Genomic DNA, 55,177 nt, shown 5'->3' with positions numbered 1-55,177 from the left:
CGCCGCTGATCCAAGCGATCTTGCACCGCATAGCCCAGCAGCATCCCCACAACAGCCGGCAGCACAAGCACGGCCGAAAACGGCAGACTTGCGGCGTTCAGCACCCCCGACTGCAGATGCGCGCTTGCCAGCACCACCGCGCCGATCAAAAACACCACGCCTTGCACGCGGATGGTTTCCTGTTTCTCGGCCTTAATCGCCAGCAGATAAACGATCAGCGGCGGCCCCCAGATGCCCGAAACCCCGCCATAAAGTCCGCCGATCACGCCCGCGCACCATTCAACAGCGCTGCGCCAACGCGGCGCGATATGCAGCCGCGCACCCGACAATTGATAAAGCACAAATCCGGTGATCAAGACCCCCAAAGCCGTCAGCAACACCGCCTGCGGCAGCAGCCGCACAAACTGCGCCGAGATCACGATGAACACCACTGTGCCGAACAAATAGCGATGATATTTGCGCGCCGAAGCCAAGGCCGGACGCCAGCCTTGCCGAAAGGCTTGCGACAGGTTTGTCACCAGCGTCGGCAAGATCAGCCCCGCCAAGGCCAGCTCTGGCGGCAAGAACGACGAAAACGCCGAGACCATGATCAAAGGCATCGCAAAGCCAATCGCGCCTTTGACAAAGCCCGCCGCCAGCGTCACCAAAACCGCCGCCCAGAACGCATGGAGCGATAGCCCCGCCATAACACTCTGCATCGCTGTCTCCTTTTGCAGGCCTTGTGACGCAAGCCCGCGCCAAGGGAAAGGCTTGACCCACGCCCGCGACAGGTTTCTGGTGAGGGGATGGAGTGGAGAGAACAATGCGCAAGATCTTAATCATCGCTTTGACGGTTTGCAGCAGCCTTGCGGCGGCTGGCACCACGCCTGCGCCGCAGCACTCGGCTCAGATTGCGCAACTTGCGGCACAGGTGATGTGCAGCCCGCGCATCACAGACCGCACAACCGCCGCCCAGATTTCTGACGGCTTTATCAATCAAGCCAAGGCCTTGCCAAAGCTTCGCTTCGATCAGCAAGCCGTGCCAGCCGCCATTGGCGTGTCTTTTGGCGTGGTGTTCCAACCCGAGCATGCTTTGGCCGGCGTGCGAAATCTGACCTATCGGCCCAATCAGGCCAAGCCTGATGTCTATTACGCTGACATCCCCGCCAAACCCGACCGCTTTAACGGTTTCAGCTTCGAGCTGCCCGAAGAGCTGCAAATCGGGCTATGGCGGTTTGAAAGCTGGCAGGGCGACAGCTTGCTTTATCGTGCCGAATTTCAGGTGGTTGCCGCCGATAGCCTGCCGCAACTGGTGGCGCAATGTCAGGGCATGTCATAACGGCTGCGACACTTTAGAACTTTTTTGAACCTTTTTGCGAAAGTATATTGCGCTGCGACTGCGAAGGCTTTACCCCTTTCGCAACTGCAGAATCTTTGAGGTCTGACCATGGCTCACGATGGCGCATTGCCCGCTGACTCCCCGATCCTAGCCGATGTGCTGGCGCTGACCGCCGCCACTTTGCCTGAAATCGACGCGCTGTTTCAGCAAGGCCGCGAGAATTTGCGCGCCATGGTCACCCGCGATGGCCGGATCTCGCCCGCGGCTTTGGAACAGCATCAGTTCGCCGCCCATAGCCTGTCTTGGCTGGCAACCTATGTCGAAGCCCTGCGCCAGATGCAGGCTTGGGCGGGGCGGTTGCAGGCCGAGGGCAGCTTTGGCCGGATGGAGGCCTTGCTGCTGCAGATCGGCTTTGGCGAATACCTGTGCCAGATCTACGGCGGTATTTCGATGTCTCAGGGGGAAATTGCGCGGCTGCAGGACCTGCGCCTGACCCCTGATGCGCCCGGCGCGGCGGCGGCTTGCCTTATGGCCCAAGGCAATACCGCTGCCGCCCGCATGGCGCTTGTGGCCTGCATGCGCGACAACCACGGCCGCGCCACCTTTGGCGCTTCGGGCTTGGACGCCGAGCTAGAGATGATCCGCGACACCTTCCGCCGCTTTGCCGATGACGAGGTGGTGCCGCATGCCCATGGTTGGCACCTGCGCGACGAGCTGATCCCGATGCAGATCGTCGATCAGCTGGCCGAAATGGGGGTGTTTGGCCTGACCATTCCCGAAGAATTTGGCGGCCTTGGCCTAAGCAAAGCCGCGATGGTGGTGGTCAGCGAAGAACTGTCGCGCGGCTATATCGGGGTGGGGTCGCTGGCAACCCGCACCGAAATCGCAGCCGAGCTGATCCTTTGCGGCGGCACCGAGGCGCAAAAGGCGCACTGGCTGCCGAAACTGGCCAGCGGCGAAACTTTGCCCACCGCGGTGTTCACCGAACCCAACACCGGCTCGGATCTGGGATCCCTGCGCACCAGAGCGGTGCGCGATGGCGAAAATTGGACCGTCACCGGCAATAAAACCTGGATCACCCATGCCGCGCGCACCCATGTGATGACCCTGCTGGCGCGCACCGACCCTGCGACCAGCGACTACAAAGGCCTCAGCATGTTTCTGGCCGAAAAGCTGCCCAGCACCGATGCTGCGCCCTTCCCCACCCCCGGCATGACCGGTGGCGAGATTGAGGTATTGGGCTATCGCGGCATGAAGGAATACGAACTTGCCTTCGACGGCTTTGCGGTCAAGGGCGAGAACCTTTTGGGCGGGGTCGAAGGGCAAGGCTTCAAACAGCTGATGCAAACCTTTGAATCCGCACGCATCCAGACCGGCGCGCGCGCGATTGGTGTGGCGCAATCGGCGCTAGAGGTCGGGCTGCGCTATGCCGAAGACCGCAAGCAATTCGGCAAGTCCCTGATCGAATTTCCCCGTATCGCCGGCAAATTGGCGATGATGGCGGTCGAGATCATGATCGCGCGGCAATTGACCTATTTCAGCGCTTGGCAAAAAGACCACGACAAACGCTGCGACCTAGAGGCAGGCATGGCCAAGCTTTTGGGCGCGCGGGTGGCTTGGGCCTGTGCTGACAACGCCTTGCAAATCCACGGCGGCAACGGCTTTGCGCTGGAATATCAGATCAGCCGCATCCTATGCGATGCCCGCATTCTGAACATCTTTGAAGGTGCTGCCGAAATTCAGGCGCAGGTGATCGCGCGGCGCTTGCTGGACTAAGCCTAGGCCCCCCCGCGCGAGGGCCGCAGCGCGCCCAAGCGCGGGTGCAAGCGGCCCGCAATCGCAAAAGCCCCGGCAAAGGCCAGCCCCGAGGCCGCAAAGATAAAGTTCAGCGGTGCCACCCAAAGCACTAGCCAAGCCATCCCCGGCGTCGCAATCCCCGAGACATCGCGGAAACTGGAATAGACCGCCGCCATCTCTGACCGCTCTGACGGTTTCACCGCCATCATAAACGGCAAGCCCCCCGCCACATCCAGCATCACCAGCCCAAACGAGCCTAGAAACAGGCAAGCCACCGTCACCACAGGCGCGCCAGCCGTGGCCGTGGCCAAGCAAAACAGCAGCGCGCAATAGCCCAGCGCCAGCCGCAGCGCCACCCGCACCGACCGCCGCCGCGCCCAAGAGGCCATAAAGGGCGACAGCAACAGTGTGGCGTTCGAGATCGACAAGATCGTGCCGCCCAGCTTGTCACCCAGCCCGCTTTCAATACAGAAAATCGGCACATACACCACATAGACCCACCAGCCACAGCTGCGGATCACCGCAAACAACCAACCCGCAATCAGCCGGGGTTGCTGAAAAAACCGCGCAAGATAGGCCAGCGGGTTCACCGCAGGCCCTTTGGCGCGACTGATCTGCTTGCCGTTGCCCAGCCGCAAAAACCAAAAGGTCACCAGCAAAGCCAAGGCAAAAAACCCCGCCACAATAAAGGGCAGCGGCGCCCAATAATGCCGCATCCACACGCCACTCAGCGGCCCCAAGGCCCAAGGTGCGGCGGCATAGACCATCTGAAGGCTTTGCGTCCGCCCCAGATCGGGGCGCGGCACATAATCCAGCACATAGGCGTTAAAGCAGACAAAACAGGTGACGGTCGACATGCTCATCGTCAAAATCGCCAGCGGCACCGTCACGGGCGTGCCCAGCATAAACAGCCCCATCGCCACCAGATACAGCAGACAGCCGCCCGAATAGACAAAGCGGCGCGGCCAGATCTGCGTCAAGCGCGGCACCAAAAGGCCCCAGAACAGCGTGATCACACCGGCGGTGAAATAGACCGTCGACAGATTTTGCGCCGAGCCAAAGGCATCATAAACCGCAATCGGAATGGTCGAGATCAGCGTGCCCCGCACCGCCGCCTCCATCCCTGCAAGCAAGGCGAAATGCTGCAGTTTCGGGGTGCCCGCATGACGCAGGGAAATGGGTTGATATCGCAAAGCCATGCTGCAACCTGCCGTCTTCCCCGCAAGCGATCTGCCAAGAAGGCGACATCGCCCGCCTTTCCGCGACTAGTTTTTGGGCAAAAGCAAAGCCAGCAGGCGGCTGCGCGCTTCGGGCAGGGGTTTGCCGTTCAGCAAAGGCTCGAAGCCTTTGGTCAGAAAATGGCTTGTCAGCGCAAAGCCTTGCGCCAATTCCGCAGGGGTTGCAGGCCCCTGCCCCAGCAGCATCGGCGGCAGCGGCAGCAGGCGCGCCGCCCAATCCCCCGCCGCCCCGCGCGACACGGCGCGTCCGGTTTTCGGGCTGACAAAGGCCAGATCCTCACGACTGCCCGTCACCGCACAGCGCCGCAGATCCAGCGCAAAGCCCAGCTGTTCCAGCAGCTGCATTTCCCAGCGCAGATAGGTCAGCGGCCAATCGGCGCTGGCCTGCAAAGCATCCAACAAGGCAACCGAGGCGCGATACAGCTGCGGATGCGGCTCGCGGTCGGGCAGGGCTGTTTGCAACATCGCACAGGTGGCATTCAGCCCCGCAAGCGCCAACCGATCCGACAAAACGCCCGCGCGGCTTTGCACAGGTTCAACCCGGTAGCTGCCAATCTGCTCGTCCAACCGCGCGCGCCAGGTGACATCAACCTGCGTGCCGGGCTGCAGGGTCGCCGCCATCCGCCGCGAGGCCCCGCCCCGCACCACACCAGAATGCCGGCCATGCTGCGCGGTAAAAACCTCGATGATCGCCGAGGTTTCGCCATGCAGGCGCATCGACAAAACCGCCCCCTGATCGCGCCATTCCATCAGACACCTATCAGTTGCGGCTGCGCCATCAGCTTAGACCCTCTTGATCCAGCAGGGTGCGGCCTTGGCGGTCTTCCAACTCCAACACCCACAGATCAGGATCGCGCGCGCGTTGACGCTGCAACAGCGCGTCGACCTCTGGCTCGGGCCCTTCGGCCAAGGTCACCCAAACCCGCGCATCTGCCATCAGATCAAACGAGCGTTGAAAGGCGCGGGCTTGGCCGTTCAGCAAGGCCACTTTCACCAAAACCGCCCCCGCCGTCGCATCGCCGCGCGCGGTGACATAGACAGGAATATCCGCCAACCGCAAACGCGTCAGATAGGCCGAAACCCAAAGATCAGCGGTCAGCTTGGCGGTCATGCGTCGCCGTCTTTATACTCCAGCCCCATTTCGGAATAGCGCTCGGGCTCGTTTTCCCAATTCGGGCGGACTTTGACCTGCAAGAACAGATGCACGGTGCGGTCCAGAAACTCGGAAATTTCGGCGCGGGCAGATTGCCCAATTGCCTTGATGGTCTCGCCCTTATTGCCCAAGACAATGCCCTTGTGACCATCGCGGCCGACATAGACGATCTGATCAATCCGGGTCGAGCCGTCTTTCTTATCGTGCCAAGCCTCGGTTTCCACGGTCAGCTGATAGGGCAGCTCTTCGTGCAGACGCAGGGTCAGCTTTTCGCGGGTGATTTCAGCCGCGATCATCCGCATAGGCAGATCGGCGATCTGATCTTCCGGATAGAACCAAGGGCCCGCCGGGATCTGGCTGGCCAGCCAGCTGCGCAGATCCTGCACGCCATAGCCCTTTTCGGCCGAGATCATAAAGGTCTTCACAAAGGGATAGGCCTCGTTCAGCTTTTCGGCCATCGCCAGCAGCACATCCGCCTTCACACGGTCAATCTTGTTAATGGCCAGCGCAACCGGGCGATCTTTTGGCAGCTCGTCGCGCATCCGGTCAACGATGCTTTGCGCGCCTTCGGTCAGACCGCGGTGCGCCTCGATCAAGAACACGATCACATCGGCATCGGTGGCCCCACCCCAAGCCGCCTTGACCATTGCGCGATCCAAGCGGCGCTTGGTGCGGAAAATGCCGGGGGTATCGACAAAAACGATTTGCGCTGCACCCTCCATCGCCACGCCCCGAATACGGGTGCGGGTGGTCTGCACCTTATGCGTCACAATCGAGACCTTGGCCCCCACCATGCGGTTCAGCAGGGTCGATTTGCCAGCATTCGGCTCGCCAATCAGCGCGACAAAGCCCGCGCGGGTGGCTTGGGCCGCTGCAATCTGCTCGGGCGTCGGGGTTTGGGCGTCGTCAGTCATCTGTCTTCTCCATCCGGGCCAAAAGGGCGCGGGCTGCGGCTTGTTCGGCCACACGTTTCGATCCGGCGCGGGAGGATTCTGCCTCGCCATTGGTCAGCTGCACCTTCACGGTGAAAATCGGCTGGTGGTCAGGGCCTTCGCGACCCTCTTCGGTATAGGCTGGCGGCGGCATGCCCCGCGCCTGCGCCCATTCTTGCAGCGAGGTTTTCGGGTCGCGCGCGTCTTGTTCCACCTTGCCGATGCGTGGGCCCCAAAGCCGCAGCACCAGCGCGCGCGCCGCGTCAAAGCCGCCGTCGATATAAACGGCAGCAATCACCGCCTCCATCGCATCGCCCAGCAAAGCCTCTTTGCGCCGCCCGCCCGACAGCATTTCCGACCGCCCCAGCTTTAGCACATCGCCAAGACCGACATCGCGCGCCACTTCGGCACAGGTTTCCTTGCGCACCAAAGCGTTAAACCGCGGCGCAAGCTGGCCCTCCGAGGCAGAGGTGTCAGCCCCCAGCAGCGCTTCGGACATCACCAGCCCCAACACCCGATCGCCCAAAAACTCCAGCCGCTGATTGTCGGGCCGTGTCGGCGACGAGATCGAGGCATGCGTGACCGCACGCAGCAACATCTCGGGGTTGCGGAATGGATAGCCGATGCGGGCTTCAAAGTTTTTCAGATCTGCCGACAACCTCATAGCAGGCCTGCCGCAAAAATAAGCCAGCCCCGCGTGAACGGGGCTCGGCTGTTAGGTAGGTCGGCTTTGGAAAATGCGCGCATGCCGGCTTATTCAACCGCTTTGAAGAAACGGTCGGCGCGCCAGGTCCAGAAATACAGCATCGACGTTCCAGCCGAGGAAAAGATAATGCGATCCGCGCGGCCAATCAGGTTTGCCGCCGGCACAAAGCCCACGCCGCCAATGGCTTGGCTAAAGCGGCTGTCTTGGCTGTTGTCGCGGTTGTCGCCCATGAAGAAATACTCGCCTTCGGGCACGGTAAAGACATCGGTGTTATCGGCATAGCCATTGTCTTCGATGTTCAGCACATCATGCACCACGCCATTCGGCAGGGTTTCACGATAGCGCGAGCGGGTGCAGATCGACCCATCGCCCACCGCGCCATTTTCGCAGCGCGGGCGGTTGCCCATCGGGCCTTGCGGACCCATGATTTCTTCAAACTGGCCGTCCGGCACCTGCGGCGCTTCGGCGCCATTGATAAAGACGATGCCGCCTTTGATCTGAACCTTATCGCCGGGCATGCCGATCAAACGCTTGACGAAATCCGAGCCATTGACCGGATGGCGGAACACCACCACATCGCCGCGCGCAGGTTCAGAGCCCAAAATGCGGCCAGAAATCGGGCAGATCGAGAAGGGGCAGGAATATTTCGAATAGCCATAGGCCATCTTATTCACAAAGACGAAATCGCCGATCAGCAGCGTGTCTTTCATCGATTCCGAAGGGATCCAGAACGGTTGGAAAAACAGCGTGCGGAACACGCCCGCGATCAGCAGGGCGTAGACCACCGTCTTGATCGTGTCGACAATACCGCCGTCGTTCTGAGCCATCTGGTCTTATCCTTCAAGGTTTGCGCGCTACATGCGCGCGCGGGCGTTTGGAGTCAAGTTCGGGCAGGCTTGGGACGCGCTTCGATCACCACGAAAGCCTGCGCCCAAGGGTGGTCATCGGTCAAAGTCACGTGAAGAATGGCCTCGTGATCGGGCGGGGTCATCGCGGCCAGCCGCTCTGCGGCCCAGCCGGTCAGCTGCATCACCGGCTGACCACTGGCCAAATTGCTGACCGCCATGTCTTTCCACGAAATCCCCATCGCAAGCCCGGTGCCCAGCGCCTTGGAGCAGGCCTCTTTCGCGGCCCAGCGCTTGGCATAGGTGGCGGCAATCGCGCGGGGGCGACCTTCGGCCTTGCGCTGTTCGGCTGCGGTGAAAACCCGCGTCTTAAAGCGCGCGCCATGGCGCTCTAGCACAGCCGCAATGCGGTCGATATTGGCCAGATCGCTTCCAATGCCAAGGATCATCCATCGTCCTTTTTACCACTAGATGCGGAAACTAGCGGGCTGGCGCGGCGCTGTCCAGCACAGGCTGGACGGCCTGCGGCTGGGATTGGCACTTGCACCTAAAACTTAGAAGCCGCGAGCGCGGTCCATCCGGCGGCGCATTTCTTCGATCGCGGGGCCAAGACCCAAGAACACCGCCTCGCCGATCAGGAAATGCCCGATGTTCAGCTCGCGCACCTCGGCAATCGCGGCAATCGGGGCGACGTTGTCATAGGTCAGCCCGTGGCCTGCATGCACCTCTAGCCCCAAAGACTGCGCCAAGGCCGCGCCACGGCGCAGCGCGTCCAACTCGGCCTCGGCCTCGGCCAGACGGCCCTCGGCGTGCAGATCGGAATAATGGCCGGTGTGCAATTCGACCACCGCCGCGCCAATGCGGGCCGAAGCCTCGATCTGGCGCGGATCATGGCCGATGAACATCGACACCCGGCAGCCCGCCTCGCACATCGGCGCGATAAAGCGTGTCAGACGGTTCGCATCGCCCGCCACATCCAGCCCGCCTTCGGTGGTGCGCTCTTCGCGCTTTTCGGGCACAAGGCAAACCGCATGCGGCTTCAGGCGCAGCACAATCGCCGCCATCTCGTCGGTGGCCGCACATTCGAAATTCAACGGAATGCTAAGGGCCGCGCGCAGCGCCTCCATATCGGCGTCGCGAATGTGGCGGCGGTCTTCGCGCAGATGCGCCGTGATGCCATCGGCACCGGCAGCTTCAGCCAAAAGTGCAGCGCGCAGCGGATCCGGCCAAGCCACGCCCCGTGCGTTGCGCAGCGTTGCAACATGGTCAATATTGACGCCCAGTCTTTGCTTATCACCCAAAGTCATCGCCCAATCTCCCTTATGACAGGCCTAAAGCCTGCCGTCGCCTTTGCCAGATTTCTCTGCCTTATCAACACGATGCTTTAACCGTGCAGCCGCCTCGGCCACGGTGGTGCGCAGCTTGTGCCGGCGGTCTTTACGGTCTTCATGCTTGGCGGCGCGGGCCTTTTGATAGGCCTGCACCACTGGAATCGTCACATAATAAGCCGCCGCCGAAATCACCAATCCGGGCAGCAAAGCGCCAATAAAATACGGCACATAGATATCATGCCAAAACCGGATCAACCCCTGCCAATGCATGGTGTCGGTGGTGAAAATCGCCACAAAGTTATGCCAAAGATCAACACCCGCATGGCCAAAGGCGCGCGCAATCGCCTCGGCGGTCAGCGGCGCTTCGACCCCAAGCAGCCAATGGCCCAGCGTCATCGCAAAAACCGCAAAGAACGGTGTCGTCACCGGATTGGTGTTAAACGTGCCCAGCAGCGCTGCCAAAAGATTGCCCCGCATCAGCCGTGCAGCCGCCCAAGCGGCGACAAATTGCAAGCCCGGCAAGGGCAGAAAGCCGATTAGAAAGCCAGCAAACACCCCGCGCGCAATGCGGTGCGGCTCGTCTGGCAGGCGGCTCATGCGGTGGATAACGTAACGCGTCGCGCGCCTAAACCCCCCCGAGGGGTAGACCATCTCGCGCATCCAAGCGAGCCATCCAAGCGGTTCACGGCGTTTAAAGACCACTGTGGTCAGTCCTTCCTTTGCCCGACAGCCGCGAAACGCGACGTCAGGGCTTGCGTGTCAAATCGCGGTGCCGCGACACTTGAGCCACATCTGTTTCAGCCTCAAGGGCTGTCATCACCATGTGCAAGTGTTCGACGTCGCGCAAGTCAACGTCAATGATAAGTCTATAAAAATCTGGTTTACGTTCTGTGAAACGCAAATCAGATATATTCGCCTTCTGCTCGCCGACAAGGGTGCAGATCCGGCCCAAGACCCCTGCATCATTCGAGATGGCGACATCAAGGCTAACCGTGTTCACCGCAGCGTGGCGACCCTGATCCCAATGCAGATCAACCCAACGGTTGGGCTGTTCCTCAAATTCTTCCAAAGCCGGGCAATCAATCGCGTGCAACAGCACGCCCTGCCCGCGATAGCTGATGCCGACAATGCGTTCGCCCGGCAGCGGCTGGCAGCAATTGGCCCGCCGAAAGGTCTGATCATCCGACAGACCCAGCACGGCGCGGCTGGCGCTGATCTCGGATTCCTGGGTCATCGCAAGTTCGGGGTAAAGCGTCGCCACCACCTTGCGCGCGGTCAACTCGGCCGAGCCAAGCCCTGCCAGCAGATCGTTTTCATCGCTAAAGCCAAGGATTTTTGCCGCCGTCCGCATCGCCTTATCGGTGGCTTTTTTGCCAACATGTTCAAAGGCGGCGCGCGCCAGCTCTTGGCCCAAACGCACGAAACGGCTGCGGTCTTCTTCGCGCAAAGACCGCCGGATCGCCGCTTTGGCGCGGCCGGTCGAGACGATGTCGATCCAAGACGACTGCGGCTTTTGGCCCTCAGCGGTGATGATTTCCACCGATTGGCCATTCTTTAACCGCGTCCACAGCGGCACACGGATGCCATCGACCTTGGCCGAAACACAAGAATTGCCGATACGGGTGTGGATCGAATAGGCGTAATCCAACGGCGTCGCCCCGCGCGGCAGCTGAATGACATCGCCCTTGGGCGTAAAGCAAAACACCTGATCGGAATACATTTCCAATTTGACGTTTTCCAAGAACTCGGCGTGATCGCCCTCGTCCAACCTTTCGGTCATCGAGGAAATCCACTTGGCCGGATCAACCGCAAAGGGGTTCTTGGCGCGCACACCTTCGCGGTAAGCCCAATGCGCGGCGACACCGGCTTCGGCGACCTCATGCATCTCGCGGGTGCGGATCTGCACTTCGACCCGTTTGCCATCGCGCCCCGAAACCGTGGTGTGGATCGAGCGGTACCCGTTCGATTTCGGCTGGCTGATATAGTCCTTGAACCGCCCCGGCACCGCGCGCCAACGTTGGTGGATCACGCCCAAAATCCGGTAGCAATCGGCAACCGAGCCGCAAATCACGCGAAAGCCATAGATGTCAGACAGCCGCGAAAACGCGAGGTCTTTTTCCTGCATCTTGCGCCAGATCGAATAGGGCTTTTTGGCGCGGCCATAAACATCGGCCTCCAGACTAACCTTATCCAGTTCCGAGCGAATATCGGCGGTGATCTGATGCACCACATCGCCTGATTCGCGCTGAAGCGTCAAAAAGCGGCGGATGATCGAATTGCGCGCCTCGGGGTTGATGACGCGGAACGACAGATCTTCCAGCTCTTCGCGCATCCATTGCATCCCCATGCGGCCCGCCAAAGGCGCATAGATTTCCATGGTTTCGCGGGCTTTTTGGATCTGCTTTTCAGGGCGCATCGATTTGATCGTGCGCATATTGTGCAAACGGTCGGCCAGTTTGACCAAGATCACCCGCAGATCTTTCGACATCGCCATGAACAGCTTGCGAAAGTTCTCGGCCTGTTGCGATTCGGTATTGGACAGCTGCAAATTGGTTAGCTTGGTAACGCCGTCGACCAGCTCTGCCACTTCTTCGCCAAACAGCTTTGACACCTCGGTATATGTCGATTTGGTGTCTTCGATGGTGTCATGCAAAAGCGCAGTGATGATGGTGGCATCATCCAGTTGCTGCTCGGTCAAGATCGCCGCAACCGCGACCGGATGGGTGAAATAGGGTTCGCCAGATTTGCGAAACTGCCCCTCATGCATCGCCATGCCGTAATCATAGGCGCGGCGAATCAAATCTGCATTGGCACGGGGGTTGTAGTTGTGGACAAGGGCGATGAGGTCTTCTACGTCGATCATCATCACCGCCCCTGTGGCCGGAAATTCAGCAATTTCCTGCTATTACAGCTCGCCTTGTGCTTCCATAAGCGCACGCAGCAATTTCTCTTCCGACATATCATCCTGCATCGGACGATCAACTTCACCCGACATCAGAAGCGCCATTTGGTCTTCTTCGGGCTCATCGACCTCGATTTGGGTCTGATAGCTTTCGATCATCCGCTCGCGCAGAGAATCAGCAAGCTGAGTTTCGTCCGCGATCTCGCGCAGGGCGACAACCGGATTTTTGTCATTATCGCGATCCACGGTTGGCAATTCGCCAGCCTGAATTTCGCGGGCGCGGTGCGCGGCCAGCATAACCAGTTCGAACCGGTTCGGGACTTTGTCAACGCAATCTTCAACCGTCACGCGGGCCATGAAAGACTCCAGTAAGGATGGGGGCTTTGGAAGCGCCTATTTAGGACCGATGTCGCGGATTGACAAGAGCATAATCAAACAGATGCGTCAGAAGCTGCCGCCACAACCTCGGCACGCGCCGCATCTGGCAGCGCGGCCAGCATCTGAACAACCGTCAGCCCCAAGACCGGATGCCGCCAATCTGGCGCCACATCGGCCATCGGCACCAAGACAAAAGCGCGATCTTGCAAACGCGGATGTGGCAAAATCAATTCTGCGGGCGCAAGCTTGCTTTGCGCCTCGGGCGGCAACTGCTGCCAATGGCGAAACCCCGCCAGATCGGGGGCAACCTCTTCTCCAAAAGCAATCAGATCCAGATCAAGCGTCCGCCCCGCCCATCGCGTCGTGCGCGCGCGGCCAAATTGTGCCTCGACCTGATGCAAAGCTGCCAGCAGCTGCGGTGCTGTCATCGCGGCAGGCACAACAAGCGCCGCCGCGGCGTTTACATAATCCGGCCCCGCCCCCGCCGGAAAGCAAGGCGTGTGATAAAGCCTGCTTACCCCCATAAGTTGCAGCCCCAGAGCCGCGAGGCAATCTATCGCCTGAAACAGAATTTCCTTCGGCGAAAACTGACCGAAATCCTGATTTGACCCCAGAGCAACAACGGCAATTCGATCTTCTAGCGTAGTCATGTGTAGGCTTTCGTATAGGAGTTATTGATCGGCATTTTGCCTAAATGTTAACGAGTTCCTTGGCCGAGACCTTAATTGCTTTTCTCACTTTACCTCACTGAAGACGGGTTCGCGCACAAGTTATTTCGAGAGGACCGAAGATGTTTTACAAAGACGAACGGCTTGCGCTGTTCATAGACGGATCGAACCTTTACGCCGCCGCAAAAGCGCTTGGGTTTGACATCGACTACAAGCTTTTGCGTCACGAGTTTATGCGTCGTGGCAAGATGCTGCGGGCGTTTTACTACACCGCTTTGTTGGAAAACGACGAGTATTCGCCGATCCGCCCTCTGGTCGATTGGCTGAACTACAACGGCTTTACCATGGTGACCAAACCCGCCAAGGAATATACCGACAGCCAAGGCCGTCGCAAAGTCAAAGGCAATATGGACATCGAGCTTGCGGTTCACGCGATGGAACTTGCGCCGCATGTCGATCATATCGTGATCTTCTCGGGCGACGGCGACTTCCGCCCGCTGATCGAAAGCTTGCAGCGTCAAGGCGTGCGGGTCTCGGTGGTCTCGACCATCCGCAGCCAACCGCCGATGATTGCCGACGAACTGCGCCGCCAAGCCGATAACTTCATCGAGTTGGACGAATTGCGCGATGTGATCGGTCGGCCTCCGCGCGAGCCACGGATAGAAGACCAAGACCTGATGGCAGAGGCAAAGTAATCTGCTTAAAAAGGCCGCCACATGCAGATGTGGCGGCCTTTTCCCTGCGCTGCGGCAATTGCCACAGCTGAAATGATCCGATACCTGTTCAGGGTGAAAGGATCTTGCCATGACAAAACCCGCCCTGACGCTTTACTTAGCAGCCCCACGCGGATTCTGCGCAGGCGTTGATCGCGCCATTAAGATCGTCGAGCTTGCCCTTCAGAAATGGGGCGCTCCGGTCTATGTCCGCCACGAGATCGTGCACAATAAATATGTCGTCGACAATCTGCGCGCCCAAGGCGCGATCTTCGTCGAAGAGCTGGAAGACTGCCCGGTTGACCGCCCGGTGATCTTTTCCGCGCATGGCGTGCCGAAATCCGTGCCCGCCGCCGCCGAGGCCCGCGCGATGATCGCGGTTGATGCCACCTGCCCGCTTGTGACCAAAGTGCATAATGAGGCGCAGCGCCACTCCGAGGCAGGCCTGCAAATGGTGATGATCGGTCACGAAGGCCACCCCGAAACCATCGGCACCATGGGCCAACTGCCCGAGGGCGAGGTTTTGCTGGTTGAAACCGCCGCCGATGTCGCAGGCCTTAGGGTGCGCGATCCGGCCAAGCTTGCCTATATCACCCAGACCACGCTTTCGGTCGATGACACCGCCGATATTGTGCTGGCGCTGCAAGCCCGCTTTCCGGCGATTGTCGGGCCGCATAAAGAAGACATCTGCTATGCCACCACCAACCGTCAGGCGGCGGTCAAGGCGATTGCGGGCAAGATCGACGCGCTTTTGGTGATTGGCGCGCCGAATTCCTCCAATTCCAAACGCTTGGTCGAGGTGGGCCGCTCGGCTGGTTGCGGTTACGCGCAACTGGTGCAACGCGCCGTCGATATCGACTGGCGCGCGCTCGACGGCATTGCGGCGGTCGGCGTCACCGCAGGCGCCTCTGCCCCCGAAGTGCTGGTCAACGAGGTGATCGACGCCTTTCGCGCCCGCTATGACACGCGGGTCGAAATTGTTGAAACCGCACAAGAACATGTCGAGTTCAAAGTGCCCCGCATTCTGCGCGATCCGGTTTAAGCGATGACGCGACAGCCTATCCCCCCTGCTGCGCTTTGGCTCGGCCTTGCCGGTCTTCTGCCCTTTGTCTGGGGTGCGGCCTGCGCGCAAAGTGATGCGCTTGCGGCTTGGGGTCTTGCCATCGCGGGCCCAAGGCTGACGGGCGTGCCCTTGGTGCTGGGCTACGGCGTGATCATCTTGTCGTTCATGTCGGGCGTGCTCTGGGGCTTTGCCGCAAAACAGCCGAAAGTCGCAGCAATTTACTATATTTTGTCGGTGCTGCCGGCGCTTTGGGTGCTGTTTCTGGTTGGCGGCGATCTGACGGCCAGCTTTGCCGCTTTAGGCTTGGGCTATATCGGGCTACTGGCGCTGGATTGGCTGTTTGCCAGCCGCGGGTTTGCGCCCGACTGGTGGATGCAGCTGCGCCTGCTGCTGACCGCAATCGTGCTGGCCTGCCTTGCCGTTGCGGCTTTGGCCTGAAATCTTGACCCCAAAAGGAGCCTCTATGCCGGATCTTTTCGCCTATACCGACGGTGCCTGTTCGGGAAACCCCGGCCCCGGCGGCTGGGGCGTGCTGATGATCGCCCGCGAAGGCGCGACGGTGGTCAAAGAACGCACCCTGAACGGCGGCGAGCCTGATACCACCAACAACCGCATGGAATTGCTGGCGGCGATCTCGGCGCTCGAGGCCCTGACGCGCGACACCCAACTGACCATTGTCACCGACAGCGCCTATGTCAAAAATGGCGTTACCGAATGGATCCACGGCTGGAAGCGCAACGGCTGGAAAACCGCCGCCCGCGCCCCGGTGAAAAATGTTGATCTTTGGCAAAGGCTTGACGCTGCCCAAGCCCGTCACAGCGTGACTTGGCGCTGGATCAAGGGACATGCCGGCCACGCCGAAAACGAACGCGCCGATGAATTGGCCCGTGCCGGCATGGCGCCGTTCAAAACTGCGAAATAGCGCCGACTGGCCCTGCGTCTAAAGCTCGGTCTCATCTTTCGCATGGGCGGCACCGCTTCTGTCGGCGGCAAGCTCTGCGGTGATCTCGGTCAGATCGGCCAGCATCTCTGCAAAACGCCGCTGACAAGACTGATAGGCCTGCGCTACGGCGCGATCTTTCAAAGCCTCGGCGATAGCTCCGCGCAAGGCCGGCAGATGCCGCTGAATTCCCAAATCGGCCTCGTCATTGTGATTAAACCGGCGCAGATAGCCAAAGCCAAACCGCCCCGAGCGCCCTCCGGCCATCAGCCCATTGCCGCGCAGCTTTTGCTTGAAGGCCACCCGCTCTAGCGCCTTGATCACATAGTGATTGATCTGGCCCAAAGCATAGGATTGATCGCCGCGCTCGAGCATTTCGGCCGGACGCGCATTTTTCTTCTGACCGAAAACAAATTGTGGATCAAGCACTTGGCCCGAGCCAGCCAAAAGCCTGACCGCCGCACCTTGCCGCCAGATTGGGCGATGAATGAACAGACTTTGCACGCGGTCATCCATCCGGTGCAGCGTCTTCACCGTCCGCGATTGGCGGTGCTGCATGGGGGCGGCTTGGGTAAAAGCGGCCAAAACCAGATCATCTGGCGCGGTATCATGGCCGCCGTCGCCAAAGTTACGCCAGTTCAACGCAACGCCATCCGCCGCCCCAATTGCCGCAATCAGCCCCGACAGATGCCCCGCAACGGGGTTTAAAAACTCATCCGCATCGATCCACAGCAACCACTCTGCACCGCGGACAGTCGGGTTTTCCAGCGCCAAAGCAGCAACCGCATCCTGAGGCGCCAGCGTCGCAGGCGGCTGATGCCGGTGATGTTCGACCCAGCCCAAAGCCGCGAGCGCATCGAAAAGATCATCCGACCCGTCGCTGCACGCATTTGTGTAAACCACAATTTTGCCAAAGCCGATCAAACGGTGAAAGGCCACCCATTCCAACACATCCGGCCCTTCGTTCCGCATCGCGGAAAGCAGAACTGCCCCCGAGACGGCTTCGGTCATTCTTCCAAAGCATCCGCAGGATTAACGCCTATTTGTTCACACATCCGCGCGGCATAGGAGTTTGCCAATGGCACATTGCGCCGCCACCAGGGCTTGGTGCCATTGGTGTATAGATGCACCGAAAGGGTGTTTTCAGTAAAATGCCCCTCAACCCGACCGTGGGGGTCATAGAACACATCATTCAACTGAAACGGCACCGGATACAGGTAATCCGAGGTCAGCGCCTTGTCGAAATCGCCGGTCTGCTGCGCGAAATAGGTAAAGGCCTGCGGGCCAAAGGCGGTACGTTCGGCATTATAAATCCGCACCGCTTGCGGCAAGGAACTGTCCTGTTTTTCCAGTTTTTTGCGCTGCTGTTTGTTAAACCAAGCCGGCGAATCTGGAAGATTTGTATAGTAATCAATAAGTTGATGGATCAATTCCCCCTGCTGCGGAATATAGACCACACCGCAATTCAGCGCGCCACGAAAGCCGTGGCCTGCGTAGATATTCTCCATCTCGTCGGGAAAGGGGCGGTGGCAAAACGCATCGCAATCAATCCAGATCGCGTTGGTTTGCTGAATCATGTGATAGCGGAACACGTTTGACAGAAAGCTCTCCGAGGTTTGCCGCACGATATTCATATCAATCGGCATGATATCGGTCGCAGGCCGCACGATCACACCTTCGGGCACATTGGTGACAGTATCGGTGCAATAAAGCGTTGTCGGATGGCCTTGATGCACATGGCTAAGCAGGCAAAGCTGGTTCAAATACTGAAGTTTCTCACCAATCCAAAGCGATGCGACGGGTCTGCGAAGGGGAGTGGACATCGGCTGCCTCTGATTTGTTTCTATTTTCGCGACAATTTCGCGACTGTTCTCGCAGGCTAGCCACCAATTACGGCATCATTCAGGCGAAATTGCCGCATGCCGGCGATATCCGCGCAGGATATTCGTGTCAAAGCCCTCCAGCGCGGTAAATGCCGGTGGCGTGTGGGCTGCCGCGTGATGGCTTTCCAGCCAGCGGCCATACATAAACAGCTGGTCTATGCCGGCAGTCGGCAGGTGATCTAGCACCTCTGGCGTGATCCGAGCATCGCCGACCAACAGCACTTGCGGCCGATGCAGGGCGATCAAGGCCTGCGCAACGGTCAGGGCATTATCGCCAAGGCGCTGATCTGAAAAAACAAACCGCTCTGAAAACGCAAGATTGTTAAGGGCGCAAACCCGCAGCATCATCGCGCATAAACCCGCATTATCTTCTTGCAACACCCAGGTCAGATCGGCTCGCATGTTCACGCAATGCCCTGCCAAAAAGCCAACTGCGGCACCCAATTCCAGCACGCGCGCGTTTGGCTGCAAGGCCACCGGCAGCCTGCGCGCAAGCCCGCGCTCGAACTTTCCCGCCTGAATCAGCGGCAAAACATGCGCCGCAAAAATCTGCGGATCATCGGGCAACTTCATACTATGATTCTGAAAAACCTCGCCAATCGCTGGCATTGGCACCAGATCGCCGTGGTTATACGACCCCATCGGCACCATCTCGACCGGATCTTTCGGCTGCGCCGCACGTTCGGTTTTTGCCTTGGCACCCCGGCGCTTTTCCACATCAGACATCAGAGCCGCGATCTTTTCCTTGTCGCGCGCCTGCGGTGGCTTTGCAACAATCTGCGTAATCGGCACATTCGAAGCCTGGGCCAGATCGGCAACCAGCGCGTGATAGGCTTCGGTCTGGCGCAGCTCGTCCAAGCGATTTTCGGCACGCTCCAAAGCGGCAAAGTGCAGTCGTTTCAACTCGGGGTCTTGCAGCAGCTGTGCGATGATCTGATTGCGCCGCTCGGTATAGCGCAGCATGGTGTCATCGCGCACTTCGTTGCGATCCTGCAATGACCAATAGTCAGAATTATACTTATCCTTCTTATTGTTCACATTGCCGCGCATCTTGCGAATGGCATAGCTGTCGACCGATTTCACCGCATAGTGATTCAGCTGCACCCAATCATATCCAACCGTGCGGGTGATCGAGCGCCAGCCGCGGAATTTAAAATAATCCTCCATCTCGCGGCCCGAGCCATTCAGCCATTTTATCTGATCTGGAAATTCGGTTTCAACCCATTTCGCCTTAATCTTTGGCCGGTGGATGCCCAATTTCCACTTTGCCGCGTCAAAGGCAAAAAGCGTCTTTACCCCCCACCCCTTGTTCCAAGTAGTCGGCGCGGCCCATAGATATTGTTCCGTGACCGGTGCGCGGCTCCAGTCTACCACCCCGCCAGACCCAAAGATCCGCCATGTAATCACAACGCCATTCGCGCCCTGCGCCTTGGTCGCAGTCAGCATATCGTCCAGCGTACCGTCGCCATAGCGGATCGAGACAAACTCATCCGCGTCAAACACCATCACCCAGTCAGACTGCTGCACAACAGGCTCGGCCTGGGCATAATTCAGGGCCGAAGGCTGCGGCCGAATACCCTCGGGAATGTCGTTGCGGCGGTGGTGGCACAGGCCCAATTCCTCAAGCCGGATCAGCATGCTGTCAGTCCCATCCGAACAATCGTTCGTATAGACCACCAGATCGGTAAAACCGATCGCAAGATGATGCGCGATCCATTCGATCACATAGGGGCCTTCGTCTTTCATCATAGAAACGGCCGTCACCTGACCATGCGGGCTGCGATGTCGCTTCAGCGGAAAGCCAATGCTCCCCCAAAGCGCCGAGGCACCCTTTGGCCGCTCGTCTGAGGCCACGGAACTGTCCCTGTTTTGTGGTTTTTCCGCCTGCACCTTGGACCCTACCTCTGGTTTTCGCCCTTTCGCCTATCCTATCGTGTAGTCATTTTCATCGGCAAGGGGGCCGTCGAAAACTGTTGCGGCTTGTTGCGCGCAGATCATTTATGACCGGCTATGCAAAAATACTTCCTTTTTTGTGACTCTTCATTCAGACTTGGGGCATGGCACGCACGAAATTGATCCCCGATTCCGAAGTTCTGGCGATTGCGCTCAAAATCTTGCTGATCCAAGGCGAGAAATCTGTCACATTTTCTGCAGTGGCTCAGAAAACTCGCCTCGCACCGCCAACTTTGGTGCAGCGCTTTGGCAGCTGCGCCGCCATGATTGACGCGGCCCTCTCTTTGGCATGGGACCAGCTGGAAGCGCAGACCACAACAGCTTTTGCCGACACCGCCGCAAAGGGGCGCGGCGTCCAAGCGATGCTAAAAGCCCTGTCGGCGCCGATTGACTCGCCTGCTTTGGTCGCAGCAAGCCTGCGATATCCCGCACTTGCCACACGCGCCAAAGCTTGGCGCAATCAGGTCGAGGCAGGGCTAACCCTGAAGCTGGGATCAGGCGCAAAGGCCAAGGAAGCAGCCTCTGTCACCTTTGCAGCCTGGCAGGGACGTTTGCTTTGGGATGGGGCGGGCGGTAAAGGCTTCCGACTGGGCGAGGCTGTGAAGAAGCTAACCTAACTAACGTTCAATATATTTCTGATAAAGCCAAATCAAAGCAACCGCCCCCAAAACTGCGCCAATAAACCCCGCGGCAAAAGTGGTCATAGCCAAAAGCAGTCGCAGCAAAAACCCGCCGGCAAGCGCGCCACCGATGCCAATAACAATGGTGGTTGGCAGGTCAGCCTGAACCTTCATCACCCGCGTAGCCAAAAATCCAGCTGCAATTCCAATAATAATCAGCATAATCATGGGAAATCTCCTGAAGATTGCCCTTAATATGGGGTGCGAAACCGCGAATGTAAGGTCAGATCAGCCGCGGCGGCAGACGTAGGCCCTTTAACACCTCGGCAGCAGCCATCGGCCGCTTACCTTCGCGCTGCGCCAAGGTGATCTGAACCGCACCTTCACCACAAGCAATTGTAAAGCCAGACAAAACCTGCCCCGCCTCGGCTTGCCCATCGCTTAGGACAGAGCGCAGCAGTTTCACCCGCTCGCTCGCCACCTCGCACCAGGCCCCCGGAAAGGGCGACAGGCCGCGAATTTGGCGATCAACCTCGATGGCAGGGCGCGACCAATCAATCCGCGCTTCGGATTTATCAATCTTGGCGGCGTATGTGACGCCTTGTTCACTTTGCGCGACAGCAGGCAGCGGCAAAGCCGCCAGCGCCGTGCAAATCAGCGCAGCCCCCAGTGCAGACAGCCGGTCATGCAGCTCTGCCGTGGTCTCGGCCTGTGCAATCGGCGTGCTTTGGCGCAGTAAAACCGGCCCCGTGTCCAGCCCCGCCTCCATCTGCATGATGCAAATGCCGGTGTCGGCATCCCCAGCCATAATCGCGCGATGGATCGGCGCAGCCCCGCGCCAGCGCGGCAAAAGCGAGGCGTGGATGTTCAAACAGCCCAAGCGCGGCGCGTCCAAAACCACTTGCGGCAGGATCAAACCATAGGCGACAACCACGGCAATATCGGCGCCAAAGCCGGCAAATTCGGCCTGCGCCGCCGGATCGCGCAGCGAAATCGGATGGCGCACAGGCAGCCCCAAAGCCTCGGCCCGAGCTTGCACCGGGCTTGCGCGATCGGCCTTGCCACGCCCGGCTGGGCGCGGCGGCTGGCAATAGACCGCCACGATTTCATGCTGCTGCGCCAAGGCCTCCAGCACCGGAACCGAAAAATCGGGTGTGCCCATAAAGATAATTTTCATTGCTTTTTCCGCAGCTTATCCGCACGGGCCAGCAACATCTTACGCTTAAGCGGCGAGAGGTGATCGAAATACATCTTGCCCGCCAAATGATCGATCTGATGCTGAACCGAGGTCGCCCAAAGGTTGACGAAATCACGCTCCTCGATCTGACCTTCGGCATTCATAAACCGCACCGTCACCGCGCGCGGCCGCCGGATCACCGCCGAGACGCCAACCAAATTGGGCGAGGCCTCTTCGTGTTCGCGAAACTGCCCCGAGGCATGCAGCACTTCGGGGTTGGCCATCAAAACCGCCTGCCCGCGTTCGTCAGAGCAATCGACAACCGCAAGCCGCAACGGCACGCCGATTTGCACCGCCGCCAGTCCATAGCCGGGCATCGCGTCCATGGTATCGACCATATCGGCCCAGATCGCGCGATGCGCATCACTGATCGCCTCGACCGTCGCGGCAGGGGTTTTCAAACAAACGTTCGGATAGGGCAGGCAAAGCCGCGCGGCCATCAGCCCCGCGCCTTTTCACGCTTTAGCTTTTCCATCTTGCGCGTGATCATCTGCCGCTTCAGCGGGCCCAGATAATCAATGAACAGCTTGCCGTTCAGATGGTCAATCTCATGCTGCACGCAGGTCGCCCAAAGCCCGTTGAACTGCCGCTCTTGGATTTCGCCGCTCAGATCCATCCAGCGCACCTTGACCGAGGCCGGACGTTTGACATCGGCGTATTGATCGGGGATCGACAGGCAGCCTTCTTCATAGGTCGACAGGTCTTCGCACGACCAAATCACCTCGGGGTTCAGCAAAACCATCGGCTCGGGCGGCGCATCTTTCATGCAATCCATAACGATTATCCGCCGCATCACACCAATCTGAGGCGCCGCAAGGCCAATGCCCGGCGCGTCATACATGGTTTCCAGCATATCGGCTGCCAGTTGGGTAAGCTCTGCCGAAACCTCTGCGATGGGCTCGCAAGGCTTTTTCAGGCGCGGATCGGGGTGGATCAGAATATCGCGGATCATCTGATCGATTTACGTCTTGGGGCTTCAACGTGCAAGAGTTTGCTGCAATGATACCGCCAAACCCTTAGCACAGGCAGCACCCCGATGGATTTTGACACCCGCATCAATCGTCTTGGCACTCATTCGGTGAAATGGGACGCGATGGAGCCGATGTTCGGCGTGCCCGCGGCAGAAGGCATTTCGATGTGGGTGGCCGATATGGATTTTCGCCCGCCAGCCTGTGTGCAGCGCGCGCTAGAGGGCATGCTCGCCCATGGCATCTACGGCTATTACGGCGATGACGCGAGCTATCTGGACGCCATCCGCTGGTGGATGCAGACCCGCCACACCTGGACGGTCGAGCGCGATCAGATTTTCACCACCCATGGTTTGGTGCATGGCACCTCGATGTGTGTCGATGCCTTTACCGCTGTTGGCGACGGGGTTGTGCTGATGACGCCGGTCTATCACGCCTTTGCCCGCGTGATTAAGGCCGCCGGCCGCGAGGTGGTGGAATGCAAGCTGCGCGACAACGCCGGCCGCTACGAGATGGACTTTGACGCTTGGGACGCGCAGATGACAGGGGCGGAAAAGCTGCTGATCCTGTGCTCGCCGCACAATCCCGGTGGCCGCGTCTGGACCCGCGCCGAATTGCAAGGCGTCGCCGATTTCGCCAAGCGCCACGATCTGGTGCTGGTCTCGGATGAAATTCACCACGATCTGGTTTTGGGCGAGGTCAAGCACACCGCTATGGCGCTGATCGAGGGCATTGCCGATCGTCTGGTGATGATGACGGCAACGACCAAGACCTTTAACATTGCAGGCGCGCATTCGGGCAATGTCATCATCGCAGACCCCGCCTTGCGCGCCAAATTTGCGGCGCGGATGAATGCGATGGGGATCTCGCCAAATTCCTTTGGCCTGTTTATGGCCACCGCCGCCTATTCCGCCGAAGGCGCGGCTTGGGTCGATGCGCTGACAGGCTATCTGGCTGAAAACGCACGGATTTTTGATGAAGGCATCGCCCGCATTCCCGGTATCCGCTCGATGCCGCTGGAAGCGACCTATCTGGCTTGGGTCGATTTTTCGGGCACAGGCATGACGCAGGCCGAATTTATTGACCGGGTGCAAAAGGTCGCCAAGATTGCCGCCAACCATGGCGTGTCTTTTGGCGCGGGGGGCGAAAGTTTCCTGCGCTTTAACTTGGCAACGCCGCGGTCTTTGGTGATCGAGGCGGTTGCACGCTTGCAGGCGGCTTTCGCCGACCTGCAATAGGCTTAGGCCTTAGGCAGATAGGCCACAGGCGTGTTTTCTTCGCGGTAGTAATCCAGCGCAGGGCTGGATTGCACCGCCGTCGAGCGTTTAAATTCGCAAATCAGATCGCCATTTTCGGCCTTGGAGGCCACGATCAGGCATTGGAAAATATGCCGCGCGCCGTCGTAGATATCGACCAAGCCGCGCAGATTGGGCGTCAGGCTGGCATCCAGCGAAAAGCCGTCATGCCACATGCCTGTGATCGGAAAGACAGCCTCGCCCAGCTGCACCCGCAGCCGCGATTTGCGGGCGAAATTCTTCTTGCGCGCGGCGTCCAAACCCTCGCGCACCTCTTTTGGCAGAAACTCCAACATCTTAGCCCCTCCACTCCTGAGGGTTAGTCTGCATCCAGATTCGTTAATTTTCTGCTATACCGACTGTCGCGGCAAAAATGCCATTCATCTGTTGCCTATATATCGCGCATTCTTGTGATTTTCGCACCTTCTTGCGGCAAGATTGGCGATGACAACCCTATGCTGTGCCGCAGTTTGCTCGCACAGTTGCAAGATGATTCGTAGCAGGAGGCAAGATTTGGACCAATCACCTATCAGCCGCGCCGAATTGGACGCAGCTTTGCCGCATGTTCTGGCAGCGCCCAAAACCGATGCCACTGTCGCCGATCTTTGCCTGCGCCCTGCGCTGAACCAGCGCCAAACCATGCAAAGCCTGCGCTTTAGCGTCAGCGACGGCATTGCTGGCGATCGCTGGCAAAGCCTGCCTTGGCTGCGCGACGCGGCGGGGCTGCCGCATCGCGGCATTCAGGTCTCGATCCTGCCGCTGCGGGTGTTCGATCTGGTCTGGCGCGACCGCAAGACCACGCCGCATCCGGGCGATCCGATCATTGCCGATCTTGATACCAGCATCGCAAACCTGCCGATTGGCACGCTTATTCGCGCAGGCACAGGTCTGTTGCGGGTGTCCGAGGTGCCAAATCTTGGCTGCGTCAAATGGAAAGCACGCTACGGCGAGGCAGCGCTGCGCTGGGTCGAAAGCCAGCCAAAGCTGCGCCTGCGCGGCGTGCTTTGCGAGGTGGCGCAAGACGGCGAAATCAGGCTGGGCGACCGCTTGCAGGTGCTGCGCTGATCACATGCCTTCGTCTTGTTGCCGCGTTGCGCGCCGCCAGTCGGTGCATTTCGCCACCATCAGGTCGATCCACCCCGCCCAAGCTGCCAGATTTTCCGCGCTTGCATGGGTTCTGATCCGCGTCTCGCCCAGATAAAGATCCATCACCACCTGCGGATAAAGCGCATTCCACGCCGCGATCTGCACAGAGGTCGCCCGCAGCGGCCAAGCAAAGGCCAAAACCCAGCCCTCAGGCGCTTCCACCGCCGTGAACTCCGGCAACTCGGGCCGCGAGCGGGCATAGATCGTGCCGCCAATCGCTTCGACGCCCGCAAAACCTGCCAAAACCAATGCCGCCTGCATCACGCCACCAAAGCCTCGGCCCGCTTCAGATCGACCGAGACAAGCTGGCTGACCCCCTGTTCGGCCATGGTCACGCCAAACAGCCGATCCATCCGCGCCATCGTCACCGCGTGGTGGGTGATGATCAAAAACCGTGTGTCGGTGCGGCGGGTCATCTCGTCCAGCAGATCACAGAACCGCGTGACGTTGGCGTCATCCAAGGGCGCGTCCACCTCGTCCAGCACACAGATCGGCGCCGGATTGGCCAAAAACACCCCGAAAATCAGCGCAAGTGCGGTCAAAGTCTGCTCGCCCCCCGACAACAGGCTGAGCGTCGCCAGCTTTTTGCCCGGCGGTTGGCACATAATCTCTAGCCCCGCCTCCAGCGGGTCATCCGATTCCACCAAAACCAGCCGCGCCTCGCCGCCGTTGAACAGATGGGTGAACAGCGTCGCGAAATTGGCGTTCACTTGCTCAAAGGCCGTCAGCAACCGCTCGCGCCCCTCGCGGTTCAGCCCGGCGATGCCCGAGCGCAGCTTTTTGATCGCCTCTTCCAGATCAATCTTTTCCTGCGCCAGCGCGTCATATTCCTCTGAAACCGCCTTGGCGTCTTCTTCGGCACGCAGGTTCACCGCCCCCAAAGACTCGCGCTGGCGCTTCAACCGCTGCACATCAATGTCCAAAGCCTCGGCATCGGGCATGCGGTCGGGGTCAAGCTTCAGCGTGTCCAGCAACTGATCCGGCGTGCCGCCCGCCTCGTCGCTGATCCGAGCTGCGGCCAAAGCAACCACCTCGCGCGCGGCCTCGGTGCGGGCTTGCGCCGCTGCACGCTCCTCGCGCGCCTCGCCGGCCAAACGCTCGCCCTCGCGCTCGGTGTCGCGCGCGGCGCGCAGGCCGGTCTCTGCCACCGACAAAGCATCCGCCGCCACTGCACGCCGCGCTTCGGCCGCGGTGATCGCCTCGTTCAGATCCTCGCGCTTGATGGCGATCTCTTCGGGGGCAGCCAGGGCCTCGACCAGATCTTCCTCGGTCTCGCTCCGCCGCGTGCCCAGCTCTGCCATCCGCCGGCCAGCCGAGTCCAAGCGCTCTTTCCAACTCAGCAGTTCTTTGCTGGCATCCTGCCGCCGCCGCACCCGCGCCTCGCCCTCGCGGCGCAGCTCGTCATAGCTTGACCGGCGCGACATCATCGCGATGCGAGCTGCCTCAACGCTTTGCTTTGATTGCTCTAATGCCGCGCGTGCCGCGTCAAGGTCGGGCAAATCTTCGGCCGATGCAACCGCCTCTTCCAGCCTTTCGCGCGCCTCTTCGGTCTCAGAGAGATAGCGCGCCACGGCATGCTTCGCGGCCTCCAACCGGCCCGCCGCGATAGAGCTGTCGGCCTCGGCCCGTGCGGCCATCCGCGCCGCCTCAGCCACCCGCGCATCTGCACCGCGCCGCTGATCGCGCGCCCGCTGATCGGCTTGGGCCAGTTCGGCCAAGCGCGACTGCAAGGCCGCATGCGCCTGCGCAGCCCCTTCGGCGCGCGCCGCCACCTCTTCCAAATCGCGCTTCAAGGCGGTCAGCCGGTTCAGCTGTTGCAACCGCGCCGCCGCAGCCGAAGGCGCATCCTCGGCCCCCGCCCGAAAACCATCCCAGCGCCACAGATCGCCCTGCAGACTGACAAGCCGCTGCCCCGGCCGCAACGCCACCTGCAAACCCGCCCCCGCCGCGCGCTCGACCAACCCAATTTGCGCCATCCGCCGCGCCAAAACCGCAGGCGCTTTGACATGCGCCGACAAGGGCTGCACCCCCGCTGGCAACTCTTGCGCTTCGTCATAGCCCGCCAGCACCACCCAACCCGAAGGCCGATCGCCCGCAACTTCCGGCGCCCGCAGATCATCGGCCAGGGCCGCCCCAATCGCCGCCTCAAAGCCCGCCTCAACCTGCAACAGATCCAGCAATTGATGCCCCGATTGCGCCTCGCGCTGCACCAGCTTTGTCAGTGCCGCCACCTCGGCGCGCAGCGCTGCGGCTTCGCCCTCCGCCTCAGATTTCGCCGCCCGCGCACTGGCCTCGCGCCCCTGCGCCTCGGCCCGCGCAGCCTCGGTGGCCAAAAGCGCCGCTTCTGCGGCCTCGGCCTCGGCTGCCGCCACATCCTGCGCCTCGCCAGCCGCCGCAAAGCCCTCGCTTGCCTCGGCCAAGGCCTGCGTGGCCGCCAAAACCGCCTGCTCTGCCCGTGCGGCTTCGGTCTCGGCCTTTTGCACCACAGCACGGCTGTCGGCCAACAACCGCTGCACCGATTGATGCCGAGCCGCCAAACGCGCCGCGTCTTCGGTGGCCTGCGACAGCAGATTTTCCCGCTCGCTCAGCGCCGCCGAGGCCTCGCGCGCCAGATCAGAGGCCTCGGCAAGCTTGTCCTCATGGCCCTCATGCGCGCGCAACAGCTGCTCGATCTCCCACTCCAGCCGCGCGATCACCTCACCTGCGTCGCGGTTCAGCCCCGCCTCGCGCTCGCCGTCCCGCTCCAACTGCTGCAACCGCGCCCGCAGCGTCTCAATCGCCGCCCGCGCCCGCGCCTCTTCATCGGCAAGCTGATCGCGCTGCACGCTCAGGCGCTGCAAAATCGCCGCCGCAATCGCCTCTTGCTCGCGCAAAGGCGGCATCGCCTCCTCGGCGGTTTCGCGCTGCTGGGCTGCCAAGCGCGCGGCGGCTTCAGCCTGAGCGGCAAAACTCAGCCGCTGGCGCAACACCGCATCGGCCTCGGCACGCGCAATCTCGGCCTCACGCCAACGGCGATACAACAGCTGCCCCTCAGCACGGCGCAACTCCTCGCCAATCTCGCGATAGCGCGCCGCCTGCTTGGCCTGCCGCGTCAGCACCGACAATTGCTGCGCCAGGCTTTCCAGCACATCATCCACCCGCAACAGATTCTGCTCGGCACCGTTCAGCTTCAACTCTGCCTCATGCCGGCGCGCATAAAGCCCCGAGATCCCCGCCGCCTCTTCCAAAATCCGCCGCCGGGCTTTTGGCTTGGCGTTGATCAGCTCCGAAATCTGCCCCTGCCGCACCAAAGCCGGCGAATGCGATCCGGTCGAGGCATCGGCAAACAGCATCTGCACATCGCGCGCCCGCACATCCTTGGTATTCAGCTTATAGGCCGAGCCCGCATCCCGCGTGATCCGCCGCACGATCTCGATCACATCGGCATCGTTAAACCCCGAAGGCGCCAGCCGCTCGGAATTGTCCATCACCAAGGCCACTTCGGCAAAGTTGCGCGCCCCCCGCGCGCCCGAGCCGTTAAAGATCACATCCTCCATCCCGCCGCCCCGCATCGCCGAGGGGCGGTTTTCCCCCATCACCCAACGCAAGGCTTCCAGCAGATTGGATTTGCCACAGCCATTCGGCCCAACCACACCGGTCAGCCCGTCATGGATCACCAGATCAGTGGGATCCACAAAGCTTTTAAATCCATTCAACCGCAGTTTGTTAAAACGCAATGGGGCGGGCCTTTGCTGACATATCGCTGCCAATTTTCGCAGCATTCCCCCCTCTGTCAACGCACCACCGCATAATATGGCAAAAATCCCCCGCTTATCCCCAAGATATTGAGGCTTCGCGCGCCCAGCCTTTCATCTTGGTCCAAATATCCACGCCACACCCTCTCAGGCAAAGCCATTGACCGCAGGCACAGCACCCCGCACAGTCACCCCGCCAGCACCCCCACCTAAGGCCCCCCAATGATCCACGCCCTCCTTGTCATTCTGGCCTGCCAATTGTTCGGCGAGGCTGCCTCGCATTGGCTGGCGCTGCCAATCCCCGGCCCAGTCGTGGGCATGATCGCCATGGTGGTGCTGCTGCAATTTCTGCCCGCCGCCGCTGCAATCCTGCGGCCAGTAGCGCAAGGCATTCTGGGCCATATGTCGCTTTTGTTCGTGCCAGCCGGGGTGGGCGTGGTCGGCCACTTTGGCGCTTTTGGCGATCAAGGGCTGGCGATTGCGCTGGCGATTGCAGGCTCCACCATCGCGGCCATCGCGGTGGGGGCGCTGACCTTCGCCGCCGTCGCGCGTGTCACGGGCAACAAAGATGACTGATTTCACCGATATCTGGAGCTATCTGTCGCGCGGCCCGCTGCTGTGGCTCACCGCCACCCTTGCCGCCTATGCGCTTGGCGATGCCTGCTTTCGTGCGGCCAACCGCCGCCCTATCGTCAATCCGGTGCTGGTCGCGGTGGCGATCTTGGCGGTGATGCTGAAAGCCACCGCCACCCCCTATGCCACCTATTTTGAAGGCGCGCAGTTCGTGCATTTTCTGCTTGGCCCCGCCACGGTCTGCCTTGCCCTGCCGCTTTGGGACAACCTGCCAAGGGTGCGCAAAGCCGCGCTGCCGCTGCTGGCGGCCCTGCTGGCAGGATCTGTCACCGCGATTGCCAGCGCCCTTGCCATCGCCCGCAGCTTTGGCATCTCGGGCGAAATCCTTGCCTCGCTGGCGCCAAAATCCACCACCGCCCCTGTGGCCATCGGCATCTCGCAGGCCATTGGCGGCTCGCCGACGCTAACGGCCGTCATGGTGATCCTGACGGGCATCACCGGAGCCGTGGTCGCAACCCCGCTGCTGAACCTGCTGCGGATCAAAGATTGGCGCGCTCGCGGCTTTGCCACCGGCGTCGCAGCACATGGCATCGGCACCGCGCGCGCCTTTCAGGTCCACCCCACCGCAGGCGCTTTTGCAGGCCTTGGCATGGGGTTGAACGCGGTGCTCACCGCGATCATCGCACCGATGCTGCTGCGGCTGTTTCAGTGATCAGGCCAAATGCGCGCGAAACTGCGCCACCACGGCCTCGTAGACCGCGCGTTTGAACGGCACGATCGAGCCGATCATCTCCTCTGCCTCGATCCAGCGCCAAGCGCCAAACTCGGGGTGAATGGTGGCGATATTGACCTGCGCATCGCGGCCGATAAAGCGGTATAAAAACCACTTTTGCTTTTGCCCGCGATATTTACCGCCCCAAACCTTGCCCAACAGATCGGGCGGCAGATCATAGGTGACCCAATCCTTGGTCTTGTCCAAAGCCTCGACCAGATCTTCGGTCACCCCGGTTTCTTCCCACAATTCGCGCAGCGCTGCCGCACGCGGCTTTTCGCCCTCGTCAATGCCGCCCTGCGGCATCTGCCAGGCCTCGACCGTGCTGTCCAACCGCTGTCCGGCAAAGATACGCCCCTCGGCATTGATCAGCATAATGCCGACACAAGGACGATAGGGCAGCTCTGTGTGATCAACCATAATGGATGGGCCACGCCATCACGGCGCAGCCCCCTTTCGTTATTGTTTCGGAGCAACCGCCGACAGACCCCGCAGGATGTCGATGGCATAGGCAAGCTGATAATCCTCGTCGCGCAGTTTTGCGGCCTCTTCGGTGCGCGCGCGGTCTTCTTCCAACTGCTTCTTCTCGTCTTCGCTCATCGAATCATTGCTGATCGCGCCGCGCAAAGACGCCTCGGTACGCTGCTTGCTTTCCTTATCCGCCGCTGCGGCTTCGGTGCCTTGTGCATTCGGGTCCACCACAGGCTGGTTCACCACGATATCGGGCATCACACCCAATGACTGGATCGAGCGGCCCGACGGGGTGTAATAGCGCGCGGTGGTCAAACGCATCGCGCCATCCCCCTTCAGCGGAATCAGCGTTTGCACCGAGCCTTTGCCAAAGCTTTTGGTGCCCACCACAATCGCACGACGGTGATCTTGCAGCGCGCCCGAAACGATTTCCGAGGCCGAAGCCGAACCACCGTTGATCAGCACGACAATCGGCTTGCCCTCGGCCAAATCGCCCGGCGTTGCATTCTCGCGGGCGCTGTCTTGAGCATTGCGGCCACGGGTCGAGACGATCTCGCCCTCGTTCAAGAAGGCATCCGAGGTCAGGATCGCTTGCTTCAGCAAACCACCCGGATTGTTGCGCAGATCAATCACAAAGCCATTGATTTTCTCCATGCCACCGGCTTCTTTGATCAGCTTTTTGATGCCGTCTTGCACGCCAGGATAGGTCTGGTCGTTAAACGTGGTGATCCGCAAAATGCCAGTGCTGCCCACCAGACGGCTTTTCACCGCAACCAGCTTGATGGTGTCACGAATGATCGAGACGTCAAACGGTTCTGTCACGCCCTCACGCACCACGGTTATCACGATTTCCGAGCCGATCGGGCCACGCATTTTATCAACAGCTTGATCAAGCGTCAGACCCTGTACGTTTTCGCCATCCACCGCGGTGATAAAATCGCCCGATTTGATACCCGCCGCATCAGCAGGGGTGCCATCCATCGGCGAGACCACTTTGATATAGCCGTCTTGCTGGGTCACCTCGATGCCAAGCCCACCAAATTCGCCACGCGTTTGCGTGGTCATATCGGCAAAGGCCTTTGAATCCATATAGCTGGAATGCGGGTCAAGCGAGGTCAACATGCCATTGATCGCGGCCTCGACCAGCTTTTTGCTGTCAACATCCTCAACATATTGCGCGCGAATACGCTCGAACACATCGCCAAACAGATCAAGCTGTTCGTAGACCTTGGCATTTTTCGTCGCATCTTGCGCAATCATCGGGCCTGCAACTTGCGTCGTCAGAACCGCGCCGGCCAAAGTGCCACAAAGCGCTGCAATAACCATCTTTTTCATCTGATCGTCCTATTCCTTTGCCGATGCTGTCGCCGCGAACCAAGCCATTGGGTCCACTGGCGTCGAGCCTTGCCTCAATTCCAAGTAAAGCGTTTCCGTCTCGCGACCGCCAGCACCTTCTTGCTGCACGGCCAGAAGATCGGCGCTGCCCGTCTCTGATCCGCCCATCAACCCCAATGCCGCGCCCTTGGCAACCACCTCGCCGACCTCGCCATAGACCTGACCTAACCCAGCCATGATCAAAAGATAGCCATCGCCGGGTTCAAGAATCATCACATTTCCGTAGTCAAGCAAGGGCCCTCGATAGCGGATCGTCGCAGGCCAAGGGCTGGTCACCAAAGCTGCCGCCCGTGTCGCAAGGGTCATCCCCACCCGTGTCACCCCGCGCGCATCGGTCTCGCCGGGGTGCAGCAGCAGCTTGCCCAAGACCGGCAGATCCAGCTTGCCCTTGGCGTCGAAAAAGCGGCTTTCACCAGAATCGTCCAAAGCAAGCCCAGCGGCAAAGGAGTCTAACGTATCCACACTCAGCAAAAGCCCCAGCAGCACGGCGGGGTCTTCGGTAAAGCGTTGCGGCAAAGGCCTGCGCTCGGACATCGCCTGCGACAGAGCCGAGCGCGCGGTCTGTGCCGCCGTCAGCCCCGTGCCCAGCGTCTCTCCGGCCGAACGTTGCAGGGCACGCATCTGGGTCAATTCTTCCAACTTGCCCTTCAGCACGGCCACTTCTGATTGCAAGGCAGGCGTGACATCGGCCAGCATCATCCCCGAGCGCACCGTGCCCAAAGGCCCTTGCGGATGCAGCAGCAACAGCGGGCCCGGATCGGCATCAATCCGGCTTAGCACCCCCAGCAGCTGCGCAATGCGGTCGCGCTTGGTCTGAAACTCCAAGCTCAATTGCTCTTGACGCAGATCGACCTGCCGCAGCGCTTGGCGCAATGCGGCCAAGCCTGCCTCATAGGCGCGAATGGTGCGGGTCAGCGCAGCGACACGGTCCTTGGCCGCATTCGCCGCTTGCAGATTGGCCACCGCCGTTTGCAGATCAGCCGAGGCCGCAATCGCATCATCAGCAACACCCGCCCCAGCCTGCGAGGCCATCAGCATCAGCGCAAGCGCGGCCTTGCGGATCATGGCAGCAAAAGGTTCCGTCCGGTCATCTCAACCGGCTGCGGCAGCCCCATCAGCGCCAAAAGCGTCGGCGCCAGATCAGCCAGCTTACCCCCAGCGCGCAGGCTGGCCCCTTCAGGCCCGCCAACCAAGATCACCGGCACCGGATTGGTGGTATGCGAGGTATGCGGCCCGCCAGACACCGGATCCACCATGGTCTCGCAATTGCCGTGATCGGCGGTGACGATCATCGCGCCGCCCTTGGCCTGCAAAGCCACCAGCGCGCGGCCAAGCCCCACATCCACCGCTTCGCAAGCCTTGATCGCCGCGGCTAGGCTGCCAGTATGCCCCACCATATCGGGATTGGCGAAATTCACCACGATCAGATCAAAGCCTGTCTCGATTGCGGCCACCAGATGATCGGCGACTTCCACCGAAGACATCTCGGGTTGCAAATCATAGGTCGCCACCTTGGGCGATTTCGGCATCGCGCGCTCTTCACGCTCGAAAGGCACCTCGCGGCCCCCGTTCAGAAAAAACGTCACATGCGGATATTTCTCGGTCTCGGCAAGGCGGAACTGCGACAGGCCCTGTTTTGCAACCCATTCGCCCAAAGTGTTGGCAATGCTGCGCTTGGGATAGGCGGTCTGCATATAGCCATTATGCGAGGCCGAATATTCCACCATGCCCAGCAATGCCGCCCAAACCGGGCGCTGCCCGGTCTCAAAACCATCGAAATCCGGCGCGGCCAGCGCCGCCAGAATCTCACGCGCGCGGTCCGAGCGGAAGTTCAGACAGAAAAACCCGTCGCCATCCACCGCGCCGGCATAATCGCCAATCACGCTTGGCGCCAAAAACTCATCCGTCTCGTCCTTGGCATAAGATGCCGCCACCGCCGCCGCAGGCGTGGCCGCAGCTTCGCCCTTGGCCTGCACAATCGCGGCGTAAGCGCGGCTTACCCGTTCCCAGCGATTGTCACGGTCCATCGCCCAATAGCGCCCGATCACCGTAGCGACCTTGGCCCCCGCAGGCAGTTGCACCATCAGCGTGTCGATAAACTCGGCCGCCGAACTGGGGGCAACGTCGCGCCCATCGGTGATCGCATGCAGCGCCACCGGCACCCCAAGTGCTGTGATCGCAGCACAGGCCGCAATCACATGGCTCAGATGGCCATGCACCCCACCGTCTGACACCACGCCCATCAGATGCGCCGTGCCACCGCTGGCCTTCATCTTGGCAACAAAGGCCAAAAGGCTTTCATTGCTGGCAAAAGAGCCGTCTTCAATCGCCAGATCAATCGCGCCCAGATCCATCGCCACCACACGGCCCGCGCCGATATTGGTATGGCCCACCTCGGAATTGCCCATCTGCCCCGTCGGCAGGCCAACATCCGGCCCAAAGGTCGTCAGCGTCGCATGCGGGCAATCCGCCCAAATTTTGTTGAAATTCGGCACATGCGCCTGCGCGGGGGCGCTTGCGACGGGGTCTGCATTGATCCCCCAGCCATCCAGAATACACAAAACAACGGGCTTGCGGGTCATTGTGGCACCTTTCCAAAGTCTGCCGCCCTTCTAGCGCTGCGGCGGGGTCAGGGCAACGCATTGCGCAGGGCTTAGTCCAGTTCTTCGACCACAGGCAGCGCAAAGCTGCCACTTGCAGGGGCAAATCCCGCCTCTTGTTCGTGAAGCAAGCGCAGGGCGGCACAAATAGGGTCGCGTTTCGACGGCGGCAGCGCTAGCGTTTCGGCCGCAAAATCGGCCCAAAGGCCGGCAAAATCTGCGGGCGGCACCGCCCCTTGCAAGGCGTTCAGCGCCAAAAGCGCGGTGCAGCCCGCAAAGCCCAGCGCATCTGGCTGGCGTGCCGCCTGCCAGACCACGCCGCGGGCTTGGGGCCGCAAAATTCCGTCCTGTTCGGTGATCGAAGCGATCAGCGCGGCATGGCTGGCCTGCAAATCCGGCCCAGCGGCGCAAACCGCGTAAATCTCGTGATGCCGCATCGCGCGGGCGACGCGCAGCAAAGCGGGCGTAATCTCCTTAGGCCCCCGCGTCAGGCAAAGCGCAGGCAGCAGCGGCTCTGGCAAGGCAATCAGCCCCGCCGCCACGGCTTGGCGCAGCCCATTTGCCAAGGCCGCCCGCAAAACGGCGGGCTGGTCTTGCAGACGCGCTTGCAGCCTTGGCCAAAGCCCGGCCAGTGCGGGATCGGCACTGTCGCGCTGCACCAGATCAGCCAGCAAGATCACCGCGCACACCTGAAACCCCGACCGCTGCGCCAAGGCGATCTGCACCAGACCTTGGTAAAGCGGCTGGGTTTGCACCGCCTGAAACCGATACTGATCGTCGCGCAAAATGCGAAAACTGGCACCGGTTTCCGCCAGACTTTGGCCCGAGGCCGCAGCAATATCGCCAAGGCTGGCAGGCAACAGCGCCTTGATCTGAAAGGCCAGATCGGCAACCGCCTGCGGCAGCCTCACGCCCTCGCCCCAGGTCAACTTAGGCACGGTGATAGGGCCCACCGCCCAGAATCGTCGCCGCGCGGTAAATCTGTTCGGCCAGCATCACCCGCACCAACATATGCGGCCAGACCATCTTGCCAAAACTCAGCGAAAAATCCGCCCGCGCGCGCAAGCTTGGGTCAATGCCATCCGCGCCGCCAATCACAAAGGCCACATCCTGCCGCCCGCCATCGCGCCAGCGCGCCAGCTGCTCGGCAAATTCGGGGCTGCTCAGCACCCGCCCGCGTTCATCCAGCGTGGCAATCAGCGCGCCCGAAGGGATCGCGCGGTCCAGCAACAAGGCCTCTGCGCCCATGCCAAGGTTCTTTTTATCCTCGACCTCAAGCTCGGACACCGGCCCCAAGCCCAAGGGCCGGCCGGTGCGATCGAATCGGGTGTAGTAATCGTCGGTCAGATCGCGCTCGGGGCCAGCCCGCAGCCGCCCCACAGCACAGATATGCAGCCGCAAGCCTTAGGCTCCGCGATGCGCGCTTCCTGGAAGCCACATCTTTTCAAGCTGATAGAACTCGCGCACTTCGGGGCGGAACACATGCACAACCACGTCGCCCGCGTCGATCAGAACCCAATCGCCGGTCTCTTTGCCCTCCATCTTGGGGGTAAAGCGGAAGGTTTCTTTGATGCGGTCGGCCAGTTTCTCGGAAATCGAGGCAACCTGACGCGACGAGCGGCCCGAGCAGATGACCATATAGTCAGCTACGTCAGACCGGCCACGCAGGTCGATCTGCACGATTTCTTCGGCCTTATCATCGTCAACCGAAGCCAGAACAGCCGCCAACATCTCTTCAGAGGAGTAATCATCGGCCATAGCCGTGCGGGTGGTGCGGGGGCCAACCGGCAAGCCGGTGGTGGGATCAGAATGCGACAGGACAAAGTCCTCCAATTAGCGCGCCGATACAGCCCCGGCGTCGGGCGTGGTTCAGCCTAGCACTGTCGAGCGATAATCTCAACGCCAGCCAAGCCGCGCGCATACGGTGCTGCGGCGGCGAAGACAAGGGCTAATAGCGCCGCAGCCGCAAGCAGACTTGCGCCGCTAGCCCGCAAAATCAGGATAAAACTCGGCCTGCATCCGCGCCAGATAGGCCGAAAGTTCGACCTGTTTGCGCAAATAGGCGCCATAGCTCGACCGAAACTGCGGTGCTGCCAGTGCTGCCAAAAACGCATAAGCCGTGGCATCAACCCCGCAAACCCGCCCGCCAAGCATATAAAGCTGACCGGTGATCGCGGTTTCAAGCGCATCCAACGCTTTGCAGACCAGTGCGTATTTTTCCGCCGACGTCAAACGATCCAGCCCCAGCAAGCCGATCAGCCGCCGCGCCCGCCACCCTGCGCGGATCTGCAACCACAGCCGTTGCATCGCAGGCGCGCGGTCGAACCCCTGCGAGGTGTCGAGGCTCAGATCCTCGACGCTTGCCCAGCGCTGTTCGATCAAGATCGGATAGAGATGATCTTCCAACATCCGCTCGATCGCCAGCCCATAGGCCAAGGCGCGCCCTGAATAATCATTCGTAAAATCAATGGTGTAGTTTGTTTCAAGATAGGCTTGGATCAACCGACTGTCAGAAATCACCCGCCCCTCATCGACGATCCACGGAATTTTACCCCGCGGTGCGCCGCGCATATCGGCCTGAACCAATGCGTATGGCAAGCCTGACAATTTCAGCAACACCTCGACCTTCATCGCAAAAGGGCTGGCCTGCGGCAGACCGAAGGCCGGCCCTGTTCCGTGCAAGACGATCACTGCGCCCCCCTGTTTCGCATCGTGCGACCAGTCTGGCGCAGAAAACTTAACAATCCAAAAATCTCCGCCATGCGCCAGACGCAACCCAGCCTCTCGACATCGTCGGTAGCAATTCACGCTGCAATGCAGCATATTATCGGCAGGGAGGAATAATGGAGTATCTAACATGACCATTTTCCGCAATCTGTTTCCCCGCCGCCTAAGCCGTCGGGATCTAGAGCTGGCCTATCTGAACGCCTCTGTCAGCATGTACGACCTTGAACAGCGCGAGCGTGACGTCGCACGCGGCAAGTTCGCGCATCTTTAAGCGCACAATCTGCATGGCGCAGGCGGCCAGAGCTGGCCGCCGCCCTGCTCTTCTCTTGCTTGCAAGGGGAATTCTGCGTATATCGCTGGCATGAACCGCTTCTTTAACATTGCTGACCATGATCGCCTGCCTTGGCGATTCTACGGAGCAACCCGCGCCATTCTAGCGCAGGGCTAAAGCCGGCATGCGCGCAAAGCGCTTCGATTTCGCATTCCCCCTTTCCAAACCTCGAGGATGAGCCATGACCGCTCGCACGCTTTACGACAAAATCTGGGACGATCACGTTGTGCATGAGGCCGAAGACGGCACCTGCCTTTTGTATATCGACCGCCATCTGGTGCATGAAGTCACCAGCCCACAAGCCTTTGAAGGCCTGCGGATGACGGGGCGCAAAGTGCGCGCACCAGAAAAAACCATTGCCGTGCCTGATCACAACGTGCCCACCACGCTGGACCGCGCCAATGCCGCGACCATGACCGAAGACAGCCGGGTGCAGGTGGCCGCTTTGGACACCAACGCCAAGGATTTTGGCATTCACTACTATCCCGTCTCGGATGTGCGCCAAGGCATCGTGCATATCGTCGGCCCAGAACAGGGCTGGACCCTGCCCGGCATGACCGTGGTCTGCGGCGACAGCCACACCGCCACCCATGGCGCCTTTGGCAGCCTTGCGCATGGCATTGGCACCTCGGAAGTCGAACATGTGCTGGCCACCCAAACGCTGATCCAGCGCAAGGGTAAGAACATGAAGGTCGAAATCACCGGCTCGCTGCGCCCCGGAGTGACGGCAAAAGACATCACCATGGCGGTGATCGGCGAAACCGGCACCGCAGGCGGCACCGGCTATGTGATCGAATATTGCGGCCAAGCCATCCGCGAGCTGTCGATGGAAGGCCGCATGACCGTCTGCAATATGGCGATCGAAGGCGGCGCCCGCGCTGGCCTGATCGCGCCAGACGAGAAAACCTTTGCCTATTGCATGGGCCGCCCGCATGCGCCGAAGGGCGCTGCTTGGGAGGCTGCGGTTTCCTACTGGAAAACCTTGTTCACCGAAGAGGGCGCGCATTTCGATAAGGTCGTCACCCTCAAAGGCGAAGATATCGCGCCCTTGGTCACTTGGGGCACCTCGCCCGAAGATGTGCTGCCGATCACGGCCGTGGTGCCAAACCCTGCCGACTTTAGCGGCGGCAAGGTCGAAGCCGTTCAGCGCGCCTTGGACTATATGGGTCTTATCCCCGGTCAAAAGCTGTCGGAAATCGCGATTGACACCGTCTTCATCGGCTCTTGCACCAATGGCCGGATCGAGGATCTGCGCGCAGCCGCCGCCATCCTGAAGGGCAAGAAGAAAAAAGACGGCATCCGCGCGATGGTCGTGCCCGGCTCGGGCCTCGTGCGCGCGCAGGCCGAAGAAGAGGGTCTGGCGCAGATCTTTATCGACGCTGGTTTCGAATGGCGTCTGGCGGGCTGCTCGATGTGCCTGGCGATGAACCCCGATCAGCTTGCACCGGGTGAACGCTGTGCCGCCACCTCGAACCGCAACTTTGAAGGCCGTCAGGGTCGGGGCGGGCGCACGCATTTGCTTTCCCCCGCCATGGCAGCCGCTGCCGCAATCACCGGTCATCTGACCGACGTGCGCGAGATGATGGCCGAGACGGTTTAATCCCTTGAGTTTTGGGCGGTGGTGCTGCTGCCGCCCAGCCTCTGTAGCTTTGAAAAAACTACGGAAACCCTACGGATACACCAGATCGCTCTTTCAACCGCGCCTTGTGCACACGAATTGGAAACCAAAATGGAAAAATTCAACAAACTGACCGGAATCGCGGCGCCAATGCCCTTGGTCAATATCGACACCGACATGATCATCCCCAAGCAGTTCCTGAAGACCATCAAGCGGTCGGGCCTTGGCGTGAACCTGTTTGACGAGATGCGCTACACCCAAGACGGCGCCGAAATCGCCGATTTTGTGTTGAACCAGCCTGCCTATCGCAGCGCCGAGATCCTGATCGCGGGCGAAAACTTTGGCTGCGGCTCGTCGCGCGAACACGCGCCTTGGGCCCTGCTGGATTTCGGCATTCGCTGCGTGATCAGCACCTCTTTTGCCGATATCTTCTATAATAACTGCTTTAAGAACGGCATTTTGCCGATCGTGATGCCGCAGGAGGTTATCGACACGCTGATGGCCGACGCGCGCAAAGGTGCCAATGCGCGCCAAACCATTGATCTGGTCGAACAGACAGTGACCACCTCGGACGGTCAGGTTTTCCCGTTTGATGTCGACGCCCACCGCAAGCATTGCCTGCTGAACGGGCTGGACGATATCGGCCTGACGCTGGAAAAAGCCGCCTCTATCGATTCATTCGAGCAACGCGCCCAAGCCCAGCGCCCTTGGGCCTAAGCTGTTCACAACACACAATATCTAGGGCCGCCCGCTTGGGCGGCCTTTTTATTAACCAAAGCCTGCTTCAATCCTGCAACACCTTCACCCCAGAATTGCCCCAGTTTGCCGCCAGAGTAACAAGGAAGGTTGTCGAAACGGCTGAAAGTAGGCACAATTTGGGCAAGAATGAGGCAGCCCGCCACAAAGTGCGGGAATTAGGTAGGATCATTGTCGGGCAAAGTACCAGGCAAGATCGGTTAAAGGGTAGCAGGCAGGTGGTTTCGCGACTTACAGGTGCGCTTGTTCGCATGATTTTGGTAATGATGCTGGTCGTCATGCCCTCTGTTTTGTTGGTCGGCGTGACAACGGACACAAAACAAATGGTCTCCTTGGTGGCGCTGTTTCTGGGGCTCCTTACCTTTGTTGAATACAATGCGACCTATCCCAGCCTTGTGGAATTTCGCGATGCACCGCCATTCAACCGAATGCGCTATCTGATGCTGTTTGCGACGATTTTCTTTCTGTCGATGATCGCACGCGGTGCGGCGATTCCCTCATCGCTGACCCAATTTGCCGATGCAATTGGCAGCCTGATCGGCAATGCGATGGATTTTCCTTACAGTCCTGTGCGACTTGCCACGCTGATGATCGCCAATGACGCAACAGCAGACCAGATTGCGGCACTGCGCACGGCGGCGGGGATGTCCTATCTTATCTCTTTAATTTCACTTTCTATTTTCCTGATTCTTCTAAAGGCTGGCCGCTGGCCGCGGCACGACCAGCCCTTCAATGTCTGGATCAATCTGCCAACATTCGACCCAAGCGCGGGAGGCGATGTGGTGGCGCGGCTGACACGCGATGCCCGCATTAACATCGCATTAGGGTTTTTGCTGCCATTCTTAACGCCAGCAGTGGTGAAGATTGGCTCGGCGGGATTGGAACCGCTGGTGCTAACCTCACCACAAACCTTGATCTGGACGATGACAGCATGGGCCTTTCTGCCTGCAAGCCTGTTCATGCGCGGTATCGCGATGGGACGGGTCGCCGATATGATCCGCGAAACGCGCGCCGCTCATCGGTTGGCCGAGGATGGCAAGCGCTTTGCAGTTGCCTGATCTGGCTCTGGGCTTGGGCTGCTCCGGCTGCGCCCTTGCGGCTGGCCACCTATAACGCCGAGCTAACCGCTCAGGGGCCAGGTTTGGCACTGCAAGCGCTGATGCGCGGCAGCGATCCGTCGCAACTGGCCGCAGCACAGGTTTTGACCACGCTGAACGCGGATGTGATCTTGCTGACAGGTATTGATTTTGATCTGCGTGGTCAGACACTTGCCAGTTTTGCGGCCAAAATCACCGGACCACCCTATCCTTATTTGTTGGCGTTGCGGCCAAACACAGGCGTGGCGACCGGTCTGGATCTGGACGGCAATGGCCGCTTTGGCGAGCCGCGCGATGCAATGGCTTATGGGCGTTTTGCGGGTCAGGCGGGCATGGCAGTGTTGTCGCGCCTGCCGATTGACACCGCACAGATACGCGATTTCAGCGGTTTTTTGTGGCAGGATCTGCCGCACAATCTGGCCCCTGTCGGCACGCCGGCTATGCAACGGCTGTCAACTTCGGGGCATTACGAGGTACCGATCATCCTGCCAGATGGCCACCGATTGCGGCTTTTGGCCTATTATGCGACGCCGCCGGTGTTTGATGGCCCCGAAGACCGCAATGGTCGGCGCAATCATGACGAGACCGCCTTTTGGCTGCGGCTGCTGACCGGACAGCTACCAATTCCGCCGCCAGAACCGCCCTTTGCGCTGCTTGGACAAAGCAATCTGGACCCTGTCGATGGTGAAGGCCTGCCCGATGCCATGCAAGCACTGCTGCGCTTGCCGCTCCTGCAAGACCCAGAGCCGCGCGGCCAGAACGCAAGCCCAGACATGGGGCATCTTGGCGATTCTGCTTTGGACACAGCACTTTATCCAAATACCGGAGGCCTGCGCGTCGAGGTGGTTTTGCCCTCGCGCGAACTGACCGTCACAGCCGCAGGCGTGATGCGCCCGCTGCCCGATGATCCTTTCGCCGCGGTTCTGACGCAAGCTTCGCGGCATTGGCCGGTCTGGGTTGACCTTATGCTGCCCTAGCCGTTTTCGCGCAGCACCCCACCGGCCAGATAAAGCGAGCCGCAGATCAACACCCGCGCAGTCGGGCAATCGGCAACAATCTGCGTCAAGGCCGCGGCCACCGAAGCCGCCGTCACGGCCTTGATCCCAACCGCCGTCGCGGCCTCGCAGGTCGCTTCAGCGGGGAGGGTATTTTTCTCACCGGGGATCGAGACCGCGTGCAACCGCGTCACATGCGGCGCAAGCGGGTGCATATAGCCGCGCACATCCTTGGTGTTCAGCATGCCGCAGATCAGATGGGTTTCACGCGCAGGCATCCGCGCCAGAGTGTCCGCCACGGCCGCGCCACCTGCCGGATTATGGCCGCCGTCCAGCCAAAGCTCGACCTCGGGGGCGGCCTCGACCAAGGGGCCAAAGCGCAGCCGCTGCATCCGGGCCGGCCAAAAAGCGCTGGTCACTGCCGCCTCGCAAGCCGCCTGATCTTTGCCCAGCGCCCGCAGTGCCGCAATCGCAGCACCTGCGTTAAAGATCTGAAACGGGCCGGGCAGATTGGGCAGTGGCAGATCCAGCAACCCGTTTTCGTCTTGATAAATCAGCCGACCGCGTTCTTCCGATACCGACCATTGCTGCCCGTAAGCCAGCACAGGCGCACCAAGGCGCAGGGCGCGGGCTTCGATCACATCCATGCCTTCGGGTTCTTGTGGACCGACAACCACGGGAACCAAACGCTTGATAATTCCGGCTTTTTCGCCCGCAATTTCTGGTAGCGTGTCGCCCAGATACTGCTGATGGTCAATCGAGACCGGCGTAATCACTGTCAGAATCGGATGATCGACAACATTGGTCGCATCCAGCCGCCCGCCAAGCCCAACTTCAAGCAGGGTGTAATCCGCCTTTACCCGCGCAAAGGCCAGAAAGGCGGCGCAGGTGGTGATCTCGAAAAAGGTGATCTCATCTGGCCCATTGGCCTTGACGCATTCATCCAGCAGCGCCGTCAGCGCCTCTTCAGAAATCAGCTCGCCCGCAAGCCGAATGCGTTCGTGAAACCGCGCCAGATGCGGCGAGGTATAGGCATGCACCAGCGACCCGCCAGCCTCTAGCCCCGCGCGGATCATCGCCTGAGTGCTGCCTTTGCCATTGGTGCCGGCAATATGGATCACCGGCGGCAAGGCCCGCTCGGGGTGGCCCAAGGCTGCCAAAAGGCGTTCGACCCGCTGCATCGTCAGATCAATTATCTTCGGATGCAGCGTCATCATCCGTTCAAGAACGGCATCCGACCCAAGGGCTGTCACGCAGGCTCTCCTGAGGTCAGCTCGCCGGGTGCGGGCAATTCACCGGCCACAGCAGGCGGCATCCGGGTCAGCAGACGCAGAATGGTGATCAGCTCGCCGCGCAGCTCTTTGCGGTGGGTGACGCGGTCCAACATGCCGTGATCCAACAGATATTCGGCGCGCTGAAAGCCTTCGGGCAGCTTTTCGCGGATGGTTTGTTCGATCACCCGCGCGCCTGCAAAGCCGATCAGCGCATTGGGTTCAGCAATCTGCACATCGCCCAGCATCGCATAAGAGGCCGTCACGCCGCCTGTGGTCGGATGGGTCAGCACCACGATATAGGGCAGGCCCGCTTCTTTCAGCATTTGCACCGCCACCGTGGTGCGCGGCATCTGCATCAGGCCAAGAATGCCTTCTTGCATGCGAGCGCCACCGGCAGCCGAGAACAGCACAAAGGGGCGTTTCAGCTCGATCGCGCGCTGCGCCCCTGCGATGATCGCATTGCCGACATACATCGACATCGACCCGCCCATAAAGGCAAAGTCTTGCGCCGCGACGACAACCGGCGTGCGGCCAATCTCGCCTTCGGCCAGCAACATCGCATCCCGCTCGCCCGTTACTTTTTGCGCGGCCTTCAGACGGTCAGGGTATTTCTTTTGATCGCGAAAATGCAGCGGGTCTGCGACAGGTTCCGGCACTTTGATTTCAACAAAAATGCCACCATCAAACAGGCCGGTGAAACGGTCGCGCGGCGTGATCGCCATATGGTGATCGCAATTGGTGCAAACGTTCAGATTGCCCGCCAGTTCCCGGTGAAACAGCATGGTGCCGCATTCCGTGCATTTGGTCCAAAGATTTTCAGGCACTTCTCGGCGCGAGAAGAGCGAGTTGATCGTTGGGCGCACGTAGTTGGTAATCCAGTTCATCACTTACTCTGCGGTAGCTGCTGTCATCTCTGAGATAGTCTGAGGGCCGAAGAAATGCAATCCGCCGCAACATCGGGCGGGCTGGCGGCGGCTCACACCAAAAGCCGCCCAGCCTCGGCACCTTGGATCACCGCTGTCACAATCTGGCCTTCGGCTTGGTCGGTGCCAAAGCGCACTTCGGTGAACTGCTCGGTCCGGCCCATACGCGCACTTTCCAGCAAGATCCGGTGCGAAACGCCTTGTTGCGCCGACAAATGCCGCAGCAAGGCCGCATCGCCCGCCGCCCGCAGCCGTGCTGCGCGGTCTTTGATCAGCGGGCCTTTTACCTGCGGCATCCGCGCGGCAGGGGTGCCTTTGCGCGGGCTGAAGGGAAACACATGCAGAAAGGTCAGATCGCAATCTTCGACCAGCTTCAGGCTTTGGGCGAACATCTCTTCGGTTTCGGTGGGGAATCCGGCGATGATATCGGCGCCAAAGACCATATCAGGGCGCAGACGCCGGGCCTCTTGGCAAAAGCGGATGGCGTCGTCGCGCAGATGCCGCCGCTTCATCCGTTTCAGAATCATATCGTCGCCCGCCTGCAACGACAGGTGCAGATGCGGCATCAGACGCGGTTCGGTGGCAATCGCGCCCATAAGCGCCTCGTCTGCCTCGATGCTGTCGATCGACGAAATCCGCAGCCGCGCCAGATCGGGCACCAGCCGCAGGATCCGCATCACCAGATCGCCAAGCCGCGGGCAGGCGGGCAGATCCGCGCCCCAAGAGGTGAGATCGACGCCGGTCAGCACCACCTCGTGAAAGCCTTTGTCGACAAGCCGCTTGATCTGCTCGACCACCACGCCCGCAGGAACCGAGCGCGAATTGCCGCGACCAAAGGGGATGATGCAAAAGGTGCAGCGGTGATCGCAGCCGTTTTGCACCTGCACATAGGCGCGGTGGCGGCCGAAGCCGTCGATCAGATGGCCAGCGGTTTCGCGCACCGACATGATGTCATCGACCTGCACCTTTTCGGTGGCCCCAATCAGATCGGGCACGCGCAGGGCGTTCCAGGTTTCAGCCTGCATCTTTTCGGTATTGCCGATCACCTTGGTCACCTCGGCCATAGCGGCAAAGGTTTCGGGTTCGGTTTGCGCGGCACAGCCCGTCACGATGATCTGCGCGCCGGGGTTTTCGCGGGCCAGTTTGCGAATTTCCTGCTTGGCCTTGCGCACGGCCTCGGCGGTCACGGCGCAAGTGTTGACCACCACCGCCCCCTGCACACCAGCGGCGGCGGCAAGTTCCTTCATCGCCTCGGTTTCATAGGCGTTCAGGCGGCAGCCAAGGGTGGCAAAAATTGGCGCGGTCATAGCGCGGCCAGAAAGGCAGAGGTCAGCACGCCGTCAAACACATAGGCCACAGGGCCGGTCAGCCAGACGCCATCCTCGCGCCAATCAACCTCGAGCACGCCGCCATCGACATCGACGATCACCCGCCGCCCTGTCAGGCCGCGCAGATGGGCTGCAACCACAGTGGCACAGGTGCCAGAGCCGCAAGCAAGCGTCACGCCTGCGCCGCGCTCCCAAACCCGCATGCGCAGATGGTCAGGGCCGATCAGGCTGGCAAATTCAACATTGGTGCGTTCGGGATAAAGCGGGTCATGTTCGACCATGGGGCCAAGATGCGCCAGATCTACGGCTTCGGCATCGGGCACAAAGAACACCGCATGCGGGTTGCCCATGCCAATCGCCACCGGATCGCCTGCAAGCGGCAGATGCAGGGTGTCGACCGCGCGTGCCAGCGGCACCTCGTGCCAATCGCGCTGCGGCGGCCCCATATTCACCGAAACCCGACCATCGGCCAGGCGCAGCGCCTGCAGATCGCCGCGCGCGGTCACCAAAGATACTTGCTCGCGCCCCAAGCCCTTCATCACGAAATCGCAGACGCAGCGGGTGGCATTGCCGCAAGCCCCCGCCCGGCTGCCATCGCTGTTCCAGAAGTCCAAAGCAAAGTCGCCACGCTGCGAATCCCGAATCTCGGCAAGCTGATCAAAGCCCACACCGCGGTTTCGGTCGCCCAAAGCGCGGGCCAGCGCCTGTGTCACCACCGAATCTCGTCCACGCGAGTCGATGATGATAAAATCATTTCCAGCTCCATGCATCTTCATGAAGCCAATAGGGCTTGGGTTTGCTGCGTTTTCCATGCCGCGCGTATAGCCCCCATGAAAGGTTTTTGCCAGAGCTTCGCGTTTTGCCCCTTGACCCCCCCGACCGAAGTTCATAATCAGCGCCTCAGTTGTGGGCCGGTAGCTCAGTTGGTAGAGCAGCTGACTTTTAATCAGCGGGTCACAGGTTCGAATCCCGTCCGGCTCACCACAACTGCATTTGCGAACGCAAAAGCCCCCTCACGGGGGCTTTTTGCATTTCAGTGGAAATCTCTGCTGGGAAACAAGCGCTTGGCCTGATCGCGCGGATGATAGGCGCGGGGCGGATAGCGTGGCGGGCGCGGCGCGTCATCGGCCTGTGGCTGGGTGATGCCAACGGCCTCTTGCATCGGATGCCCCAGTTCGGACAAACGCTGCGACAGATCCTCGATCTGATCGGCGATCAGATGCACCACGATGCCTTGGCGTTCGAGCCGCCCCGAGATGCGCAGCAACCGCCCCCCCATCACACTGCGGCGAAACCGCTCGTAGACCCGCGGCCACACCACCACATTGCTGACACCGGTTTCATCTTCCAGCGTCAAAAAGATCACCCCCGACGCCGTGCCCGGTCTTTGCCGCGTGATCACCAGCCCGCAGACCGAAACAAAGCGCGGCGGGCCATTGGTCAATTCCGAATGCGGGGTCAGGCCCTGGATGCCGGCACGCAGCAGTTCCATCGGATGCGCGCGCAGGCTAAGCCGCATCGAGACATAGTCCTCGACCACCTGTTCGCCCAAATGCATCTGCGGCAAGATCACCTCGGGTTCCACAATGCCCTCGCCGTCCAGCGGATTGGCAAACAGCGGCAAGGGCGCTGGCGTGCGGATCGCGCGCACCGCCCAAAGCGCATCGCGCCGCGTCAGCCCCATATCGGCAAAGGCATCGGCCTCGGCCAGCCGTTCCAACACGCTGGGCGCCAGCCCTGCCCGCAGCCACAGGCTTTCGGGGTCAGGATAGCCATTGCCCCGCGCCGCCACGATCCAGCCCGCATCTTCGGCGCGAAAGCCCTTGATCTGGCGAAACCCCAGCCGAATCGCCAAGCTGCCATCGCCGCGACGTTCCAGATGATTGTCCCAAGCCGAGTTGTTCACGCAGATCGGCCGCACCTCGACCTGATGTTCGCGCGCATCGCGCACGATTTGCGCCGGTGCATAAAACCCCATCGGCTGCGAATTCAGCAAAGCACAGGCAAAGATCGCCGGATGATGGCATTTCAGCCAAGATGAGACATAGGTCAGCATCGCAAAGGCCGCTGCATGGCTTTCGGGAAAGCCGTATTCGGCAAAGCCTTCGATCTGGGCAAAGCAGCGGGCGGCAAAATCGGGGGTATAGCCGTTGGTCAACATGCCTTGGATGAACTGATCGCGAAAGCCGCCAATGGTGCCAAGCTTGCGAAAGCTGGCAAGCGAGCGGCGCAGACGATCGGCCTCTTCGGCGGTAAAGCCTGCCGCGACTACGGCGATCTGCATCGCCTGTTCTTGAAACAAGGGCACCCCAAGCGTCTTGCCCAGCACGCCTTCCAGCGCCTTTGACGGAAAGCTGACCTTTTCCAAGCCCTGACGGCGCTTGATATAGGGCGGCACCATCCCGCCCTGAATCGGGCCGGGGCGGACGATGGCGACCTCGATCACCAGATCATAAAAGGTGCGCGGCAGCATGCGCGGCAGAAAGTTCATCTGTGCACGGCTTTCGACCTGAAACACCCCCACCGCATCGGCCACACAGAGCATGTCATAGGTGGCAGGGTCTTCTTGGGGAATGCTGTCCAAGGTCGGGCGGTGGCCGTGGTGCTGCTGCATCAGATCAAAGGCCTTGCGCAGACAGGTCAGCATGCCAAGGCTTAGGATATCGACCTTCAGAATGCCCAAAGTGTCGATATCGTCCTTATCCCATTCGATCACGGTGCGGTCTTCCATCGCGGCGTTTTCAATCGGGCAAAGCGCGTCCAGCCGGCCTTTGGTGATGATGAAACCGCCGACATGCTGGCTTAGGTGGCGCGGAAAGCCGATGATCTCGCCGATCAGCTGGATCGTTTGCATCAGGCGGCGGTTGCGCAGATCAAGCCCCAGCTCGGCAATGCGGGCGGGGTCGACCTGCTTGCCCGACATCCCCCAGATTTGCCCAGAAAGCCCCGCCGTCACATCCTGACTTAGGCCCATGACCTTGCCCACCTCGCGAATCGCCGCGCGGGTGCGAAAATGGATCACGGTGGCGCAAAGGCCCGCACGGTCGCGGCCATATTTTTCATAGATCCACTGGATCACCTCTTCGCGGCGCTCGTGTTCGAAATCGACGTCAATATCGGGCGGCTCGCCGCGATATTTCGAGATAAAGCGTTCAAACACCATGCCGATCTGATCGGGCGAGACATCGGTGATGCCCAGCGCCCAGCAAATGATCGAATTCGCCGCCGAGCCGCGGCCTTGGCACAAAATCCCGATGCCGCGGGCATACTGCACGATGTCATGCACGGTCAGGAAATAGGCGGCAAAGCCCAGCTCGCCGACCATGCGCAGTTCTTTGTCGGCAAGCTGGGCATAGCGGTCTGGGATGCCCTTTGGGCAGCGGCGCTGCAAGCCTTCGCGCGTAAGCTGTTCCAGCCGCGCCTGTGGCGGTGCCTGCCGCGAGACCTCGTCTGGGTATTCATAGCTCAGCTCGCTTAGGCAAAAGCTGCAGCGCGCGGCGATGTCCAGCGTGCGGCGCAGCGCGGCCGGATGGTTGCGCAGCAGCCGCGCCATATCGGCCGCCCCTTTCAGCCGCCGTTCGGCATTGGGCAGCGCCCGCGTGCCGATCTGGTCAATGGTGCAGCCCATCCGCATGCAGATCAGCACATCCGCCAATTGCCGCCGCTGGGCGCGGTGCATCAGCACATCGCCCACCGCCACCATCGGCGCAGAAGCGCGCAACGACAGATCAGCGCAGGTCTGAAACCAAGCCTGATCAGACCCGTCATAGCGCGGCGCAGCCCCCAGAAACACAAAGCCCGGATAGGCGCGCTGCATCGCCTGAAGGCTGGGCAAGGCCGTTGCAGGGTCGCAGGCCAAGGCAATCAGGATCATGCCGCGACAGCCCACCAGCAGATCGGCGCGCAGCAGATGGCATTCGCCCTTTGGCGCGCGGCGTTTGCCCAAGGTCAGCAGCTGCGACAGGCGTTCATAGGCGGCGCGGTCGGTGGGCAGGGCCAGCCATTCCACCGCGCAATCTTGCAGCACCAACCGCGCCCCAACGATCAGCCGGGGCAGCTTGGCCATGGGGGCGACCGCAATATTCTGCGGCGCGCCAACTTCCGTGCGCGAGGTGGGGTCGATCTGCGATTGCGACCGGATCGGCAGGCCCTTTTCGCGTACCCGCCGCAGCTCTTTCAGCGCCGCATAGGCGCGCACCACCCCCGCCAGCGAATTGCGGTCGGTGATGGCAATCGCCTCTAGCCCCAGTTCCGCCGCCCGCGCCACCAGCTCTTCGGGGTGCGACGCCCCGGTCAGAAAGGTGAAATTCGAGGTGACGCAAAGCTCGGCATAGCCATAAGACGGCGCTTGGGTCATGCAAATTCCCCCTGCACGCACCAATTGGGGTTTTGCGGCGTGTAAAACAGCCAAAGCCGCCGCCCCTCGTGGGTTTCCACCCGCCAATAGTCGCGCAGACCGTGACGCCAGTTTTCATCATCCAACCACCATTCCGGCGCGATGCGTTCCGGTCCTGTGGCGCGCGCCGTGGTCAGCGCCATCCGCCGCCAGCGAAAAGCGCGCGGCGGCTGCGGGCCTTTGGCCTGAATTGGTTCGGGCGCAAACAGCACCAAGGGCCGTGGGCGCAGCGCAACCCAGCCAGCCTCGGGGGCGCAATAGGCCGCAGGTGCGATCAGAAAGGCGCGTTCGGGAATATGACTGTCGGCGGGCAAAAACCGCTGCACATTCTCAAGCCCGATGCGGGTGCCGATGCGGGTGATCAGATCTTCCAAGCCATCCTTGCGCGGGGGCGCAACATGGCCTGCGCGCAGATGCAGGCTGATGCTGCTTTGCTCGGCGGCCAAGGCTTCGACCTGCACCGCCTCAAGCCGCAGCTGATCAATGCCAAAGCCTGCATCGACCGACTCGATCCCGCGGGCAAACAGCGGCAGAATGCGGGCAGGGTCGCGCATGGGCCCGGCCAGCCGCAGATCGACCTGCTGATTGGCCTGATCCACCCGCCGCAGCGTCAGCTGCAACACCCGCGCGCCCATTGCTTGCGCCTTCAGCTTGGCACAAAGCTGATCCAGCAGCCGCGCCGTGCCCGCCATCACATCAGCGGCAAGGCCGATCGGTTCGGGCAGGGTCAGCCGCACGCCGTAATGCGGCGGCTCTTGCTGGGGCGAGATTTGCTCGGGCTGCGCGCCCAAGGCCTGATCCAGCCGCAGCATCAGTTCAGGCCCAAAGCGCCGCGCCAAGGGCGCACGCGCCGCTGCCGCCAGATCGGCAATATGGCGCAGGCCCAGCCGTTGCAGGCCAACCACCAGCCCCGGATCCAGCCGCAGCGCCGCAACCGGCAGCCCGCCAATCGCCGCAAGCCCGGCCCCTGCCTGCGCCACCCCTTCGCCATGCCGCGCCAGCGCCCAAGCCGCCCCTCGGGTGTCGGCAAGGCCGATCTGCACCGCAAGGCCCGCCCGCGCCAAACGCGCCCGCATATCGGCCAGCAGATCCGCCTCGCCGCCCAAAAGATGCGCCGATCCGGTGATATCCAGCACCAGCCCATCGCCAGCCTCGACCCCGACCCAAGGGCAATAGCGCGTGGCCCAGCGCCGCAGCATCGCCAGAAACCGCGCATCCGCAGGGGGGTCTGCGGGCTGGCTGATCAGATCAGGGCAAAGCGCATGCGCATCGGTAAAGGACATCCCCGGATGCAGCCCCAACCGCCGCGCGCGCAGATTGACGCAATAAAGCCTGTCGGTATTGGCCTGTCGCTGGGTCAGCGCAAAGGCGGCGTCAAGCGGGCGCAGGCGCAGAACACGGTCGCTTGGCAACCGTGGAAACCACATCGAGACGATGCGCCGCTGCATCCCACCGAACATTCCAAGCCCCTATTGTTCCCTCTTTGTTCTTAATAATTTGCCACCGCATCAGAGTCGAGTCCGCATTCGCCCCCAGCAGCGGCACGGCCTGCCAACGGCTTTGCGTGGCATTGCTGCCCATGCCTTCGGGGATCAGGCACAGCCCCGTGGCGCGGCCCTTTTCGGCGGCAAGCTGCAAACGCCGCCCCTCACGCAGATCCAGCGGCCGGGTCAGCGACAGCACCACAAAGCCGATACAGCCATCGCGCAGCGCCTCTTCGGCCACGGCCAAAACCTCGGTCTGATCCTTGGTCTGGGCGATCAGCAACCGCGAGGGGTCAAAGAACGCAGCCAACCCCAGCGGGTTGATCCGCTCGGCCCGCCAGCCTTCGGTGATCCACAACAGATCACCGCGCGCCTGCGCACAGGCCACGGCGGCAAAGCCAAAGGCCGCAGCGCCAAAGACCTCGTGGACACGCCCGCGCCGGAGCGGAAAGCAGTGATTCAGATCGCTGATCATACCGCAGTTTACACCGGCTTGCGGCAAAAGAAATCACCTTTTGTTCTCATTTTCCCCGCAGAACCCACCGCTTTTGCCAAAGCGAGGGCCGTCGCGCGGCTTGACCCTTGGCCCGGCATTGGCTAGGCCACGTGCAACCCTTTAAACGTGGAGCCGACAATGGCAAATCCTTCCCTTCTTATCCTCGCTGGCGACGGCATCGGCCCCGAAGTCATGGCCGAAGTCAAAAAGATCATCACTTGGTTTGACACCAAGCGCGGCGTCACATTTGACGTCTCGGAAGGTTTGGTCGGCGGCTGTTCCTATGACGCCCACGGCACGCCGCTGACCGACGAGACCATGGCGCAGGCCCAAGCCGTTGACGCGGTTCTGTTGGGTGCTGTTGGCGGTCCGAAATACGATGTGCTGGATTTCTCGGTGAAACCAGAGCGCGGCCTGCTGCGCCTGCGCAAGGAAATGGATCTGTTTTCCAACCTGCGCCCTGCACAATGCTTTGACGCGCTGGCGGATTTCTCGTCGTTGAAAAAAGACGTAGTTGCCGGTCTGGACATCGTCATCGTGCGCGAGCTGACCTCGGGCATCTATTTCGGCGAGCCGCGCGGCATTTTCACCGAAGGCAACGAGCGCGTCGGCGTCAACACCCAGCGCTATACGGAAAGCGAAATTGCCCGCGTCGCGCGTTCGGCCTTCGAGCTGGCACGCAAGCGCGGCAACAAGGTCTGCTCGATGGAGAAGGCCAATGTGATGGAATCGGGCATCCTGTGGCGCGAAGTCGTGCAGGAAATCCACGACAAAGAATATCCTGACGTGGCGCTGTCGCATATGTATGCCGACGCAGGCGCGATGCAGCTGTGCCGCTGGCCAAAGCAGTTTGACGTGATCGTCACCGACAACCTGTTTGGCGATTTGCTGTCGGATATGGCGGCGATGCTGACCGGATCGTTGGGCATGTTGCCTTCGGCCTCGCTTGGTCTGCCAATGGCCAATGGCCGCCCAAAGGCGCTGTACGAGCCCGTGCACGGTTCGGCCCCCGACATCGCGGGACAAGGCAAGGCCAACCCGATCGCCTGCGTTTTGTCCTTTGCCATGGCGCTGCGCTATTCGTTCAGCCTGCTGGACGAGGCCACCCGCGTTGAAAAGGCCGTTGAAAAAGTGCTGGCAGACGGTGTGCGCACTGCCGATCTGATGGGCCCCGAAGGCGGCACCCCGGTTTCGACCAGCCAGATGGGCGACGCGATTATCGCCGCCTTGGACGCAAGCCTGTAACGCCAAAAAATCGTCGAAAACCAGCGCCATTTAGGGCCTGGTTTTCGGCCAAGCCTTTGCGGTTTTGGCAAAGCGCCTCTTGATCTTTGCCCAGCATTGCAAGAGGTGTGGGGCGTCTCCTCTCAGCCCAAGCGGATCCTCCTATGCAAGTTGTCCAATCAAACCTGCGCGGCGCGTTGTTTTCGCTGGCGGCCTTTGCCGTCTATGCCAGCAATGACACTTTGGTCAAATTTCTGGGGGCAAGCTATAGCCCGTTTCTGCTGATCTTTTTCACCGGGCTTTTGGGCTTTCCCTTGGTGACGATCATGCTGATGAGCGACAACAGCGACGGCAACCTGATCCCGAAACATCCCTATTGGACCGCGCTGCGCACCTTGGCGGCGGTGCTGAACGGTATCACCGGATTTTACGCCTTTTCCGTGCTGCCCTTGGCGCAATGCTATGCGATTATCTTTGCCATGCCGATCCTGATCACGCTTTTGGCGATTCCGATCCTTGGCGAGAAAATCGGCATCCATCGCGGGCTTGCTATTCTGGTCGGTTTGATCGGGGTGATGATCGTGCTGCGGCCGGGGCAAGTGCCCTTGGGGCTGGGGCATCTTTCGGCGCTGGCGGCGGCTTTCCTTGGGGCGACAACTTCGGTGATCGTGCGCAAGATCGGCCACGCCGAACGTTCGATCGTGCTAATGATCTACCCGATGGTGGCGAACTTTGTGGTGATGGCCGTGGCGCTGCCCTTTGTCTATGTGCCTATTCCGATTGAGCATTTTGGCTTGATGGCGACGATGTCCTTGCTGGGGCTGGTGGCTGGTCTTTTCATGATCGCGGCCTATCGCCATGCGCCTGCGATCATCGTGGCCCCCATGCAATATTCGCAAATGATCTGGGCGATCCTGTTTGGCGCGCTGTTCTTCAACGAAAGCATTGATCAATGGACCGCCGTCGGCGCCGCCGTGATCACCCTTGCAGGCGTCTACATCGTGCTGCGCGAAGACCGCCCCGGCCTGTCGAAAAACCGCCCCGTTCTGGAAACCCGCTCGCGCTATGACGGCGGCACCACGCCGCGGATCAGCACCTGGATGCGGCTGTTCGACCGCAAACGCATGCGCGCCAAGGTCGAAGGTCTGGCAGGCAAAGACGGCGACGCCTGAGGCAAAAATTGCCCCAAGGCGCCGCAGCCGCCTCTTGAAATCAAAATCCCAAAGTTTTAACCCTTGGCCATGGCCGGAGCGTAGCGCAGTCTGGTAGCGCACCTGCTTCGGGAGCAGGGGGTCGGAGGTTCGAATCCTCTCGCTCCGACCAATATTTTCTCTAACAAAGGTTCATCAGTGTCACTCGTCAGAGAAAAAATCTTCGTCAAGCCGCTTGAAGAAAATCGTCCGATTTAGCCGGACTCCAACGTCATGTTCGACCATTAAGTCAGACAGACGAGCGCTATCGACGAGAATGACGCGTTGTGGTAAATGTTTAACGTATTCAATCGCATGACTGCTAAAACTCGAGGTTTTCACAAAGACGCTTTGGTCGCGCCAAGCCCGACCAAACTGCCCACAAACCCCGGCACCTCAGGTCGCCCTACACTCACATGGGCGGCATAGCGTTTTGCCTGCACATAGATGCGATCGAGCCCCAATCGGTCTTCATCAATGACGCCATCCACGCCACCGTCACCGCTTTTCCCCAGTTTTAGCGCAGCTTGCTCGTGGGTGCCCCCGTAGCCCATTGCCAATAGCAAATCGACGATGACCTTTTCGAAAAATGACGGGGTCTGACTGTGGATGCGCTGGAGCAACTCAGCTTTAAGCGCGGCATGCATAAGCCCATGGGCTGCATCGATCTGTTCCTCTGGCGTCGAGTCGGAGGCTGCGGCGGCAAT

The 55,177-nt window shown here is 60.7% G+C and carries 56 protein-coding genes, 2 tRNA genes and 1 pseudogene (1 of these 59 running past the window's edge); 20 read left to right on the top strand and 39 right to left on the bottom strand.

Annotation, left to right across the window (positions count from 1 at the left end; genetic code table 11):
* Positions 1 to 698 carry the 5' portion of a sulfite exporter TauE/SafE family protein gene (locus V7Q10_RS00745; protein WP_333867108.1) on the bottom strand. It extends 73 nt beyond the left edge of the window, so 698 of the gene's 771 nt are visible here — the first part of the coding sequence; it begins with the start codon at positions 696 to 698; its stop codon lies beyond the left edge, outside the window.
* 104 nt (positions 699 to 802) lie between these two features.
* Between V7Q10_RS00745 and V7Q10_RS00740 the strand changes: the two genes are divergently transcribed.
* Together V7Q10_RS00740 and V7Q10_RS00735 are read left to right on the top strand one after the other, a co-directional pair.
* Positions 803 to 1,318 carry a DUF3859 domain-containing protein gene (locus V7Q10_RS00740; RefSeq protein ID WP_333867107.1) on the top strand — a complete coding sequence of 172 codons (516 nt, stop codon included), beginning with the start codon at positions 803 to 805 and terminating at the stop codon, positions 1,316 to 1,318.
* Between the two features lie 108 nt (positions 1,319 to 1,426).
* Entirely contained in the window at positions 1,427 to 3,094 is a 1,668-nt protein-coding gene (locus V7Q10_RS00735; RefSeq protein ID WP_333867106.1) for an acyl-CoA dehydrogenase family protein, read from the top strand.
* 2 nt (positions 3,095 to 3,096) lie between these two features.
* Here V7Q10_RS00735 and V7Q10_RS00730 read toward each other — a convergent pair whose 3' ends face one another.
* The 12 genes from V7Q10_RS00730 to folK form a co-directional block, all read right to left on the bottom strand.
* Positions 3,097 to 4,314 (bottom strand): MFS transporter, encoded by a 1,218-nt coding sequence (locus V7Q10_RS00730; protein ID WP_333867105.1) that lies wholly within the window; start codon positions 4,312 to 4,314, stop codon positions 3,097 to 3,099.
* Between the two features lie 66 nt (positions 4,315 to 4,380).
* Positions 4,381 to 5,106, bottom strand: coding sequence for a DNA repair protein RecO (gene recO, locus V7Q10_RS00725; RefSeq protein ID WP_333867170.1), 726 nt, complete (start codon positions 5,104 to 5,106; stop codon positions 4,381 to 4,383).
* Positions 5,107 to 5,131: 25 nt separating this feature from the next.
* On the bottom strand, positions 5,132 to 5,464 hold the full coding sequence (locus V7Q10_RS00720) for a DUF1491 family protein (RefSeq protein ID WP_333867104.1): 333 nt from the start codon (positions 5,462 to 5,464) through the stop codon (positions 5,132 to 5,134).
* Positions 5,461 to 6,420 carry a GTPase Era gene (gene era, locus V7Q10_RS00715; protein WP_333867103.1) on the bottom strand — a complete coding sequence of 320 codons (960 nt, stop codon included), beginning with the start codon at positions 6,418 to 6,420 and terminating at the stop codon, positions 5,461 to 5,463. The genes V7Q10_RS00720 and era overlap by 4 nt, the downstream gene beginning before the upstream one ends.
* Complete coding sequence (gene rnc / locus V7Q10_RS00710) at positions 6,413 to 7,102, bottom strand: ribonuclease III (RefSeq protein ID WP_333867102.1); 690 nt, start codon at positions 7,100 to 7,102, stop codon at positions 6,413 to 6,415. The genes era and rnc overlap by 8 nt, the downstream gene beginning before the upstream one ends.
* Before the next feature lie 89 nt (positions 7,103 to 7,191).
* Entirely contained in the window at positions 7,192 to 7,971 is a 780-nt protein-coding gene (lepB, locus tag V7Q10_RS00705) for a signal peptidase I (protein ID WP_333867101.1), read from the bottom strand.
* Positions 7,972 to 8,024: 53 nt separating this feature from the next.
* On the bottom strand, positions 8,025 to 8,438 hold the full coding sequence (acpS, locus tag V7Q10_RS00700) for a holo-ACP synthase (protein ID WP_333867100.1): 414 nt from the start codon (positions 8,436 to 8,438) through the stop codon (positions 8,025 to 8,027).
* 105 nt (positions 8,439 to 8,543) lie between these two features.
* Positions 8,544 to 9,296, bottom strand: a complete 753-nt coding sequence (locus tag V7Q10_RS00695; RefSeq protein ID WP_333867099.1) for a pyridoxine 5'-phosphate synthase — start codon at positions 9,294 to 9,296, stop codon at positions 8,544 to 8,546.
* 24 nt (positions 9,297 to 9,320) lie between these two features.
* Positions 9,321 to 9,980: a DUF2062 domain-containing protein gene (locus V7Q10_RS00690; RefSeq protein WP_333867098.1), complete on the bottom strand. Its 660-nt coding sequence runs from the start codon at positions 9,978 to 9,980 to the stop codon at positions 9,321 to 9,323.
* Between the two features lie 85 nt (positions 9,981 to 10,065).
* A complete protein-coding gene (locus tag V7Q10_RS00685) occupies positions 10,066 to 12,183 on the bottom strand; it encodes a RelA/SpoT family protein (protein ID WP_333867169.1) in 2,118 nt (705 codons plus the stop codon).
* Positions 12,184 to 12,225: 42 nt separating this feature from the next.
* Positions 12,226 to 12,579, bottom strand: a complete 354-nt coding sequence (gene rpoZ / locus V7Q10_RS00680) for a DNA-directed RNA polymerase subunit omega (RefSeq protein WP_333867097.1) — start codon at positions 12,577 to 12,579, stop codon at positions 12,226 to 12,228.
* Positions 12,580 to 12,653: 74 nt separating this feature from the next.
* Positions 12,654 to 13,250 (bottom strand): 2-amino-4-hydroxy-6-hydroxymethyldihydropteridine diphosphokinase, encoded by a 597-nt coding sequence (folK, locus tag V7Q10_RS00675; RefSeq protein WP_333867096.1) that lies wholly within the window; start codon positions 13,248 to 13,250, stop codon positions 12,654 to 12,656.
* Between the two features lie 140 nt (positions 13,251 to 13,390).
* Here folK and V7Q10_RS00670 point away from each other — a divergent pair, with 140 nt between their 5' ends.
* The 4 genes from V7Q10_RS00670 to rnhA all read left to right on the top strand — a co-directional run bounded on the left by V7Q10_RS00670 (position 13,391) and on the right by rnhA (position 15,966).
* On the top strand, positions 13,391 to 13,963 hold the full coding sequence (locus V7Q10_RS00670; protein ID WP_333867095.1) for a LabA-like NYN domain-containing protein: 573 nt from the start codon (positions 13,391 to 13,393) through the stop codon (positions 13,961 to 13,963).
* Positions 13,964 to 14,072: 109 nt separating this feature from the next.
* Positions 14,073 to 15,023, top strand: a complete 951-nt coding sequence (gene ispH, locus V7Q10_RS00665) for a 4-hydroxy-3-methylbut-2-enyl diphosphate reductase (RefSeq protein ID WP_333867094.1) — start codon at positions 14,073 to 14,075, stop codon at positions 15,021 to 15,023.
* 3 nt (positions 15,024 to 15,026) lie between these two features.
* Positions 15,027 to 15,482: a DUF3429 domain-containing protein gene (locus V7Q10_RS00660; RefSeq protein WP_333867093.1), complete on the top strand. Its 456-nt coding sequence runs from the start codon at positions 15,027 to 15,029 to the stop codon at positions 15,480 to 15,482.
* 25 nt (positions 15,483 to 15,507) lie between these two features.
* Positions 15,508 to 15,966 carry a ribonuclease HI gene (gene rnhA, locus V7Q10_RS00655; RefSeq protein WP_333867092.1) on the top strand — a complete coding sequence of 153 codons (459 nt, stop codon included), beginning with the start codon at positions 15,508 to 15,510 and terminating at the stop codon, positions 15,964 to 15,966.
* 18 nt (positions 15,967 to 15,984) lie between these two features.
* Here rnhA and V7Q10_RS00650 read toward each other — a convergent pair whose 3' ends face one another.
* The 3 genes from V7Q10_RS00650 to V7Q10_RS00640 all read right to left on the bottom strand — a co-directional run bounded on the left by V7Q10_RS00650 (position 15,985) and on the right by V7Q10_RS00640 (position 19,721).
* Positions 15,985 to 16,995 carry a glycosyltransferase family 2 protein gene (locus V7Q10_RS00650; RefSeq protein ID WP_333867091.1) on the bottom strand — a complete coding sequence of 337 codons (1,011 nt, stop codon included), beginning with the start codon at positions 16,993 to 16,995 and terminating at the stop codon, positions 15,985 to 15,987.
* Positions 16,992 to 17,807 carry a hypothetical protein gene (locus V7Q10_RS00645; RefSeq protein ID WP_333867090.1) on the bottom strand — a complete coding sequence of 272 codons (816 nt, stop codon included), beginning with the start codon at positions 17,805 to 17,807 and terminating at the stop codon, positions 16,992 to 16,994. The genes V7Q10_RS00650 and V7Q10_RS00645 overlap by 4 nt, the downstream gene beginning before the upstream one ends.
* Positions 17,808 to 17,882: 75 nt before the next feature.
* Complete coding sequence (locus V7Q10_RS00640; protein ID WP_333867089.1) at positions 17,883 to 19,721, bottom strand: glycosyltransferase family 2 protein; 1,839 nt, start codon at positions 19,719 to 19,721, stop codon at positions 17,883 to 17,885.
* 203 nt (positions 19,722 to 19,924) lie between these two features.
* On the opposite strand from V7Q10_RS00640, the gene V7Q10_RS00635 reads away from it, so the two are divergent.
* Entirely contained in the window at positions 19,925 to 20,437 is a 513-nt protein-coding gene (locus V7Q10_RS00635; RefSeq protein WP_333867088.1) for a transcriptional regulator, read from the top strand.
* Here the strand turns inward: V7Q10_RS00635 and V7Q10_RS00630 are convergent, their stop codons facing one another.
* From V7Q10_RS00630 to def (V7Q10_RS00615), 4 genes are read right to left on the bottom strand one after another with little or no spacing between them, the layout of a single operon-like run.
* Positions 20,438 to 20,668, bottom strand: coding sequence for a GlsB/YeaQ/YmgE family stress response membrane protein (locus V7Q10_RS00630; protein ID WP_333867087.1), 231 nt, complete (start codon positions 20,666 to 20,668; stop codon positions 20,438 to 20,440).
* Between the two features lie 55 nt (positions 20,669 to 20,723).
* Positions 20,724 to 21,617: a methionyl-tRNA formyltransferase gene (gene fmt, locus V7Q10_RS00625; RefSeq protein WP_333867086.1), complete on the bottom strand. Its 894-nt coding sequence runs from the start codon at positions 21,615 to 21,617 to the stop codon at positions 20,724 to 20,726.
* Entirely contained in the window at positions 21,614 to 22,117 is a 504-nt protein-coding gene (gene def, locus V7Q10_RS00620) for a peptide deformylase (RefSeq protein WP_333867085.1), read from the bottom strand. The genes fmt and def (V7Q10_RS00620) overlap by 4 nt, the downstream gene beginning before the upstream one ends.
* The gene (gene def, locus V7Q10_RS00615; RefSeq protein WP_333867084.1) at positions 22,117 to 22,629 is read right to left on the bottom strand and encodes a peptide deformylase; all 513 of its coding nucleotides are present in this window, start codon (positions 22,627 to 22,629) and stop codon (positions 22,117 to 22,119) included. The genes def (V7Q10_RS00620) and def (V7Q10_RS00615) overlap by 1 nt, the downstream gene beginning before the upstream one ends.
* 84 nt (positions 22,630 to 22,713) lie before the next feature.
* Between def (V7Q10_RS00615) and V7Q10_RS00610 the strand changes: the two genes are divergently transcribed.
* Complete coding sequence (locus tag V7Q10_RS00610) at positions 22,714 to 23,883, top strand: MalY/PatB family protein (RefSeq protein WP_333867083.1); 1,170 nt, start codon at positions 22,714 to 22,716, stop codon at positions 23,881 to 23,883.
* A gap of 2 nt (positions 23,884 to 23,885) precedes the next feature.
* Here the strand turns inward: V7Q10_RS00610 and V7Q10_RS00605 are convergent, their stop codons facing one another.
* The gene (locus V7Q10_RS00605; RefSeq protein ID WP_333867082.1) at positions 23,886 to 24,236 is read right to left on the bottom strand and encodes a hypothetical protein; all 351 of its coding nucleotides are present in this window, start codon (positions 24,234 to 24,236) and stop codon (positions 23,886 to 23,888) included.
* 217 nt (positions 24,237 to 24,453) lie between these two features.
* On the opposite strand from V7Q10_RS00605, the gene V7Q10_RS00600 reads away from it, so the two are divergent.
* Positions 24,454 to 25,005, top strand: a complete 552-nt coding sequence (locus V7Q10_RS00600) for a hypothetical protein (protein ID WP_333867081.1) — start codon at positions 24,454 to 24,456, stop codon at positions 25,003 to 25,005.
* On the opposite strand, the gene V7Q10_RS00595 is transcribed toward V7Q10_RS00600, so the two are convergent.
* Both V7Q10_RS00595 and smc read right to left on the bottom strand, forming a co-directional pair.
* Positions 25,006 to 25,347, bottom strand: coding sequence for a hypothetical protein (locus V7Q10_RS00595; RefSeq protein ID WP_333867080.1), 342 nt, complete (start codon positions 25,345 to 25,347; stop codon positions 25,006 to 25,008).
* Positions 25,347 to 28,802 carry a chromosome segregation protein SMC gene (gene smc, locus V7Q10_RS00590; RefSeq protein WP_333867079.1) on the bottom strand — a complete coding sequence of 1,152 codons (3,456 nt, stop codon included), beginning with the start codon at positions 28,800 to 28,802 and terminating at the stop codon, positions 25,347 to 25,349. The genes V7Q10_RS00595 and smc overlap by 1 nt, the downstream gene beginning before the upstream one ends.
* A gap of 240 nt (positions 28,803 to 29,042) precedes the next feature.
* Between smc and V7Q10_RS00585 the strand changes: the two genes are divergently transcribed.
* Together V7Q10_RS00585 and V7Q10_RS00580 are read left to right on the top strand one after the other, a co-directional pair.
* Positions 29,043 to 29,396: a CidA/LrgA family protein gene (locus tag V7Q10_RS00585; protein ID WP_333867078.1), complete on the top strand. Its 354-nt coding sequence runs from the start codon at positions 29,043 to 29,045 to the stop codon at positions 29,394 to 29,396.
* Positions 29,389 to 30,105, top strand: a complete 717-nt coding sequence (locus tag V7Q10_RS00580) for an LrgB family protein (RefSeq protein ID WP_333867077.1) — start codon at positions 29,389 to 29,391, stop codon at positions 30,103 to 30,105. Before V7Q10_RS00585 ends, V7Q10_RS00580 begins: the two co-directional genes overlap by 8 nt.
* Here V7Q10_RS00580 and V7Q10_RS00575 read toward each other — a convergent pair whose 3' ends face one another.
* The 8 genes from V7Q10_RS00575 to V7Q10_RS00540 all read right to left on the bottom strand — a co-directional run bounded on the left by V7Q10_RS00575 (position 30,106) and on the right by V7Q10_RS00540 (position 37,322).
* Positions 30,106 to 30,585 (bottom strand): RNA pyrophosphohydrolase, encoded by a 480-nt coding sequence (locus V7Q10_RS00575; protein WP_333867076.1) that lies wholly within the window; start codon positions 30,583 to 30,585, stop codon positions 30,106 to 30,108. It abuts the gene before it with no gap.
* A 39-nt stretch (positions 30,586 to 30,624) separates the two neighbouring features.
* Complete coding sequence (locus tag V7Q10_RS00570; protein ID WP_333867075.1) at positions 30,625 to 31,971, bottom strand: S41 family peptidase; 1,347 nt, start codon at positions 31,969 to 31,971, stop codon at positions 30,625 to 30,627.
* Between the two features lie 9 nt (positions 31,972 to 31,980).
* Complete coding sequence (locus V7Q10_RS00565; protein WP_333867074.1) at positions 31,981 to 33,096, bottom strand: murein hydrolase activator EnvC family protein; 1,116 nt, start codon at positions 33,094 to 33,096, stop codon at positions 31,981 to 31,983.
* Complete coding sequence (gpmI, locus tag V7Q10_RS00560; protein ID WP_333867073.1) at positions 33,093 to 34,613, bottom strand: 2,3-bisphosphoglycerate-independent phosphoglycerate mutase; 1,521 nt, start codon at positions 34,611 to 34,613, stop codon at positions 33,093 to 33,095. Before gpmI ends, V7Q10_RS00565 begins: the two co-directional genes overlap by 4 nt.
* 71 nt (positions 34,614 to 34,684) lie before the next feature.
* Positions 34,685 to 35,542 carry a hypothetical protein gene (locus tag V7Q10_RS00555; protein ID WP_333867072.1) on the bottom strand — a complete coding sequence of 286 codons (858 nt, stop codon included), beginning with the start codon at positions 35,540 to 35,542 and terminating at the stop codon, positions 34,685 to 34,687.
* Between the two features lie 19 nt (positions 35,543 to 35,561).
* Positions 35,562 to 36,032, bottom strand: a complete 471-nt coding sequence (gene rlmH / locus V7Q10_RS00550) for a 23S rRNA (pseudouridine(1915)-N(3))-methyltransferase RlmH (RefSeq protein ID WP_333867071.1) — start codon at positions 36,030 to 36,032, stop codon at positions 35,562 to 35,564.
* Positions 36,033 to 36,035: 3 nt separating this feature from the next.
* A complete protein-coding gene (rsfS, locus tag V7Q10_RS00545; protein ID WP_394971634.1) occupies positions 36,036 to 36,464 on the bottom strand; it encodes a ribosome silencing factor in 429 nt (142 codons plus the stop codon).
* Between the two features lie 150 nt (positions 36,465 to 36,614).
* Positions 36,615 to 37,322 (bottom strand): glutathione S-transferase N-terminal domain-containing protein, encoded by a 708-nt coding sequence (locus V7Q10_RS00540; protein WP_333867070.1) that lies wholly within the window; start codon positions 37,320 to 37,322, stop codon positions 36,615 to 36,617.
* Between the two features lie 166 nt (positions 37,323 to 37,488).
* Here V7Q10_RS00540 and V7Q10_RS00535 point away from each other — a divergent pair, with 166 nt between their 5' ends.
* From V7Q10_RS00535 to V7Q10_RS00515, 5 genes are all read left to right on the top strand, one after another.
* A complete protein-coding gene (locus tag V7Q10_RS00535; RefSeq protein ID WP_333867069.1) occupies positions 37,489 to 37,629 on the top strand; it encodes a hypothetical protein in 141 nt (46 codons plus the stop codon).
* 241 nt (positions 37,630 to 37,870) lie between these two features.
* Entirely contained in the window at positions 37,871 to 39,289 is a 1,419-nt protein-coding gene (leuC, locus tag V7Q10_RS00530; RefSeq protein WP_333867068.1) for a 3-isopropylmalate dehydratase large subunit, read from the top strand.
* Positions 39,290 to 39,418: 129 nt separating this feature from the next.
* Complete coding sequence (gene leuD / locus V7Q10_RS00525) at positions 39,419 to 40,024, top strand: 3-isopropylmalate dehydratase small subunit (protein WP_333867067.1); 606 nt, start codon at positions 39,419 to 39,421, stop codon at positions 40,022 to 40,024.
* 35 nt (positions 40,025 to 40,059) lie between these two features.
* Positions 40,060 to 41,121 carry a hypothetical protein gene (locus V7Q10_RS00520; RefSeq protein WP_333867066.1) on the top strand — a complete coding sequence of 354 codons (1,062 nt, stop codon included), beginning with the start codon at positions 40,060 to 40,062 and terminating at the stop codon, positions 41,119 to 41,121.
* A 35-nt stretch (positions 41,122 to 41,156) separates the two neighbouring features.
* Positions 41,157 to 42,137: an endonuclease/exonuclease/phosphatase family protein gene (locus V7Q10_RS00515; protein ID WP_333867065.1), complete on the top strand. Its 981-nt coding sequence runs from the start codon at positions 41,157 to 41,159 to the stop codon at positions 42,135 to 42,137.
* Here V7Q10_RS00515 and V7Q10_RS00510 read toward each other — a convergent pair.
* The 4 genes from V7Q10_RS00510 to dapF form a co-directional block, all read right to left on the bottom strand.
* Positions 42,134 to 43,372 (bottom strand): bifunctional folylpolyglutamate synthase/dihydrofolate synthase, encoded by a 1,239-nt coding sequence (locus V7Q10_RS00510; RefSeq protein ID WP_442885798.1) that lies wholly within the window; start codon positions 43,370 to 43,372, stop codon positions 42,134 to 42,136. The two genes, V7Q10_RS00515 and V7Q10_RS00510, sit on opposite strands and share 4 nt — an antisense overlap.
* 32 nt (positions 43,373 to 43,404) lie before the next feature.
* Positions 43,405 to 44,313 (bottom strand): acetyl-CoA carboxylase, carboxyltransferase subunit beta, encoded by a 909-nt coding sequence (accD, locus tag V7Q10_RS00505; protein ID WP_333867063.1) that lies wholly within the window; start codon positions 44,311 to 44,313, stop codon positions 43,405 to 43,407.
* Between the two features lie 92 nt (positions 44,314 to 44,405).
* Positions 44,406 to 45,659, bottom strand: coding sequence for a tRNA (N(6)-L-threonylcarbamoyladenosine(37)-C(2))-methylthiotransferase MtaB (gene mtaB / locus V7Q10_RS00500; RefSeq protein ID WP_333867062.1), 1,254 nt, complete (start codon positions 45,657 to 45,659; stop codon positions 44,406 to 44,408).
* Positions 45,656 to 46,492 (bottom strand): diaminopimelate epimerase, encoded by an 837-nt coding sequence (dapF, locus tag V7Q10_RS00495; RefSeq protein ID WP_333867061.1) that lies wholly within the window; start codon positions 46,490 to 46,492, stop codon positions 45,656 to 45,658. The genes mtaB and dapF overlap by 4 nt, the downstream gene beginning before the upstream one ends.
* 96 nt (positions 46,493 to 46,588) lie before the next feature.
* Between dapF and V7Q10_RS00490 the strand changes: the two genes are divergently transcribed.
* Positions 46,589 to 46,664 (top strand) — tRNA-Lys (locus V7Q10_RS00490).
* A 49-nt stretch (positions 46,665 to 46,713) separates the two neighbouring features.
* Here the strand turns inward: V7Q10_RS00490 and V7Q10_RS00485 are convergent.
* The 3 genes from V7Q10_RS00485 to V7Q10_RS00475 are packed head-to-tail and all read right to left on the bottom strand — an operon-like array spanning position 46,714 to position 52,035.
* Positions 46,714 to 50,037 carry an error-prone DNA polymerase gene (locus V7Q10_RS00485; protein ID WP_333867060.1) on the bottom strand — a complete coding sequence of 1,108 codons (3,324 nt, stop codon included), beginning with the start codon at positions 50,035 to 50,037 and terminating at the stop codon, positions 46,714 to 46,716.
* Positions 50,034 to 51,536 (bottom strand): DUF6504 family protein, encoded by a 1,503-nt coding sequence (locus V7Q10_RS00480; RefSeq protein WP_333867059.1) that lies wholly within the window; start codon positions 51,534 to 51,536, stop codon positions 50,034 to 50,036. The genes V7Q10_RS00485 and V7Q10_RS00480 overlap by 4 nt, the downstream gene beginning before the upstream one ends.
* Positions 51,451 to 52,035 carry an ImuA family protein gene (locus V7Q10_RS00475; RefSeq protein ID WP_333867058.1) on the bottom strand — a complete coding sequence of 195 codons (585 nt, stop codon included), beginning with the start codon at positions 52,033 to 52,035 and terminating at the stop codon, positions 51,451 to 51,453. Before V7Q10_RS00475 ends, V7Q10_RS00480 begins: the two co-directional genes overlap by 86 nt.
* A gap of 159 nt (positions 52,036 to 52,194) precedes the next feature.
* Here V7Q10_RS00475 and leuB point away from each other — a divergent pair, with 159 nt between their 5' ends.
* From leuB to V7Q10_RS00460, 3 genes are all read left to right on the top strand, one after another.
* The gene (leuB, locus tag V7Q10_RS00470; RefSeq protein ID WP_333867057.1) at positions 52,195 to 53,301 is read left to right on the top strand and encodes a 3-isopropylmalate dehydrogenase; all 1,107 of its coding nucleotides are present in this window, start codon (positions 52,195 to 52,197) and stop codon (positions 53,299 to 53,301) included.
* Positions 53,302 to 53,444: 143 nt separating this feature from the next.
* On the top strand, positions 53,445 to 54,452 hold the full coding sequence (locus V7Q10_RS00465; protein ID WP_333867056.1) for a DMT family transporter: 1,008 nt from the start codon (positions 53,445 to 53,447) through the stop codon (positions 54,450 to 54,452).
* A gap of 74 nt (positions 54,453 to 54,526) precedes the next feature.
* Positions 54,527 to 54,603, top strand: a tRNA-Pro gene (locus V7Q10_RS00460).
* Positions 54,604 to 54,632: 29 nt separating this feature from the next.
* Here the strand turns inward: V7Q10_RS00460 and V7Q10_RS15605 are convergent.
* Positions 54,633 to 55,024 (bottom strand): annotated as a pseudogene (locus V7Q10_RS15605) (restriction endonuclease).
* Between the last annotated feature and the right edge of the window lie 153 nt (positions 55,025 to 55,177).

The sequence above is a fragment of the Cypionkella sp. genome (genome assembly GCF_036782355.1).
GTDB lineage: Bacteria > Pseudomonadota > Alphaproteobacteria > Rhodobacterales > Rhodobacteraceae > Cypionkella.
This window is presented reverse-complemented; position numbering and strand designations above follow the sequence as displayed.

What these genes read in the sequence shown, in the direction of transcription:
- V7Q10_RS00740 (WP_333867107.1), top strand. Translation starts at nt 803, where the DNA reads ATGCGCAAGATCTTAATCATCGCTTTGACGGTTTGCAGCAGCCTTGCG.
- V7Q10_RS00735 (WP_333867106.1), top strand. Translation starts at nt 1,427, where the DNA reads ATGGCTCACGATGGCGCATTGCCCGCTGACTCCCCGATCCTAGCCGAT.
- V7Q10_RS00730 (WP_333867105.1), bottom strand. Translation starts at nt 4,314, where the DNA reads ATGGCTTTGCGATATCAACCCATTTCCCTGCGTCATGCGGGCACCCCG.
- V7Q10_RS00720 (WP_333867104.1), bottom strand. Translation starts at nt 5,464, where the DNA reads ATGACCGCCAAGCTGACCGCTGATCTTTGGGTTTCGGCCTATCTGACG.
- era (WP_333867103.1), bottom strand. Translation starts at nt 6,420, where the DNA reads ATGACTGACGACGCCCAAACCCCGACGCCCGAGCAGATTGCAGCGGCC.
- rnc (WP_333867102.1), bottom strand. Translation starts at nt 7,102, where the DNA reads ATGAGGTTGTCGGCAGATCTGAAAAACTTTGAAGCCCGCATCGGCTAT.
- lepB (WP_333867101.1), bottom strand. Translation starts at nt 7,971, where the DNA reads ATGGCTCAGAACGACGGCGGTATTGTCGACACGATCAAGACGGTGGTC.
- acpS (WP_333867100.1), bottom strand. Translation starts at nt 8,438, where the DNA reads ATGATCCTTGGCATTGGAAGCGATCTGGCCAATATCGACCGCATTGCG.
- V7Q10_RS00695 (WP_333867099.1), bottom strand. Translation starts at nt 9,296, where the DNA reads ATGACTTTGGGTGATAAGCAAAGACTGGGCGTCAATATTGACCATGTT.
- V7Q10_RS00690 (WP_333867098.1), bottom strand. Translation starts at nt 9,980, where the DNA reads ATGCGCGAGATGGTCTACCCCTCGGGGGGGTTTAGGCGCGCGACGCGT.
- V7Q10_RS00685 (WP_333867169.1), bottom strand. Translation starts at nt 12,183, where the DNA reads ATGATCGACGTAGAAGACCTCATCGCCCTTGTCCACAACTACAACCCC.
- rpoZ (WP_333867097.1), bottom strand. Translation starts at nt 12,579, where the DNA reads ATGGCCCGCGTGACGGTTGAAGATTGCGTTGACAAAGTCCCGAACCGG.
- folK (WP_333867096.1), bottom strand. Translation starts at nt 13,250, where the DNA reads ATGACTACGCTAGAAGATCGAATTGCCGTTGTTGCTCTGGGGTCAAAT.
- V7Q10_RS00670 (WP_333867095.1), top strand. Translation starts at nt 13,391, where the DNA reads ATGTTTTACAAAGACGAACGGCTTGCGCTGTTCATAGACGGATCGAAC.
- ispH (WP_333867094.1), top strand. Translation starts at nt 14,073, where the DNA reads ATGACAAAACCCGCCCTGACGCTTTACTTAGCAGCCCCACGCGGATTC.
- V7Q10_RS00660 (WP_333867093.1), top strand. Translation starts at nt 15,027, where the DNA reads ATGACGCGACAGCCTATCCCCCCTGCTGCGCTTTGGCTCGGCCTTGCC.
- rnhA (WP_333867092.1), top strand. Translation starts at nt 15,508, where the DNA reads ATGCCGGATCTTTTCGCCTATACCGACGGTGCCTGTTCGGGAAACCCC.
- V7Q10_RS00650 (WP_333867091.1), bottom strand. Translation starts at nt 16,995, where the DNA reads ATGACCGAAGCCGTCTCGGGGGCAGTTCTGCTTTCCGCGATGCGGAAC.
- V7Q10_RS00645 (WP_333867090.1), bottom strand. Translation starts at nt 17,807, where the DNA reads ATGTCCACTCCCCTTCGCAGACCCGTCGCATCGCTTTGGATTGGTGAG.
- V7Q10_RS00635 (WP_333867088.1), top strand. Translation starts at nt 19,925, where the DNA reads ATGGCACGCACGAAATTGATCCCCGATTCCGAAGTTCTGGCGATTGCG.
- V7Q10_RS00630 (WP_333867087.1), bottom strand. Translation starts at nt 20,668, where the DNA reads ATGATTATGCTGATTATTATTGGAATTGCAGCTGGATTTTTGGCTACG.
- fmt (WP_333867086.1), bottom strand. Translation starts at nt 21,617, where the DNA reads ATGAAAATTATCTTTATGGGCACACCCGATTTTTCGGTTCCGGTGCTG.
- def (WP_333867085.1), bottom strand. Translation starts at nt 22,117, where the DNA reads ATGGCCGCGCGGCTTTGCCTGCCCTATCCGAACGTTTGTTTGAAAACC.
- def (WP_333867084.1), bottom strand. Translation starts at nt 22,629, where the DNA reads ATGATCCGCGATATTCTGATCCACCCCGATCCGCGCCTGAAAAAGCCT.
- V7Q10_RS00610 (WP_333867083.1), top strand. Translation starts at nt 22,714, where the DNA reads ATGGATTTTGACACCCGCATCAATCGTCTTGGCACTCATTCGGTGAAA.
- V7Q10_RS00605 (WP_333867082.1), bottom strand. Translation starts at nt 24,236, where the DNA reads ATGTTGGAGTTTCTGCCAAAAGAGGTGCGCGAGGGTTTGGACGCCGCG.
- V7Q10_RS00595 (WP_333867080.1), bottom strand. Translation starts at nt 25,347, where the DNA reads ATGCAGGCGGCATTGGTTTTGGCAGGTTTTGCGGGCGTCGAAGCGATT.
- V7Q10_RS00585 (WP_333867078.1), top strand. Translation starts at nt 29,043, where the DNA reads ATGATCCACGCCCTCCTTGTCATTCTGGCCTGCCAATTGTTCGGCGAG.
- V7Q10_RS00580 (WP_333867077.1), top strand. Translation starts at nt 29,389, where the DNA reads ATGACTGATTTCACCGATATCTGGAGCTATCTGTCGCGCGGCCCGCTG.
- V7Q10_RS00575 (WP_333867076.1), bottom strand. Translation starts at nt 30,585, where the DNA reads ATGGTTGATCACACAGAGCTGCCCTATCGTCCTTGTGTCGGCATTATG.
- V7Q10_RS00570 (WP_333867075.1), bottom strand. Translation starts at nt 31,971, where the DNA reads ATGAAAAAGATGGTTATTGCAGCGCTTTGTGGCACTTTGGCCGGCGCG.
- V7Q10_RS00565 (WP_333867074.1), bottom strand. Translation starts at nt 33,096, where the DNA reads ATGATCCGCAAGGCCGCGCTTGCGCTGATGCTGATGGCCTCGCAGGCT.
- gpmI (WP_333867073.1), bottom strand. Translation starts at nt 34,613, where the DNA reads ATGACCCGCAAGCCCGTTGTTTTGTGTATTCTGGATGGCTGGGGGATC.
- V7Q10_RS00535 (WP_333867069.1), top strand. Translation starts at nt 37,489, where the DNA reads ATGACCATTTTCCGCAATCTGTTTCCCCGCCGCCTAAGCCGTCGGGAT.
- leuC (WP_333867068.1), top strand. Translation starts at nt 37,871, where the DNA reads ATGACCGCTCGCACGCTTTACGACAAAATCTGGGACGATCACGTTGTG.
- leuD (WP_333867067.1), top strand. Translation starts at nt 39,419, where the DNA reads ATGGAAAAATTCAACAAACTGACCGGAATCGCGGCGCCAATGCCCTTG.
- V7Q10_RS00510 (WP_442885798.1), bottom strand. Translation starts at nt 43,372, where the DNA reads ATGATGACGCTGCATCCGAAGATAATTGATCTGACGATGCAGCGGGTC.
- accD (WP_333867063.1), bottom strand. Translation starts at nt 44,313, where the DNA reads ATGAACTGGATTACCAACTACGTGCGCCCAACGATCAACTCGCTCTTC.
- mtaB (WP_333867062.1), bottom strand. Translation starts at nt 45,659, where the DNA reads ATGACCGCGCCAATTTTTGCCACCCTTGGCTGCCGCCTGAACGCCTAT.
- dapF (WP_333867061.1), bottom strand. Translation starts at nt 46,492, where the DNA reads ATGGAAAACGCAGCAAACCCAAGCCCTATTGGCTTCATGAAGATGCAT.
- V7Q10_RS00485 (WP_333867060.1), bottom strand. Translation starts at nt 50,037, where the DNA reads ATGACCCAAGCGCCGTCTTATGGCTATGCCGAGCTTTGCGTCACCTCG.
- V7Q10_RS00480 (WP_333867059.1), bottom strand. Translation starts at nt 51,536, where the DNA reads ATGTTCGGTGGGATGCAGCGGCGCATCGTCTCGATGTGGTTTCCACGG.
- V7Q10_RS00475 (WP_333867058.1), bottom strand. Translation starts at nt 52,035, where the DNA reads ATGATCAGCGATCTGAATCACTGCTTTCCGCTCCGGCGCGGGCGTGTC.
- leuB (WP_333867057.1), top strand. Translation starts at nt 52,195, where the DNA reads ATGGCAAATCCTTCCCTTCTTATCCTCGCTGGCGACGGCATCGGCCCC.
- V7Q10_RS00465 (WP_333867056.1), top strand. Translation starts at nt 53,445, where the DNA reads ATGCAAGTTGTCCAATCAAACCTGCGCGGCGCGTTGTTTTCGCTGGCG.